The 47,600-nt window shown below is 57.8% G+C and carries 45 protein-coding genes (1 of these 45 only partly in view); 22 read left to right on the top strand and 23 right to left on the bottom strand.

Annotated features, from left to right (window positions below; all coding sequences use genetic code 11):
* Positions 1 to 143: 143 nt before the first annotated feature.
* The 3 genes from EHO01S_RS09630 (at position 144) to EHO01S_RS09620 (ending at position 2,036) form a co-directional block, all read left to right on the top strand.
* Positions 144 to 713, top strand: coding sequence for an LOG family protein (locus tag EHO01S_RS09630; protein WP_024523757.1), 570 nt, complete (start codon positions 144 to 146; stop codon positions 711 to 713).
* A gap of 88 nt (positions 714 to 801) precedes the next feature.
* The gene (gene xthA, locus EHO01S_RS09625) at positions 802 to 1,611 is read left to right on the top strand and encodes an exodeoxyribonuclease III (protein WP_024523756.1); all 810 of its coding nucleotides are present in this window, start codon (positions 802 to 804) and stop codon (positions 1,609 to 1,611) included.
* The gene (locus EHO01S_RS09620) at positions 1,608 to 2,036 is read left to right on the top strand and encodes a pyrimidine (deoxy)nucleoside triphosphate diphosphatase (RefSeq protein WP_024523755.1); all 429 of its coding nucleotides are present in this window, start codon (positions 1,608 to 1,610) and stop codon (positions 2,034 to 2,036) included. The genes xthA and EHO01S_RS09620 overlap by 4 nt, the downstream gene beginning before the upstream one ends.
* Positions 2,037 to 2,069: 33 nt before the next feature.
* Here the strand turns inward: EHO01S_RS09620 and EHO01S_RS09615 are convergent, their stop codons facing one another.
* The 5 genes from EHO01S_RS09615 to EHO01S_RS09595 form a co-directional block, all read right to left on the bottom strand.
* Positions 2,070 to 2,408 carry a DUF1496 domain-containing protein gene (locus tag EHO01S_RS09615; protein ID WP_024523754.1) on the bottom strand — a complete coding sequence of 113 codons (339 nt, stop codon included), beginning with the start codon at positions 2,406 to 2,408 and terminating at the stop codon, positions 2,070 to 2,072.
* Positions 2,405 to 4,336, bottom strand: coding sequence for a DNA topoisomerase III (locus EHO01S_RS09610; RefSeq protein ID WP_024523753.1), 1,932 nt, complete (start codon positions 4,334 to 4,336; stop codon positions 2,405 to 2,407). Before EHO01S_RS09610 ends, EHO01S_RS09615 begins: the two co-directional genes overlap by 4 nt.
* 8 nt (positions 4,337 to 4,344) lie before the next feature.
* Positions 4,345 to 5,457, bottom strand: coding sequence for a tRNA 2-selenouridine(34) synthase MnmH (mnmH, locus tag EHO01S_RS09605; RefSeq protein WP_024523752.1), 1,113 nt, complete (start codon positions 5,455 to 5,457; stop codon positions 4,345 to 4,347).
* Positions 5,454 to 6,500: a selenide, water dikinase SelD gene (gene selD / locus EHO01S_RS09600; protein WP_024523751.1), complete on the bottom strand. Its 1,047-nt coding sequence runs from the start codon at positions 6,498 to 6,500 to the stop codon at positions 5,454 to 5,456. The genes mnmH and selD overlap by 4 nt, the downstream gene beginning before the upstream one ends.
* 193 nt (positions 6,501 to 6,693) lie before the next feature.
* Entirely contained in the window at positions 6,694 to 7,242 is a 549-nt protein-coding gene (locus EHO01S_RS09595) for an NAD(P)H nitroreductase (RefSeq protein ID WP_024523750.1), read from the bottom strand.
* A 211-nt stretch (positions 7,243 to 7,453) separates the two neighbouring features.
* On the opposite strand from EHO01S_RS09595, the gene sppA reads away from it, so the two are divergent.
* The 3 genes from sppA to pncA all read left to right on the top strand — a co-directional run bounded on the left by sppA (position 7,454) and on the right by pncA (position 11,260).
* Positions 7,454 to 9,307 (top strand): signal peptide peptidase SppA, encoded by a 1,854-nt coding sequence (sppA, locus tag EHO01S_RS09590; protein WP_024523749.1) that lies wholly within the window; start codon positions 7,454 to 7,456, stop codon positions 9,305 to 9,307.
* Between the two features lie 243 nt (positions 9,308 to 9,550).
* Positions 9,551 to 10,567, top strand: coding sequence for an asparaginase (gene ansA, locus EHO01S_RS09585; RefSeq protein ID WP_024523748.1), 1,017 nt, complete (start codon positions 9,551 to 9,553; stop codon positions 10,565 to 10,567).
* A gap of 57 nt (positions 10,568 to 10,624) precedes the next feature.
* Positions 10,625 to 11,260: a bifunctional nicotinamidase/pyrazinamidase gene (gene pncA, locus EHO01S_RS09580; protein WP_024523747.1), complete on the top strand. Its 636-nt coding sequence runs from the start codon at positions 10,625 to 10,627 to the stop codon at positions 11,258 to 11,260.
* A gap of 65 nt (positions 11,261 to 11,325) precedes the next feature.
* Here pncA and EHO01S_RS09575 read toward each other — a convergent pair whose 3' ends face one another.
* Positions 11,326 to 11,607 (bottom strand): YeaC family protein, encoded by a 282-nt coding sequence (locus EHO01S_RS09575; RefSeq protein ID WP_024523746.1) that lies wholly within the window; start codon positions 11,605 to 11,607, stop codon positions 11,326 to 11,328.
* Between the two features lie 69 nt (positions 11,608 to 11,676).
* Complete coding sequence (msrB, locus tag EHO01S_RS09570) at positions 11,677 to 12,087, bottom strand: peptide-methionine (R)-S-oxide reductase MsrB (protein ID WP_024523745.1); 411 nt, start codon at positions 12,085 to 12,087, stop codon at positions 11,677 to 11,679.
* 360 nt (positions 12,088 to 12,447) lie between these two features.
* Between msrB and gapA the strand changes: the two genes are divergently transcribed.
* The 3 genes from gapA to EHO01S_RS09550 all read left to right on the top strand — a co-directional run bounded on the left by gapA (position 12,448) and on the right by EHO01S_RS09550 (position 17,534).
* Positions 12,448 to 13,443 (top strand): glyceraldehyde-3-phosphate dehydrogenase, encoded by a 996-nt coding sequence (gene gapA / locus EHO01S_RS09565; protein ID WP_024523744.1) that lies wholly within the window; start codon positions 12,448 to 12,450, stop codon positions 13,441 to 13,443.
* Between the two features lie 610 nt (positions 13,444 to 14,053).
* Positions 14,054 to 14,938 (top strand): D-hexose-6-phosphate mutarotase, encoded by an 885-nt coding sequence (locus EHO01S_RS09560; protein WP_024523743.1) that lies wholly within the window; start codon positions 14,054 to 14,056, stop codon positions 14,936 to 14,938.
* Positions 14,939 to 15,278: 340 nt separating this feature from the next.
* Positions 15,279 to 17,534 (top strand): TonB-dependent hemoglobin/transferrin/lactoferrin family receptor, encoded by a 2,256-nt coding sequence (locus tag EHO01S_RS09550; RefSeq protein ID WP_232238223.1) that lies wholly within the window; start codon positions 15,279 to 15,281, stop codon positions 17,532 to 17,534.
* Between the two features lie 99 nt (positions 17,535 to 17,633).
* Here the strand turns inward: EHO01S_RS09550 and EHO01S_RS09545 are convergent, their stop codons facing one another.
* Positions 17,634 to 18,377 carry a MipA/OmpV family protein gene (locus EHO01S_RS09545; RefSeq protein WP_024523741.1) on the bottom strand — a complete coding sequence of 248 codons (744 nt, stop codon included), beginning with the start codon at positions 18,375 to 18,377 and terminating at the stop codon, positions 17,634 to 17,636.
* Positions 18,378 to 18,764: 387 nt separating this feature from the next.
* On the opposite strand from EHO01S_RS09545, the gene EHO01S_RS09540 reads away from it, so the two are divergent.
* The 3 genes from EHO01S_RS09540 to EHO01S_RS09530 all read left to right on the top strand — a co-directional run bounded on the left by EHO01S_RS09540 (position 18,765) and on the right by EHO01S_RS09530 (position 23,957).
* Positions 18,765 to 20,699, top strand: coding sequence for a PrkA family serine protein kinase (locus tag EHO01S_RS09540; RefSeq protein ID WP_024523740.1), 1,935 nt, complete (start codon positions 18,765 to 18,767; stop codon positions 20,697 to 20,699).
* Between the two features lie 59 nt (positions 20,700 to 20,758).
* Positions 20,759 to 22,030, top strand: a complete 1,272-nt coding sequence (locus EHO01S_RS09535; protein ID WP_024523739.1) for a YeaH/YhbH family protein — start codon at positions 20,759 to 20,761, stop codon at positions 22,028 to 22,030.
* Positions 22,031 to 22,184: 154 nt separating this feature from the next.
* Positions 22,185 to 23,957, top strand: coding sequence for an ABC transporter ATP-binding protein/permease (locus tag EHO01S_RS09530; RefSeq protein WP_024523738.1), 1,773 nt, complete (start codon positions 22,185 to 22,187; stop codon positions 23,955 to 23,957).
* Positions 23,958 to 24,038: 81 nt separating this feature from the next.
* On the opposite strand, the gene EHO01S_RS09525 is transcribed toward EHO01S_RS09530, so the two are convergent.
* Together EHO01S_RS09525 and EHO01S_RS09520 are read right to left on the bottom strand one after the other, a co-directional pair.
* On the bottom strand, positions 24,039 to 25,496 hold the full coding sequence (locus EHO01S_RS09525) for a peptide MFS transporter (protein WP_024523737.1): 1,458 nt from the start codon (positions 25,494 to 25,496) through the stop codon (positions 24,039 to 24,041).
* Positions 25,493 to 26,911 carry an aminopeptidase gene (locus EHO01S_RS09520; protein ID WP_024523736.1) on the bottom strand — a complete coding sequence of 473 codons (1,419 nt, stop codon included), beginning with the start codon at positions 26,909 to 26,911 and terminating at the stop codon, positions 25,493 to 25,495. Before EHO01S_RS09520 ends, EHO01S_RS09525 begins: the two co-directional genes overlap by 4 nt.
* Before the next feature lie 633 nt (positions 26,912 to 27,544).
* On the opposite strand from EHO01S_RS09520, the gene EHO01S_RS09515 reads away from it, so the two are divergent.
* The 3 genes from EHO01S_RS09515 (at position 27,545) to EHO01S_RS09505 (ending at position 29,977) form a co-directional block, all read left to right on the top strand.
* A complete protein-coding gene (locus EHO01S_RS09515) occupies positions 27,545 to 27,802 on the top strand; it encodes a hypothetical protein (RefSeq protein WP_024523735.1) in 258 nt (85 codons plus the stop codon).
* 191 nt (positions 27,803 to 27,993) lie between these two features.
* Positions 27,994 to 28,209, top strand: a complete 216-nt coding sequence (locus EHO01S_RS09510) for a YccJ family protein (protein WP_024523734.1) — start codon at positions 27,994 to 27,996, stop codon at positions 28,207 to 28,209.
* A gap of 232 nt (positions 28,210 to 28,441) precedes the next feature.
* Positions 28,442 to 29,977, top strand: coding sequence for a SpoVR family protein (locus EHO01S_RS09505; RefSeq protein WP_024523733.1), 1,536 nt, complete (start codon positions 28,442 to 28,444; stop codon positions 29,975 to 29,977).
* Between the two features lie 63 nt (positions 29,978 to 30,040).
* On the opposite strand, the gene fadR is transcribed toward EHO01S_RS09505, so the two are convergent.
* Entirely contained in the window at positions 30,041 to 30,760 is a 720-nt protein-coding gene (fadR, locus tag EHO01S_RS09500) for a fatty acid metabolism transcriptional regulator FadR (RefSeq protein ID WP_024523732.1), read from the bottom strand.
* A 255-nt stretch (positions 30,761 to 31,015) separates the two neighbouring features.
* On the opposite strand from fadR, the gene EHO01S_RS09495 reads away from it, so the two are divergent.
* From EHO01S_RS09495 to dsbB, 3 genes are all read left to right on the top strand, one after another.
* The gene (locus EHO01S_RS09495) at positions 31,016 to 31,297 is read left to right on the top strand and encodes a hypothetical protein (protein WP_024523731.1); all 282 of its coding nucleotides are present in this window, start codon (positions 31,016 to 31,018) and stop codon (positions 31,295 to 31,297) included.
* Positions 31,298 to 31,901: 604 nt separating this feature from the next.
* On the top strand, positions 31,902 to 33,476 hold the full coding sequence (gene nhaB, locus EHO01S_RS09490) for a sodium/proton antiporter NhaB (RefSeq protein WP_024523730.1): 1,575 nt from the start codon (positions 31,902 to 31,904) through the stop codon (positions 33,474 to 33,476).
* A gap of 97 nt (positions 33,477 to 33,573) precedes the next feature.
* Positions 33,574 to 34,104, top strand: a complete 531-nt coding sequence (dsbB, locus tag EHO01S_RS09485) for a disulfide bond formation protein DsbB (RefSeq protein ID WP_024523729.1) — start codon at positions 33,574 to 33,576, stop codon at positions 34,102 to 34,104.
* A 75-nt stretch (positions 34,105 to 34,179) separates the two neighbouring features.
* Here the strand turns inward: dsbB and EHO01S_RS09480 are convergent, their stop codons facing one another.
* The 4 genes from EHO01S_RS09480 to EHO01S_RS09465 form a co-directional block, all read right to left on the bottom strand.
* Positions 34,180 to 34,611 (bottom strand): universal stress protein, encoded by a 432-nt coding sequence (locus EHO01S_RS09480; RefSeq protein WP_024523728.1) that lies wholly within the window; start codon positions 34,609 to 34,611, stop codon positions 34,180 to 34,182.
* A 140-nt stretch (positions 34,612 to 34,751) separates the two neighbouring features.
* Complete coding sequence (ycgN, locus tag EHO01S_RS09475) at positions 34,752 to 35,213, bottom strand: cysteine cluster protein YcgN (RefSeq protein WP_024523727.1); 462 nt, start codon at positions 35,211 to 35,213, stop codon at positions 34,752 to 34,754.
* 102 nt (positions 35,214 to 35,315) lie between these two features.
* Complete coding sequence (locus tag EHO01S_RS09470) at positions 35,316 to 35,972, bottom strand: fumarylacetoacetate hydrolase family protein (protein ID WP_024523726.1); 657 nt, start codon at positions 35,970 to 35,972, stop codon at positions 35,316 to 35,318.
* Positions 35,973 to 36,116: 144 nt separating this feature from the next.
* Positions 36,117 to 36,395: a YcgL domain-containing protein gene (locus EHO01S_RS09465; protein WP_024523725.1), complete on the bottom strand. Its 279-nt coding sequence runs from the start codon at positions 36,393 to 36,395 to the stop codon at positions 36,117 to 36,119.
* Positions 36,396 to 36,532: 137 nt separating this feature from the next.
* Between EHO01S_RS09465 and minC the strand changes: the two genes are divergently transcribed.
* From minC to minE, 3 genes are read left to right on the top strand one after another with little or no spacing between them, the layout of a single operon-like run.
* Complete coding sequence (gene minC, locus EHO01S_RS09460; protein ID WP_024523724.1) at positions 36,533 to 37,207, top strand: septum site-determining protein MinC; 675 nt, start codon at positions 36,533 to 36,535, stop codon at positions 37,205 to 37,207.
* Between the two features lie 26 nt (positions 37,208 to 37,233).
* Positions 37,234 to 38,046 carry a septum site-determining protein MinD gene (gene minD, locus EHO01S_RS09455; protein ID WP_024523723.1) on the top strand — a complete coding sequence of 271 codons (813 nt, stop codon included), beginning with the start codon at positions 37,234 to 37,236 and terminating at the stop codon, positions 38,044 to 38,046.
* A 3-nt stretch (positions 38,047 to 38,049) separates the two neighbouring features.
* A complete protein-coding gene (minE, locus tag EHO01S_RS09450) occupies positions 38,050 to 38,319 on the top strand; it encodes a cell division topological specificity factor MinE (RefSeq protein WP_005284974.1) in 270 nt (89 codons plus the stop codon).
* Positions 38,320 to 38,534: 215 nt separating this feature from the next.
* On the opposite strand, the gene rnd is transcribed toward minE, so the two are convergent.
* From rnd to yoaA, 5 genes are all read right to left on the bottom strand, one after another.
* Positions 38,535 to 39,650, bottom strand: a complete 1,116-nt coding sequence (rnd, locus tag EHO01S_RS09445; protein WP_024523722.1) for a ribonuclease D — start codon at positions 39,648 to 39,650, stop codon at positions 38,535 to 38,537.
* A 138-nt stretch (positions 39,651 to 39,788) separates the two neighbouring features.
* Positions 39,789 to 41,468: a long-chain-fatty-acid--CoA ligase FadD gene (gene fadD / locus EHO01S_RS09440; protein WP_024523721.1), complete on the bottom strand. Its 1,680-nt coding sequence runs from the start codon at positions 41,466 to 41,468 to the stop codon at positions 39,789 to 39,791.
* A gap of 303 nt (positions 41,469 to 41,771) precedes the next feature.
* Positions 41,772 to 42,383, bottom strand: coding sequence for a Slp family lipoprotein (locus EHO01S_RS09435; protein WP_024523720.1), 612 nt, complete (start codon positions 42,381 to 42,383; stop codon positions 41,772 to 41,774).
* A 100-nt stretch (positions 42,384 to 42,483) separates the two neighbouring features.
* Complete coding sequence (tsaB, locus tag EHO01S_RS09430) at positions 42,484 to 43,185, bottom strand: tRNA (adenosine(37)-N6)-threonylcarbamoyltransferase complex dimerization subunit type 1 TsaB (RefSeq protein ID WP_024523719.1); 702 nt, start codon at positions 43,183 to 43,185, stop codon at positions 42,484 to 42,486.
* 73 nt (positions 43,186 to 43,258) lie between these two features.
* Positions 43,259 to 45,196: a DNA repair helicase YoaA gene (gene yoaA, locus EHO01S_RS09425; RefSeq protein ID WP_024523718.1), complete on the bottom strand. Its 1,938-nt coding sequence runs from the start codon at positions 45,194 to 45,196 to the stop codon at positions 43,259 to 43,261.
* A 180-nt stretch (positions 45,197 to 45,376) separates the two neighbouring features.
* Between yoaA and EHO01S_RS09420 the strand changes: the two genes are divergently transcribed.
* Complete coding sequence (locus EHO01S_RS09420) at positions 45,377 to 45,721, top strand: RidA family protein (RefSeq protein ID WP_024523717.1); 345 nt, start codon at positions 45,377 to 45,379, stop codon at positions 45,719 to 45,721.
* A gap of 83 nt (positions 45,722 to 45,804) precedes the next feature.
* Here EHO01S_RS09420 and mdtI read toward each other — a convergent pair whose 3' ends face one another.
* The 3 genes from mdtI to EHO01S_RS09405 form a co-directional block, all read right to left on the bottom strand.
* Positions 45,805 to 46,134 (bottom strand): multidrug/spermidine efflux SMR transporter subunit MdtI, encoded by a 330-nt coding sequence (mdtI, locus tag EHO01S_RS09415; RefSeq protein WP_024523716.1) that lies wholly within the window; start codon positions 46,132 to 46,134, stop codon positions 45,805 to 45,807.
* A complete protein-coding gene (gene mdtJ, locus EHO01S_RS09410; protein ID WP_024523715.1) occupies positions 46,121 to 46,504 on the bottom strand; it encodes a multidrug/spermidine efflux SMR transporter subunit MdtJ in 384 nt (127 codons plus the stop codon). Before mdtJ ends, mdtI begins: the two co-directional genes overlap by 14 nt.
* Before the next feature lie 600 nt (positions 46,505 to 47,104).
* On the bottom strand, positions 47,105 to 47,600 hold the 3' portion of the coding sequence (locus EHO01S_RS09405) for a bifunctional 4-hydroxy-2-oxoglutarate aldolase/2-dehydro-3-deoxy-phosphogluconate aldolase (RefSeq protein ID WP_024523714.1). The gene runs 146 nt beyond the window's last position; 496 of the gene's 642 nt are visible here — the last part of the coding sequence; the start codon falls outside the window, past its right edge — the gene reads right to left on this strand; its stop codon occupies positions 47,105 to 47,107.

Below are 47,600 nucleotides of genomic sequence, written 5' to 3'. Positions count from 1 at the left end.
TGTCGAGCGAGGCGAGGTTAGCCACATCCGACGCGTACGCGGTATTTCCACGCATCTGACGCCGCCTCACACCGTCAGGCTTGCCATCCGGCGCCACATTCGTTATATCTCACCACTTGTCGGTAAATTAAGGTAGTAAGTGGATGCGTAATGCGATTTGTGTCTTTTGCGGCGCCAGCGACGGCGTGGCTGAGCGGTATGTCGCCAGCGCCCGCCAATTAGGGCAAACCTTGGCCCGGGAGGGACGAACGCTGGTCTACGGCGGTGGCCGTAAGGGGTTAATGGGCGTCGTGGCAGACGCCGCGCTGGCGGCCGGCGGCGAGGTTCATGGCGTGATCCCGCAGCGGCTGGTTGAAGCCGAGACCGCGCACCACGGTCTGACCTCACTGGAGATCGTCCCGGATATGCACGCGCGCAAGGCGCGCATGGCGGCACGCGCCGACGGCTTCATCGCGCTGCCGGGCGGTATCGGAACCCTGGAGGAGTTGTTTGAAATCTGGACCTGGGGACAGATAGGCTGCCATGACAAGCCAGTCGGCCTGCTGGATGTCGGCGATTACTATAGCCGTCTACGCGATTTCTTGCGCTATAGCGCCGACGAAGGCTTTATTCGTCCCCCCTATCTCGCCACGCTGTTGCACGATGACGACGCAGCCAGCCTACTGCGCGCCTTCGATGTCTACCAGCCACATCATCTAAACCGCTGGGCGTAACGGGGGCAATACCCCCACACAGCACAAGGTTCAGCTGACGCCCGCCATCTGCTACCATGCGGGCACCCTTATTCAACGGCCAAGACCCATGAAGTTTATCTCTTTCAACATCAACGGACTGCGCGCCCGTCCCCATCAGTTAGCGGCGATCGTGGAGAAACATAATCCGGACGTGATCGGTCTTCAGGAGACCAAGGTACATGACGATATGTTTCCGCTCCAGGAGCTGGCCCCGCTCGGCTACCATCTGCACTACCATGGCCAGAAAGGGCATTATGGCGTCGCCCTACTGACCCGCATGGCCCCCTTGGCGGTACGCAAAGGCTTCCCGGGCGACGATGACGACGCGCAGCGGCGCATCATCATGGCCGATATTCCGACGGAACAGGGCATACTCACGGTCATCAACGGCTATTTCCCGCAGGGAGAAAGCCGTGACCATCCGCTGAAGTTCCCGGCCAAGAGCAAGTTCTACGCCGATCTACAGGATTATCTGCAACAATGCCTGACCCCGCAGGATCAGGTGCTGATCATGGGCGACATGAACATCAGCCCGGCCGACATCGACATCGGTATCGGCGACGAGAACCGCCGGCGTTGGCTGCGTAGCGGCAAATGCTCCTTCTTGCCGGAAGAGCACGCCTGGATGGAGCGCCTGCTGAACTGGGGACTGGTCGATACTTACCGTCAAGCCAATCCCGAGCGCGCCGATCGTTTCTCCTGGTTCGACTACCGCTCTAAGGGCTTCGACGATAACCGTGGACTGCGCATCGATCTGCTGCTCGCCAGCCAACCGCTGGCACAGCGCTGCGTTGATACCGGCATCGACTATCAGATCCGGGCAATGGAGAAACCCTCCGACCATGCCCCGATCTGGGCCGAGTTCGCGTTATCATGATGGCGCAGGGAGAGGAGAAGATCCTGCATGTCGTCGCGGCGATTATCGAACGGCAGGGACGTATCCTGCTGGCGCAACGTGGTGCCCGCCAGGATCAGTCTGGCTTGTGGGAGTTTCCCGGCGGAAAGGTCGAGGTGGGGGAGAGCCAGCCTCAGGCGTTGCAGCGTGAACTGGAGGAGGAGTTGGGACTAACCTGCCAGGTGAGCGACTATGTCGCCAGCAGCACCCTACTCCAGCCAGGCCGGCGCATCCATCTGCATGCCTGGCGGGTACAACCCGATGCGGGCGAGCCCCAGGCGCGAGAGCACGCCGCGTTGCATTGGGTCAGTCCACAACAGGCGCTGGACTATCCGTTGGCGCCGGCGGACGTACCGCTGCTGCACGCTTATCTGGCGCTGTTGGCGCGCTTTGCGCGCGACGCTTAACGCCAAATCACGGGGTAGGCTCCTCCCCGGGAGTTACCCCTTCTTCAACACCACCCAACGGAGATTATTGGTGCTCAGCAGCTGCGGATTCGCCTGGCATTGCAACAACAGGCCATCGACAGCGACCACCGCGCCCTCCGAATAGTAACGATCCTGGTACAGGCAACAGCGGCTACAGGTTATGCTCGCCCCCCCGTTGTTATCGCCGTTAGCGGGCATCGGCACCACCACATCAACGCCACCGGCGGCCACGGCGGCCGTCCCCGCCTGAACGGTGTTAGCGGCCCCCCCATTGGTCGAGAGCGTTACCTCTGCTTGAAGCGCGGCGCTCCACAACAGCGCGCCTAGCGCCACGATTACGGCCTGTTTCATGTTTCTTTCTTCCTCTTTTTAGCTGCGGTTGCTCGCCCCGGCGCGCGGCGCGCTGTCCCTGCTTTAACGGGCGGCAGATGGCGAAATGCACGGGGATCCACCGCGGTACGCGCCTGATGGATCAACTGTTGTAGCGTCTCCACCAGCGGGTGCATAAAGTCCTGATAGCGGCATCCCTTCTCACTGATCTTGGTCAGCGTCGACTCCCAATGGGCCGTCATATCTGGACGTCCCGCCATCTCCGGCAGGCAGTGGATCAACGCCTTGCCCGCCTCACTGGCGTGGATGTTACGCCCCTTCTTCTCCAAGAATCCCCGGCGGAACAACAGCTCGATGATCCCGGCACGCGTGGCCTCGGTCCCTAAACCATCGGTCGCTCGCAGGATTTTCTTTAGCGATTTATCCTGCACGAAGCGGGCGATCCCGGTCATCGCCGACAATAAGGTCGCATCGGTGAAAGGACGCGGCGGCTGGGTCTGGCGTGCCATCAACTCGCCGTGCTCGCAATGCAGCACGTCGTCGCGCGCCACCACCGGCAGCGGCATCCCCTCGTCCTCATCGTCGCGCTCCTTAGCACCGAGCAGGGCGCGCCAGCCGGGCGCCGCCAGGAAGCGCGCCTTGGCGCAGAACTTTCCTCCGGCGATCGCCAGATCGATGACACACTTGCGGTATTGCGCGTCGGGACAAAATTGCATCAGATACTGGCGCGCCACCAGTTGGTAGATGTTGCGCTCGTCCGCCGACAGTGAAACGTTGCCGCCGCGCGCGGTGGGAATGATGGCATGGTGAGCGTCCACCTTGCTGTCATCCCAGCAACGATTGTGCCGTTCGGCATCGACCGCCGCCAGATCGGCCAACTCCGGCGCATGGCTGGCGATGGCGGCCATAACCGCATGACGACCGGCGAAGTGCTCCTCCGGCAGATGGCGACTGTCGGAGCGTGGGTAGGTGAGCAACTTGTGAGTCTCATACAGGCGCTGACAGATATCGAGTACCTGCTGGGCGCTCAGGGCGAAACGTTTAGCGGCCTCGATCTGCAAGGCCGAAAGGGAGAACGGCAACGGCGCCACCTCCGACTCGCGCTTATCCTGGTAACCGGTTACCCGCGCCGGTTGATCGGCGATGCGTGCGATGACGTGCTCGGCCAGCGCCCGGTTGAGCAGGCGTCCCTCCTCGTCCTGGTAGGGCTCACAGGCCTCGCTCGGCTGCCACTGCGCCCAGAAGCGTTCGCCCGCCGGGGTCACGATGTGCGCCCGTACTTCGTAGTAATCCTTCGCCACGAAGTGTGCGATCTCCTCATCGCGCCGTACCACCAGTCCCAGCACCGGCGTCTGCACCCGCCCGACGGAAAGCACACCGTTATACCCGGCATTGCGCCCCAATAGGGTATAGGCGCGTGTCATGTTGATGCCATACAGCCAGTCGGCGCGCGCGCGCGCCAGCGCCGAGACGCACAACGGCATGAACTCATGGTTGTCGCGCAGCCGTTCCAGCGCCCGCGCCACAGCCTGGGGATTGAGATCATTGATCAGACAGCGCTGCACCTGACGGCGCCGCTCCGGTGCCAGAGCCAGGAAGTCGAGCACCTCATCCACCAGCAACTGCCCCTCGCGATCCGGGTCACCGGCATGTACCACCTGTTGCGCGTCGCGCAGCAGGCGTTCGATCACTTTCAGTTGCTTGGCGCTTGATGCCTTAGGGCGTAGCTGCCACTTCTGCGGCACGATGGGAAGATCGGCCAGATTCCAACGGGCATAACGGGCGTCATAGGCGTCCGGCTCAGCCTGCTCCAACAAGTGGCCGACACACCAGGTGACGACATCATCATGACCGCATTGGATGTAGCCATCCGCTCGCCGGTGGGGCTTCGGCAGTACATCGGCGATGGCACGCCCCAGACTCGGTTTTTCCGCAATAAACAGCCGCATCGGTCACCTTAATTCTGGCCGAGGGAAAGGAGATAGTCCCGTACGGCGGCATAATCGCCGCGAAAGACGATACGCGCCGCCTTCTTCTCCAACTGATAGCCGTACATCGGATCGTAATAGTCCTGCAACAGCGGTACCAACCAGGCCAGGTGTGCTTCGCTGCCGTCACCGTCCCGTTGCCGTTGCAACGCCCGCGTCAAATGACCATCCAGCTCAGCATAGCGCTCCAGCCCCAGACGGCGGCGGATGGCGAACAGCCCATGGTGCAGATATTCGGCGTAGGCCTGCCAGCCCGCCTCGCGCCCGTAGGTGCGCTCATACTCCACGCGCATCAGATCGATATACTCCTCTTGCAGACGCGCCAGGCGTGCCTCGAAGGGCTCTTCAACTACCGCCACCGGCGCCTGCTGCATCGCATTGTACAAGCACAGTGGAATATGGTTGGAGCCGATCACCCGCCCTTCATCCTCCAGTATCCAACGCCGAATGCCGGCGCGCTGCTGTTTTAGCAGCGCGATACCCAGCTGGTTCTCGAAGTCGACCTGGCTGCCCTGCGCCACCACGACACGCCCGAAGGAGGAGCCGCGATGACGCGCCGCCCCCTCCAGATCGATGCCGCCCGGCAGCTCGCGCAGCATCCGTGTCTTGCCACAGCCAGTGTTACCGCCGATCAGTACCATCGGCAGCGTGGCAGCCTGCTCAGTGTGCTGCATCACCGCCTGGCGCAATGCCTTATAACCGCCTTCGATCAGCGGATAATCCACCCCCGCCTCGCGCAACCACTGCTGCACGATATGCGAACGCAGGCCACCGCGGAAGCAATAGAGGTAGCCACTTGGCTGGCGCCGACACTGCGCCAGCCAAGCGTCGATACGCGCGGCGCGTACCTCGCCATATACCAGACGATTACCCAAGGCGATGGCCGCTTCCTGGCCCTGTTGCTTGTAACAGATGCCCACCGCCTCACGTTCGCTGTCCAACATCAACGGCAAATTACAGGCGCTGGGGAAAGCTCCAGCCTGGAACTCGACTGGAGCGCGCACGTCGATCAGCGGCGTGTCGGCGGCCAGGATGGCGAGATAGTCCGTGCCATCCGGACGGGTTACTGCCGCATCGATCATCCGTGAACCTCGATCAACGGCTCGCCGGCGCGCGGCGCATGTAGCTCGCCGATGGCGCTCAGGGTCAGGCCATGACGCGCCGCAATCTCACGCACCGCCGCTTCAGCGTCCGGCGCCACCGCCAACAACAGGCCGCCGGAGGTTTGCGGATCGCACAACAATTGACGCTGAAGATCGCTCATCGGGCCGACCAGGTGGCCATAACTGTCAAAGTTACGTCCGGTACCGCCCGGTACACAACCCTGCGCGATGTAGGCTTCGACACCCGGCAGACGCGGGATCTGATCGAACCACAACGTCGCCTGGAGATCAGAGCCCTGGCAAATTTCGCTCAAGTGGCCTAACAGACCAAAGCCGGTGACATCGGTCATAGCGGTAACCCCGGCGATGTCGGCGAAATCGGCGCCAGGACGGTTCAACTGACACATGGTGTCGCGCGCCAACCCTTGGTGCTCCGGCAGCAGGCAACTGCGCTTCTCGGCGGTGGTCAAGACCCCAATGCCCAGCGGCTTGGTCAGGTAGAGGCGGCAACCGGCCTGCGCCGCGCTGTTTTTCTTCACGCGCTCGGTGCTGACCGTCCCGGTAACCGCCAGGCCGAAGATCGGCTCCGGCGCGTCGATGGAATGACCGCCAGCCAGCGAAATCCCCGCTTCCCGGCAGACTTGACGCCCGCCTTCGATCACCTGACGGGCGATCTCCGGCGCCAGCTTATCCAGCGGCCAACCGAGGATGGCGATCGCCATGATCGGTTTCCCGCCCATAGCATAGATATCGCTGATGGCATTGGTAGCCGCGATACGGCCAAAATCATACGGATCATCCACGATCGGCATGAAGAAGTCGGTGGTGCTGATGATGCCAACCCCGTTGCCGATGTCGTAAACCGCCGCGTCGTCGCGCGTCTCATTGCCCACCAGCAGGTGGGGATCGACAAACTTAGCCTGCTCGCTGTGCAGGATGGACTCCAATACTTTCGGCGAGATCTTGCAGCCACATCCCGCCCCATGGCTGTACTGTGTCAAACGAATGGCCGGCGCAGTCATACCCTACTCCTCTCCATCAAGAAAAATAAAATCGCGCTATGGTAACGCCAGCGCAGGAAATTGATAAGCAACGGGATCAATAACCCCGCCGAGTATAGTTAGGCAAACGGTTACGCGCGCAGTAAATGGTCGCCGTCGCCCGCCCCGGCCGCCCCCGGCACCGCGAACGACGAGGCGCAGAGAACAGCAGGCGTCAGAATGCACGCACGAAGGCGCGGCTATCCAGCGGTTGTAAACGGGCGGCCTTCAGTTGCGGCGTGCCCAGGTAGAGAAAGCCAACGATGGTATCCTGAGGACGGCAACCGAACGCCGCACGCACCCGCGGATGCGTGACCCAGTGACCGCTACGCCAGATACCGTTAAAGCCTTGCGCCTGGGCGGCCATCTGCATCGCCATCACCGCGCAACTGGCCGAGGCCACCTGCTCCCACTGCGGCACCCGACTCTCGACATCGCAATGGGCGATCACCGTGATGATCAGCGGCGCGCGGAATGGCGCCTTACGCGCCTTCTCGATCCCCTTGTCATCGAATCCCTCCTCGACGGCAATAGCGTGCAACAACGCGCTGAGTCGTTCCTGCCCTTCCCCCTGTACGGTGACGAAACGCCAGGGCTGCAATCCCTTGTGGTCCGGTGCTCGCAGCCCGGCTTGAAAGATATTTTCCAGTACCGGCCCCGCCGGAGCCGGCTCGCTCAGGCGCGAGGCGGAACGGCGTTGCAACAGTAACGTTAAGGCGTCCATAACACTCTCCTGTGGACAAAACGGATAACAAGCAACGAGGTTAAATCGAGGTTGCGGCGATTATCCGCCGCAGCGTGCCAAGATGCCAGTCCCACGCGGCGCAATGCGTACGCATAACGGCACAGCCTCGCGCCGCGCACCATCTCAACGCTGACATTTTTCTCCTCCCCCGTTAGGATAGCGTGACTACAACTCGTTATCTGGAGCTTACATGCGCGTGCTATGGCGCTACATCGCCGGAACGTTTCGCGGGTGTTGGCGGATACTGAACTTTATCCGCGAATTCATCCTGAACCTGTTCCTTCTACTGCTGATCCTAATTGGCGTCGGCATTTACCTGCAACTACAAGACAAACCGGCCGCCCCGATGAGCAAGGGCGCGTTACTGGTCGATCTCAACGGTGTGGTGGTCGACAACCCCACCTTGAGCAACAAGTTCGGCCAGCTAGGGCGTGAATTGTTGGGCATGCGTGGCAATACCCTACAAGAAAACTCGCTGTTCGACCTGGTGGCGACCCTGCGTCAGGCCAAGGATGATGCCAACATCACCGGGCTGGTGTTGTCCCTGAATAACTTCGCCGGGGCCGATCAACCATCGCTGCGTTACATCGGCAAGGCCTTACGTGAGTTCCGCGCCAGCGGCAAGCCGATCATTGCGATAGGCGAAAGCTACACCCAGGCGCAATACTTCCTGGCCAGCTACGCCGACAAGATCTACCTCTCGCCGCAAGGTAGCGTCGCCCTCCAAGGGATGGCGACGAATAACCTCTACTATAAGAGCCTGCTGGACAAGTTGGACGTCAGCACCCACATCTTCCGCGTAGGCACCTATAAGTCGGCGGTCGAACCGCTGATGCGCGACCAGATGTCGCCGCAGGCGCGCAGCGCCGACAGCCAGTGGTTGCATGGCATGTGGAATAACTACCTGACCACCGTCGCCGCCAATCGCCACCTCTCGGTGCAGCAACTGTTCCCCGGTGCTGAGCAGTTACTCAAAGGGCTACAGGCCACCGGCGGTGACCTGGCGCAGTACGCCGTGCTGCATCGTTGGGTCGATGGATTAGCGTCACGCACCGAGGCGGAAGGGCTCCTGGCGAAACAGTTCGGTTGGGACGCCCAGGCGCGCAACTATCGCCACATCAGTCTGTATGACTACTCACTGAGGACGCCGCAATCCGGCAAGGGACAGATCGCGGTGATCTTCGCCAGCGGACCGATCATCGACGGCGAAGCAACGCCGGGCAGTGTCGGCGGCGACACTACCGCCGACCAGATCCGCCAGGCGCGCCTCGACCCGGCAATACGGGCGATCATCCTGCGTGTCAACAGCCCCGGCGGCAGCGTGACCGCCTCCGAAGAGATCCGCAGCGAACTGGCCGCCGCCCGTAGCGCCGGCAAGCCCGTCGTCGTCTCCATGGGGGGACTGGCTGCCTCCGGTGGCTACTGGATCTCGACCCCGGCCAACTACATCGTCGCCAGTCCGACCACGCTCACCGGCTCGATCGGCATCTTCGGGGTGATCAATACCTTCGAGAAGCCGCTGAACAAGCTAGGGATCTACACCGATGGCGTTGCCACCTCGTCGCTGGCCGACACCGCGCTGACCAAGGCGTTGCCGCAAAGCGTCAGCGATCTGATGCAGCTAACCATCGCCAATGGCTATCAGCGCTTCATCAACCTGGTGGCCGACGCCCGCCATAAGACGGCGGAACAGGTCGATCAGATCGCCCAAGGCCGGGTCTGGCTCGGTGTCGATGCCAAGGCTAATGGCTTAGTCGATCAGTTAGGCGACTTCGACGACGCCGTCAGCAAGGCCGCGCAACTGGCAGGGATCAAGCAGCCGCGTCTGCAATGGTACGTCGACACACCAAGCTTCGGCGAGATGCTACTTAGCCAGCTAACCGGTTCGGTGCAGGCATCCTTGCCGCAAGCGTTGCAAGGCGTGGTGCCCGCTTCACTGCTTCAGCTGTCGCGCCAAATCGCGGCGCAGAGCGACTGGGTCGCCTCGCTTAACGATCCGCAGCAACGTTATGCGCTCTGCCTGACCTGTAGCGAAATCCGCTAATCCCGCCCCTGACGGGGAGCCCTCTGCGCAACGCGATGGGTTCCCCACAGGATGCGCCTTGCCCATGTCCCTTAATCTGGCCAAGTAGCACGCCATGAGCGATACGCGCATGCACCGACGTCCGCGTTCAAATCTTGGTTAAATCACTCCCCTTGGTGGTAACACAGCTTTTTTTCTGCCGTATTATCCCTATAATCCACGCATAGTTGCGCATCTGCGCCCAGCAACGGCGAATTTTCTGTCATGCAAAAAAAATCTATCTATGTGGCCTACACTGGCGGCACCATTGGCATGCAACGTTCCGCACACGGCTATATTCCGGTCTCTGGCCACCTTCAGCGCCAACTGGCGCAGATGCCGGAGTTCCACCGCCCAGAGATGCCGGATTTCACCATCCACGAATACCAGCCACTGATCGACTCGTCAGACACCACCCCCGCCGACTGGCAGCATATCGCCGACGACATTCAGGCCAATTACGCGCACTACGACGGCTTCGTCATTCTGCATGGCACCGACACCATGGCGTTTACCGCCTCGGCGTTGTCGTTCATGTTTGAACACCTTGCTAAGCCGGTGATCGTCACCGGTTCGCAGATCCCGCTGGCCGAGTTGCGCTCCGACGGGCAGACCAACCTACTGAACGCCCTGTACCTGGCGGCCAACTACCCGATCAATGAGGTGTCGCTGTTCTTCAACAACAAACTGTTTCGCGGCAACCGTACTACCAAGGCGCACGCCGACGGCTTCGATGCTTTCGCCTCGCCCAATTACCCAATGCTGCTAGAGGCCGGGATCAACATTCGCCGTGTCGCTCCCCTGGTCACCCCGCTGCATCAGGCTCCGTTCCAGGTTCATCCCATCACGCCGCAGCCTATCGGGGTAGTCACCCTCTACCCCGGTATCTCCGCCGATGTGGTACGCAACTTCCTGCGTCAACCGGTGCGGGCGCTGATCTTGCGCTCCTACGGCGTAGGTAACGCACCGCAAAACCCGGAGCTGCTAGACGAACTGAAGCAAGCCGCCCAGCGTGGCATCGTCGTGGTCAACCTGACGCAATGCTTCTCCGGACGCGTAAACATGGAGGGTTACGCCACCGGCAATGCGTTGGCACATGCCGGTGTGATCAGCGGTTTCGACATGACGGTTGAGGCGGCACTGACTAAACTGCATTATCTGTTAAGCCAATCACTCGCCACCGATGCAATCCGCCATCTGATGCAACAGGATCTGCGCGGCGAGCTGAGCGAGAATTCCTAGGACGGCCCCATTACGAAATAGGCCGGCTCTAGTCACACAACCATGGGAGAAAGACCGATGTCCGCCGCACTTTTGCTGATCGATCTACAGAATGATTTTTGTCCCCAGGGCGCCCTGGCGGTGCCACGGGGCGATGAGGTCATCCCCGTGGCCCTACAGGCAGTCGAGATGGCCCGCCGAGACGGAATCCCAGTGATCGCCACCCAGGACTGGCACCCCGCCGATCACGGCAGCTTCGCCACGCAAAGCGGCGGCCAGGTAGGTGCCCAGGGAGAATTGAACGGTCTACCCCAGGTATGGTGGCCGGATCACTGTGTACAGAATACCATCGGCGCCGCCTTCCACCCGGCGTTGCGTGATACCGCCTTCGACTTCGTGGTGCACAAGGGCAGTGAGGCGGCGGTAGACAGCTATAGCGCTTTCTTCGACAACGGCCAACGCGCCGCCACGGCATTACACGCCTGGCTGCAACAGCACGGCATCACTCATCTGTGGTTACTGGGACTGGCAACTGACTACTGCGTAAAGTTTTCGGTTTTAGACGCACTGCGTCTGGGGTATCGCGTCACGGTGATCCAAGACGGATGCCGTGGGGTTGACCTGACGGAGGGCGACAGCGATCGCGCTCTGACGGAGATGCAGGCTGCCGGGGCCACCCTGACGACCCTGGACGCTATCCCCAGCCTGGCATGATCCCTAGCCGCCTGGTGTCGGAACCGGACACTCAACGACAAGGCGGCGTCTTTCCTTCTCGCCTGCTATTCCTCGACGCGGCGCACCGTCAAGGGAGCCGCTGACGAGACGAATTGCGCCTTGAGCGCCTGTTTACTCTTCATCTCGATCTCGCCCCGGGTGTTCACCGTCAGATGCTCGGCCTGATGGTTATGCCGAGACTGGTAAAGCATCACGATTTGCATCGCCTGCGCACGCTGCTGCTCGCTCAGACGATGCCCTTCCGGCCAACGCCCCAACTCCACCGCGCTCAGCAAACGCTGATAGACATCATCGTTCATTATTGAGAGCAAACGCTCAATATCCATAATTCCTCACTAATATCTTCTTTGCTGAATCGCTTCACCCTGGTATTATCAGTCGCAGATATCACGGTGCTAGCCCGCAGTCCAACTGTCATCGGCGGCGGCGTGGAAATGCAACGCGGCGGAATTGACGCAATAACGCTCACCCGTCGGTGCCGGGCCATCGGCAAACAGATGGCCCAAGTGCGCATCACAATGCGCGCAGCGGATCTCGGTGCGCCGCATATGGTGTGAATGGTCATCCAAGTAGCGGATGGCATCGGGCTGGTAGGGGCGAAAAAAGCTCGGCCAGCCGCATCCCGACTCATATTTACTGTCGGAATAGAATAAGGGGCTGTTGCAACACAGGCAGTGGTAGATCCCTTCCTGCTGGTTGTAGAGCAGCTTGCCGCTGAAAGGCGGTTCGGTGCCACGCTCATGCGTCACATAGCGTTGCATCTCGGTTAATTGAGGTGGGGACAAGGAGTGGTTCTCTTTAGCCATGTTATGGTCCGCGGTCTTAAGCCGAATGGATGGAATGACACAGAAAGATTATGCAATCCAACATAACAAACAGTTAACAATAGATCAGCATCATTTGGTCTAAACTGGATGGCTGGAGCGCGGCGAGCGGCAATATTTGTGATAAGCATCACAAACCTATCGCACGCTGGCTTGAGACGGCTTCTCCCGTCCCCATGTATGATGGGATACGGTGAGTTAGGTATCGTGGGCGCTATCTATGCAGTCGCCTGGCGGCTTTGACGTATAGCAACAATTGACACGATTCCGCTTGACGCTCCATAAGGTTTTTGTAATTTTACAGGCAACCTTTTATTCACTAACCAATAGCTGGTGGAATATATGACTATCAAAGTAGGTATCAACGGTTTTGGCCGTATCGGCCGTATTGTTTTCCGTGCTGCTCAGGAACGTTCTGACATCGAAATCGTTGGCATCAACGATCTGCTGGATGCCAACTACATGGCATACATGCTGAAGTACGACTCTACTCACGGTCGTTTCAACGGCACTGTTGAAGTGAAAGATGGCCACCTGATCGTTAACGGTAAAAAAATCCGTGTTACCGCTGAAAGAGATCCGGCTAACCTGAAGTGGGACGAAATCGGTGTTGACGTCGTTGCCGAAGCTACTGGTCTGTTCCTGACCGACGAAACCGCACGTAAACACATCGCTGCCGGTGCTAAGAAAGTCGTAATGACTGGCCCGTCCAAAGATGCTACCCCGATGTTCGTTATGGGCGTAAACCACAAGAACTACGCAGGCCAGGACATCGTTTCCAACGCGTCCTGCACCACCAACTGCCTGGCACCGCTGGCTAAAGTCCTGAACGACAACTTCGGCATCGTTGAAGCCCTGATGACCACCGTTCACGCAACCACCGCGACCCAGAAGACCGTTGATGGTCCGTCCATGAAAGATTGGCGCGGCGGCCGTGGCGCTAGCCAGAACATCATTCCGTCCTCTACCGGCGCTGCCAAAGCTGTTGGCAAGGTTATCCCGGAACTGAACGGCAAACTGACTGGTATGGCTTTCCGCGTTCCGACGCCGAACGTTTCCGTTGTTGACCTGACTGCACGCCTGGCCAAGCCGGCTACCTATCAGCAGATCTGTGACGTAATGAAGGCCGCTTCTGAAGGCGAAATGAAAGGCGTTCTGGGGTACACCGACGAAGCCGTCGTTTCTACCGACTTCAACGGCGAAGTTTGCACCTCTGTGTTTGATGCCGATGCCGGTATCTCCCTGAACGACAACTTCGTGAAACTGGTTTCTTGGTATGACAACGAAACTGGCTACTCCAACAAGGTTCTGGATCTGATCGCGCACATCTCCAAATAAGCGCCAGAGACTGGAATGACGGAAGGGCGACACGAGTCGCCCTTTTTTATGCTGACCATCTCCCGTTGCCTGACGAGATACCCACACGCTGTTGCTAAAGGGTCGCCGTTCTACGCGACAGCCGCAGGCGAGGAAAAGGCACTACCTTCCCCCGTCACGCACCGAGAGCAGGCCGACAGCGCGACGGCAATCTCGTATCTTACCTCCATATGTGCGTGCGGATCGCTGACGTTGCGTTCCTCCGACGGCGTCGAATACGCCGATTTGTTATATCAGCACAACGGTAAAAATTTTATTCCATAGATAAATTCAGCCTGATTGAGAGCCATGTCGTCGGCGCTCTCTGGTGATGGACGCACCTAGCCGCGTACGCCTGACACCTAGCCTGGCGATCGGCGATAGCGTCGGCACAGACACAGACACAGACACAGACACAGACACAGACACAGACACAGACACAGACACAGACACAGACACAGACACAGACAGATGGGAGCAGGCTCGCGTCAGAGAGGCAACACAATTGAGGCGCAACAGTGAAGGTGGGATAATCGGCGCGTTTCCCTCTACTGCACCGCTTTTATCAAGGAGCCGTTCCATGTCCCAGAGCATGTCCGAGAAGATTTTTGCCTTGCCAGTCGAACAGCAGGTGACCCCCTACATCAGCCTGCGTCAGTTGGACGAATTACCCATCGTGGTGGTCAATCACCCGTTGGTGCGTGCTGCCGTCGCCCTGCAAGGCGCGCATTTACTGCTGTGGCAACCGAGCGGTGAGCAGCCGGCGCTGTGGCTATCGCCAGCCTCCGCCTTTCGCCATGGTGAGCCCATCCGGGGTGGGGTACCTATCTGCTGGCCCTGGTTTGGTCCGGCGCAACAAGAGGGCTATCCGTCGCACGGCTTTGCGCGCAACCTCCCCTGGACCTTTAACGCGCACGACGAAGACGCGCAGGGCGTCACCTTGACCTTTACCCTGACGGCGAGCGAGGCTTCACGTAAGTATTGGCCACACGACTTTAGTCTGATCGCCCGTTATCGCCTGGGCCAGCACTGTGCTATGGAGCTGGACGCCTATGGCGACTACCAGTGCCAGGCCGCCTTACACAGCTATTTCAACGTCGCCGATATTCAAAGCGTCTCTGTCTCCGGTCTGGGCGACCGCTACCTGGACAAGGTGAACGGTGGCAAGCCGGGCGTACAACAAGGGGCGCTAACCTTCTCCGCCCGCACCGATCGGGTCTATACCGCACCTGACGCCTTTAGTGTGATCCACGATGACGGTTTCCAGCGTAGCATCGAGATCCACCACCATCAGCATAGCGATGTGGTCGCCTGGAACCCGTGGAGTGAGATCGCCGCCGCGATGGCCGACATGCCGAACGAGGGTTACCACACGATGGTCTGTGTGGAGACCGCTCGCGTTAGCCAACCGCTGCGGGCCAGCGATGGCAACCCGGCCCACCTCGCCGCTACGCTACGCCTACGTCCGCAGCGCTAAGACCTTTCACCGCCTCCCGCCTGGTGTGGGGGGCGGGCTAGTGACGCGGCGCCACCATCTTTTCCCATCATCTCACCACGCTATCCCTGCGTTCCCTCTTGCCACGCCAAACCAGCTCGCCGCCTGATGGCTGCTCCTAACGCCACATTCCGGCAATCGGCGGACTGCGGGCTCGCCATCGCGTTGCGCTGGATCACCGCCAGATCGCTCGCAACCTTAACCGGGAGATAGTAAGACGCCCCCTTGTACATCTCTTCATCTCATGCCTTAGCTATCACTTGCAAATAATTATCATTACTAATTATTATGTATGACCTTTAGATACTTCTGGGTTATGCATATGATAAAAAAGCTCGTTTTCAGCACACTGTTGCCCTGTTGCTCTCTGCTCTCGGCACAAGCGGCGGAGCCGGAGAAAAAAAACGCCGAGGATATTGTTTATGTCATCGAGAAAAAGGAAGAAAAAATCAATGAGACGACCATCTCGCAGAATGAGATAGAAAATCAGCTGATCTTCGATATGCAGGATATTGTCCGTCACCTGCCCGATGTCGGCGTCTCCAGCGACGGGCGCTTTGGCAATAATGGCTATAGCATGCGTGGTGTCGATAAAGATCGCGTGGCCATCTCCGTCGATGGCATACCGCAGGGTGAAACGTTCGACAACCTGATTTACAAGGGGTATGGCTATTTTAACGGCAGCATTAACAACGTGGAAACCGAGCAACTGAAAAGCGTGCTGATCACCAAGGGCGCCGACTCATTATTCTTGGGCAGCGGCGCCTTAGGCGGTGGCGTACAATATGTCAGCAAAGATCCCAGCGATCTGATCAAATCGGGTAATAGCGGTTTTGTTTCCCGCACGGCCTATAGCTCAAAAAATGATGAAAAGATGCAGACTCTCGGCGGCGCATTTAGCGGCGATCAGTTGGAAGCCATGCTGCTCTACACTTACCGTAACGGCCATGAAACCGACAACTTCCGTCATGAAAACGATGTCTTTGGCCATGCGCGTGGCACGCCAGATCCACAGGATAGGACACGTCAGTCGCTGCTCTCCAAATTCAATCTCATGCTAGGCGAGACGCACACCCTTAGCGCTACCGTCGAATATGCTAAAGAAAAAACCTACACCGATGAGAAATCATGGTACCTCTTCTCTAAATACTATCGCACCGGTGATGATATTGCGGAAAAAAGGCGTTATAGCATCTCCGACACCTGGCTACCTAGTGCTTACATCGACAGCGTCAAGACCGAGTTTAACTGGCAAAAAATCGACCAAACGGCTTTTAGCACGATCTATGAAAACGCTGCGCAGGGATCTTATAGCGATATTTTCGAAGAGAAACGCCGCCGACTGACCCAATATGGCCGTTACCTGAATAACGAGATTTCATTCAATCACGGCTCATTATTTGCAACACGCCATCATATGACCCTACGCAGCCAATATGCCACGAAGCGTTTTGATAATGTGAATGCGGATACGACCTGGTTGGGTAATCCTAAACAGCCCTATCTGGATGATAAAAAAATCATCCGTCCTGTCTCTAGCCGCGATATCAATGCCACCCTCGTCGATGAGATCACACTGCCCGACGAGAAGCTCAGCGTTATCGTCGGCGCCCGCTATGATCATGTTACGCACAAGCCCGATGCGGGAGTGTTATCCCTGGCGAAAGATAGCGATCCCCAACCTAACCGCTATTCCGCCCTCTCATGGGCGCTGAGCGCCAACTACGCAATGACGCCCAACTATACGTTGCAGTATAAAATCGGTAAGGGTTTCCGTATTCCTACGGCACAAGAACTCTATTTCGATTATGGCGATAGCATCGCGGCTAACCGTGTCGAGCCGAATCCCAACTTAAGACAGGAGCACGGCCTCAGTAACGAAATTGCCCTCAGTTATCATGGTGAGCTGCTCCAGAATAAAATCAACGCCTATTACACCAAATATACTGACTTTATCGATCTCAAGCAGACCGAGAAACAAGTCCCTAATCCTTGGTACGATCCAAGCAATCCGTCACGCTGGAACAAGCCGACACTGTCGCAGAATCACCTACAATACGCCAATGTCGCCTCGGCAGCCATTTGGGGGCTAGAGCTGAGCAACGAATTTCATATCAGTAAGGCGCTAGGCGGGCAAGATAACTATAGCCTACGCAACAACTTGAGCTACGCCCGAGGAAAAGATGCCGATGGCAACGCATTACTCTCGATCCAACCCTTTAAATGGGTCTCCTCTATCGCCTATCGCGATCTCGCCGGAAAATATGGCGCAGAATTCTTTATGACCTATGCGGCAAAGAAAAAAGCGAGCCAGGCCATCCATAATGGCCGCCCCTGGCCCTACCTGAGCGCGAGCTATGTGGTGTTTGATACCACAGCCTACTATAACATCAGTGATAATATTTCACTGCGCGCCGGCGTCTTTAATCTGTTGAATCGAAAATATAGCACCTGGGACACGCTACGCAGCCTGCCAGAATTCGGTACAACCAATCAGATAGATCGCGATAGAGTTGGCCTACAACGCTTCACCGCACCGGGGCGAAACTTCGCCGCCGATATTTCCTTCTACTTCTAACCTCCCCGCTTCAACGTCCAAGGTGAGCGTTTGAGGCAGGCAACAAAAACAGGGTCGTCGAGGCGACCCTGTTACTCTATAACGCTTCACCTCACGCACTTAGAAGGTGTAGGTTACCCCTGACCACAACATACCGGTGTAATCCTTGCTGATCATCGGGCTGTTGGTGATCTCGTCGCTCAGCGAGACATAACGCCCGGCGAAGAAGGCGTTCCACTTGGCGCTGATACGATAGTGCGCGGTCAGCTCCAGGTAAGGCGACCAGCTATTTTTCGCGCTGTACTGTGCCAATGTGCTGCGGCGGGACTCATCGCTGGAGACACCGAAGTAGTAGTTGTTCTGGTTAGCGCTGTTCCAGGTCACCCCGACTCCCGGCGTGAAGCTCCAGTCGCCCTGACGCCAGGTGTAAAGGTAGGCCAGATCACCGACAAACCCGTTGCTATTATCCAGGATGTCGCCGGAGAAGGCGGCACGCAAGGTTCCCCAGCTCTCGTGGTGGCTATAACTCAAACCAGCCATGACGGTGGCGTAACGATTATCCAGACGCTGCATACGCCAGTCGTCGCTGTCGCTGGCGCGGTAACGCCAGGGTGAATAAAAGACGGTCGCGCTCAACTGATCCTGCTGATCTTTCCACAGGTAATAACCGGCGGTCAGGCTATGAAAATAGAAATCATCACTATCATAGTTCACCATTGGCACCGGATAAACGCGCTCAGATTCCCCACGGTATGGATCCGGAGAAACCAGAGCAGAAGCACCGATAGACCAGGTGCCAGCCTGAGCGGCGGCGCTAACCAGCAGGGAGAGAGTACCCAGCGCGCAGAGCGTACGTTTTTTCACCTTTACATCATCCAATAAAAAATAAAAATATGTTGAATGATTATACTCATTAAGTGGTTGATAGCATCAGTTTTTATCTAAAAAATTGTTAACATGCCACTTTTCATCCGCTTCTCCGTCTCACCCCATCCCACGGCCGATTGACGCGTAGCTGCCCATTCTTTCCCCCGCCATCGCGCGGGAAAAACCCTAAACTGAGTGCTTGAAATCGCTTAAAAAAAGACGGAACCCACTCGCACATTCGAGGGAGTCCGCTAAGCTTGATCTCAGGGGGAGACTGCGGTCGGCCCGCCGGATGCGGATGCCTTAGGGCGGCGGTGCGTCGCCGCCGATCGTGCCGTTGGGGCATCTTCCTTAACTTGTGCTGACAAAAGGATGGGCATCGCTATGAACATATTTGAACAATATCGCCAGCGTTATGAATCGGCCAAGGATGAGGAGCTGACGCTACAAGCCTTTCTGACCCTCTGCCGCCAGGATCGCAGCGCCTATGCCAACGCCGCCGAGCGCCTGTTACAGGCCATCGGCACCCCAGAAATGATCGACACCGCGCAGGATCCCCGCCTTTCCCGCCTATTCTCGAACCGCGTCATCGCCCGCTACCCCGCCTTCGCCGAGTTCTACGGTATGGAAGAGGCTATCGAGCAGATTGTCGCCTACCTGCGCCACGCCGCGCAGGGATTAGAAGAGAAGAAGCAGATCCTCTATCTGCTGGGGCCGGTCGGCGGGGGTAAATCCTCACTGGCCGAACGATTGAAGGCGTTGATGCAATGCGTCCCCATCTATGTGTTGAGTGCCAACGGTGAACGCAGTCCGGTCAACGACCACCCGCTGTGTCTGTTCCATCACCAGCAGGATGGCGCCTTACTGAGCCAAGAGTATGGCATCCCGCCACGCTACCTGGGCACCATCATGTCGCCCTGGGCGGCCAAGCGGCTGCACGAATTCGGCGGCGATATCACCCAGTTCCGGGTAGTCAAGGTGTGGCCATCGATCCTGCATCAGATCGCCATCGCCAAGACCGAACCGGGTGACGAAAACAATCAGGATATCTCCGCCCTGGTGGGTAAAGTGGATATCCGTAAGCTAGAACATTACGCCCAAAACGATCCCGATGCCTATGGTTACTCCGGCGCGCTGTGTCGGGCCAATCAGGGGATCATGGAGTTCGTGGAGATGTTTAAGGCGCCGATCAAGGTGTTACACCCGTTGCTGACCGCAACCCAAGAGGGTAACTATAACGGTACCGAGGGGATTTCCGCCCTGCCCTTTAGCGGCATCATTCTGGCACACTCCAACGAATCGGAGTGGGTACAGTTCCGCAATAACAAGAACAACGAAGCCTTCCTCGACCGTGTCTACATCGTCAAAGTACCCTACTGCCTGCGTATCTCGGAGGAGATTAAGATCTACGACAAGCTGTTGCATAACAGCGAATTGGCATTGGCGCCCTGTGCTCCCGGAACCCTGGAGACCCTGGCCAGCTTCAGCGTGTTGTCGCGCCTGAAGAGCCCGGAGAATTCCAGTCTGTACTCCAAGATGCGCGTCTACGATGGCGAAAGTCTGAAAGATACCGATCCCAAGGCTAAATCTTATCAAGAGTATCGCGACTATGCCGGGGTGGATGAAGGCATGAACGGCCTGTCGACCCGCTTCGCCTTTAAGATCCTCTCCAAGGTGTTTAACTTCGACCACGGCGAGGTGGCGGCTAACCCCGTGCATCTGTTCTATGTATTGGAACAGCAGATCGAGCGCGAACAGTTCCCGCAGGAGGTGGCGGAAAAGTATCTCGAACACCTGAAGGGCTACCTGATCCCGAAATATGTCGAATTCATCGGTAAGGAGATCCAGACCGCCTACCTAGAGTCCTATTCGGAGTATGGACAGAACATTTTCGACCGTTACGTCACCTATGCCGATTTCTGGATCCAGGATCAAGAGTACCGCGATCCGGACACCGGCCAACTGTTCGACCGCGAATCGCTCAACGCCGAGTTGGAGAAGATCGAGAAACCGGCGGGGATCAGTAACCCGAAAGATTTCCGTAATGAAATCGTCAACTTCGTGCTGCGCGCCCGTGCCCACAACAATGGGCATAACCCCAACTGGACCAGCTATGAGAAGTTACGCACGGTGATCGAGAAGAAGATGTTCTCCAACACCGAGGAGCTACTGCCGGTGATCTCGTTCAATGCCAAGACCTCCAGCGAAGAGCAGAAAAAGCACGATGACTTCGTGCACCGCATGATGGAGAAGGGCTATACCCGCAAGCAGGTACGCCTGTTGTGCGAATGGTATCTGCGCGTGCGCAAATCATCATAAGGGTGTGCGGGGCGGCGTTTAGCCGCCCTTTTCCAGCGCTTGGCAGATAGGGAGGCGCCATGTCTTACTTTATCGATCGTCGCCTAAACGGCAAGAACAAGAGCGCGGTAAACCGCCAGCGCTTCCTGCGCCGCTACACCGCGCAGATCAAGAAATCCGTAGCGGATGCCATCCATCGCCGCTCCGTCTCCGATGTTGAGAGCGGCGAATCGGTCACCATCTCGCACGATGACATCAGCGAACCCCTGTTTCAACAGGGGACGGGGGGGGAACGCCAACGGGTTCATCCTGGTAATGATCACTTCATACAGCATGACCGCATCGAGCGTCAGCAGGGCGGCGGCACGGGCGCAGGCAGCGGCGAAGCAGGTAACGGAGAAGGCGGCGAGGATGACTTCGTCTTCCAGCTCTCCAAAGAGGAGTACTTGGATCTGCTGTTCGACGATCTGGCGCTGCCCAACCTACGCCACAACCACTACCGCCAGCTGACCGAGTTTAAGAGCCATCGCGCCGGCTACACCGCCAGCGGGGTGCCGGCTAACATCAGTGTGGTGCGTTCGCTACAGAACTCCTTGGCTCGGCGTACCGCGATGAGCGCCGCCAAACGGCGTGAGTTACGCCAGTTGGAGGAGCAGCTCGATGCGCTACAACAGCGTGAGCCAGCACAGCCCCTAGAAAGCCTGCGTCTACGCCGTGAGATCGAGGCGCTACGCCAGCGTATCGCCCGGGTACCGTTCATCGACAGCATCGATCTCCGCTACAAGAATTATGAACGGCGCCCCGAACCTTCTAGCCAGGCGGTGATGTTCTGCCTGATGGATGTCTCCGGATCGATGGATCAAGCCACCAAGGAGATGGCGAAACGCTTCTATATTCTGCTGTATCTGTTTCTGAGCCGTAACTATAAGAATATCGAAGTGGTCTACATTCGCCACCATACGCAAGCCAAGGAGGTCGATGAACAGGAGTTTTTCTATTCCCAGGAGACCGGCGGCACCATCGTCTCCAGCGCCTTGAAGCTGATGGATGAAATCGTGCGCGCGCGCTATGATCCGGCGCAGTGGAATATCTACGCCGCGCAGGCCTCCGACGGCGACAACTGGGCCGACGACTCGCCGCTGTGTCAGACGCTATTGAGCGAACGCCTGTTACCCTTGGTGCGCTACTACTGCTACATCGAGATCACCCGTCGCGCTCACCAGACCCTGTGGCGTGAATATGAGGCCTTGAGCCGCAGTTGCGACAACTTCGCCATGCAACATATCCGCGAACAGCAGGACATCTACCCGGTATTCCGTGAGTTGTTCGCCCGTCAGCTCATCAACGATTGAATCCCTCGCCCCTGCCGCCCGCTGGGCGGCATAACCTGCTGACTTTTCGCGTATCATTAAATTACTTTACAAAGCGGTGCAGAACATTTTTCATATTTTGTGGCCTAATACGGACAGTTAAATTTTAATTTTCATGCTGTAGGAAAGTCATCGCATGCATTCCAGCCAAAAAGCCACCCACTGGCGAGAAGTGTGGCACCTGATCAAACCCTATTGGGTCTCGGACGAAAAATTCAGCGCCTGGAGTCGTCTGTGCGCCATCATCGTGCTGACGCTGGCCGCGGTGTATCTGAACGTCCTGTTTAACGAGTGGAACCGCGTATTCTACGATGCTCTGCAAAACCGCAACTATGCGGTGTTTAAGGCGCAATTAATCCGTTTCAGCTATCTGGCGTTTATCTACATCGCCATCGCCATCTTCCGCATCTATCTGACCCAAGGGCTGCAAATGCTGTGGCGCCAGTGGATGACCCGGCGCTATATGGATCGCTGGCTACAGCACCAGGCTTACTACCATACCGAGATGCAGCAATCGATCGATAACCCCGACCAGCGTATTGCCCAGGATCTGAGTGCGTTGACTAACGGCACCCTCTCCCTAACCTTGGGACTGCTCTCCAGCCTGGTGACCTTGTTCTCTTTCGTCGCCATCCTGTGGTCGGTTTCTGGTTCGCTGTCGCTGATGATCGCCGGCCATGCCCTGGAGATCCCCGGTTACATGGTGTGGTTCGCCCTGCTCTACGCCGGACTGGGCTCCTTGATGATCTGGCTGGTCGGCCGACCGTTGGTCAATCTCTCCTTTGATCAGGAGCGTTTCGAGGCCAACTTCCGCTTTGGCCTGATCCGCATCCGTCATAATGCCGACCCCATCGCCCTGTATCATGGCGAGCCGCAGGAGCGCCAGCAGCTCGATGGCCAGTTCCAGAACATCCGCCGTAACTGGTGGAGCATCATGCGTCTGACCCGGCGCCTGAATTTCGCCAGTAACTTCTATGGTCAGTTCGCCATCATCTTCCCGATCCTGGTGGCCGCCCCACGTTATTTCGCCAACGCCATTCAGCTCGGCACCCTGATGCAGATCTCCTCGGCCTTCGGCCAGGTACAGGGGGCGCTCTCTTGGTTTATCAACGCGTTCGACGATCTGGCCGCCTGGAAAGCCTGTGTCAACCGTCTGGCGGGGTTCAATAAAGCCGTGGCCGATCTGGCGCAGCATCCCGGCGATATTCGCCATGGCCGGACCCAGGATGCCGATCAGGCGCTGATGATCAACCGGCTGACGCTGCAAATTCACCAGGGGCGCACGCTGTTCAATGAGGTTAGTCTACAGGTACAGCGCGGCGATCGTATCCTGATCACCGGGCCGTCCGGTTGTGGCAAGTCGACGCTGTTGCGCGCCATCGCTGGCGTCTGGCCTTATGGCCACGGCGAAATCTTGCGCCCAGACGAGGAGACGCTGCGCACCCTATTCCTGCCACAGCGCAGCTATCTGCCGATAGGCAGCCTGCGCGATGCCATCTGTTACCCCTATAACGCCACGACCCACAGCGATGAGCAACTGCAAACGATCCTCCGCGCCTGTCGCCTGAATCACCTGTGTGATCAACTGGCGACACGCGCCAACTGGTCGCAACAGCTCTCACCCGGCGAGCAGCAGCGCATCGCTTTCGCCCGTGCCCTGGCGTTGCAACCGGATATTCTGTATCTGGACGAGGCGACCAGCGCCCTGGATGAAGACACCGAACAGCATGTCTACCGCCTACTGGAGGCGTGGTTACCGGGCCTGACCCTGATCAGCGTAGCGCATCGCAGCAGCGTCGCGCCGTTCCATACCCTGCGCTGGCACTTTAGCAAGACAACGTCCTCCCAAGACGCCGCACCCGACTTCGCGCCGGCACAGGTCGAGATCTCCCCACTCGGTGCACATTAAACGCCGACGGCCGGGGCATCACGCCCCGGCCGCCTTACATCACAGCCACCTTAATCGTGATGTTAACGCCGCTCATACACGCTACGCTGTGGGTGACGCGGGCGTATTGATCAACCTATCCAGCCGTGGCGCCAGCCACCAGCAGATCAACGCCACAATCACCGTCGCCAGCGCTAAAGCATAGAAATAGCTAGCGTACTGTTGCAGGGAATGTAACGCGTCCCTCCCGGCGTCGTTGTCGCTGGCGGAGAAACCGGCCAGCCAGGCCGCGCCCAGCGAAGCCAACGCCAGCACCATCCCCCAGGCGCCATAGATAAAACCGCGAACCTCACGCGGGAACAACTTAGCCAGCATCGACTGCCCCAACGCCGAGATCAGCAACTCGCCGATGGCGAATAGCAGATGCGGCGCGATGATCCAGAACGGTGAGACAATACCCTGGTCATTCGCGAAGAAGCGGGCGCTACCGGCGCAGGCAAACGCGGCGGCACAGGCCAGCATTCCCACGGCGAACTTAACCGGCATAGACGGATCTCGCCCGCGCTCTCCCAGCCAGGTATAGAGCCAGGCCAAACCGGGACTGAGTACGATGACCCACATCGGATTCAGTGCCTGGAAGGAGACCGGATTGATAACAATCCCCAGCAGAGAAGGTCGCACGTTATTGATGGCGAAGAAGTTCAGCGAGGTCGGCATCTGGTTGTAGAGGATAAAGAACACTAAGGCTTGCCCCATCAGCACCACCCCCACCACCATCTTGAGACGCGAGATCCGCGGCTCTCGGCGCAGGATACGCACGATCAACAGCAAGATGATCAGGGCGACGGTCAGCAACAGCAGCCGAGTGATCAGCAGCTCGCGCAACAGAAACATGCTCATCCCCACCACCAGCAACGCACTGCCCAGGTAAGCGGCCATGATACGCCCCCCTGGCTTGCGGCTATCTACCGGGCTGGCATTCACCAGATAGCGCTTGTAACGCGCCAACAGCAACAGGTTGATCACCATCCCCGCCGTACTGAGGATAAATGCCGCCTGCCAGCCGAGGCGGGCGGCGACCTCCGCCGCCGCGATGGTCGTCAAGAAGGCGCCGATATTGTTGACCATGTAAAACAAGGTGAAGGCGCTATCCAAGCGTTGATCGCCCTGATTGTAGGCTGCGGCGACCAACGCCGGGGCCGCCACCCCGCCGATACTACGCCCAACGATCACGCAGCCTAGACCGGCGAAAAGCCACAGCGTCACCTCGCTGAGCGAGGCATAGGTAATCAGCGCATAGCCCACCCCTTGGAAGGCGTAGCCCCACCACAGGGTACGTTTGGCGCCTAACACCTTGTCCGCCAGCCAGCCTCCGACAAACAATAATGAAGCGCCGATGGCCGTGAAACTACCAAAGATGCTGAAGGCGCTTTTCTCGTCGAGGTGGAGCGCATCATGCAGAAAGACCGGCAGTACGGTCCACAGACTGTAGAAGGAGACCGCCCACCAAAACTGGCAAGCGCACAGAATATAGAACGTCGTGGGGTAACGCCGAATCATGAGGCACCTCCCAGCATCCTCTCCTCATCGTACAGATGTGACGGACAGGGAAAGGTGGCGGCGAAAAAGTGACGATATCCTTGGAAGGCTTGCCAGATGTCGGACTTGGCGCTGATCTCAAACGGCGAGTGCATGGAGAGCAAGGGCACGCCAGCGTCGACGACGCAGGGGCCATGCTGGGCGAGGAAGCGGGCGATAGTGCCTCCCCCACCCTCATCGACCTTACCTAACAAACCGTTCTGCCAGCGTAAGGCGTGACGATCCAACATCTGTTGCAACAGGGCAAGGTATTCGGCATCGGCATCGTTGGTCAAGTTCTTCCCTCCCGCCCCGGTGTATTTACTCAACACCATTCCCCCGCCTAAGCGAGCGGCGTTATCGGCGTCATGAACCTCGGGAAACAGCGGGTCGAGCGCCGGCACCACATCCGCCGACAGGGCGTAAGAGTGCCAGAGACACTGACGCAATTGGCTAACTGCCGCCCCGGGGGTACGCTGCAACAACATCTCAATCACCCAGGGGAAGAAATCGGACTGCATCCCGGTAGCCCCCGCCGATCCGGTCTCCTCTTTATCCAAGAACAGACAAAGTAGAGTCTGTTCCGGTTGCGCACAGGCCAGCAATGCCTGCCATGCTGTATAGACACACACTCGGTCATCTTGACCATAGCCGCCGAGCAGCGAGCCATCGAAGCCGACATCGCGGCTGTCGCCGGCTGGCACCAGCGCCAGCTCGGCGCGCAGGAAGTCGGCCTCTTCTAGCGCATAGTCACGCTGCAAACACGCCAAGATCTGGTGCTTAACCCGCGCCTTGGTCTCTTCTGCCAAGTCGGCTAAGGGGAGGCTTCCCACCAGGATCTGCAACTCTTCCCCCTTTAATAGCTCATCGCCCGGGCGCTTACGCTGGATCTTCGCATCCAAATGCGGCAATAGATCGGGAATGGCGAACACCGGCTGGTCGTCCCGCTCCCCCAAGGCTAGCTCGATACGCCCATGTTGCCGGGTGAAGACCACGCCATGCAACGCCAATGGTCTGGCCCCCCACTGGTACTTCTTGATCCCACCGTAATAATGGGTACGCATCAGCGCCAATCCCTGCGCCTCATGGAGCGGGTTCGGCTTCAGATCGAGACGCGGCGCGTCACAGTGTGCGGCAATAATACGCACCCCCTGGCTTAAGGGCGCACGCCCCATGACGATCAACGCCATGCTCTTATTGCGATTACTACAATAATATTTTCCCCCGGCCACCAGCGTCTCCGTGGCCACTAAAGGAGTAAACCCTTGTCGGTTCGCCTCATCGCGAATCACGCGAATACACTCCCGCTCGGTTTTAGCTCGATTGAGAAAGGCTTTATATCCCTTACAAAATAATTCCACCTGGTCTATATATTCAGAAGATAAATAGTCATCCATTGCCGCCCCCCTTGAATATCCATTTTTAGGAGCGGGAATAATATAACCTGCGATTTGCCTGATTATTGAAACAGATCACCAAATAAATCATTTATTTTAGTGTTATATTTTAACTTAACCATGCGATTGTTATATTTATCACTATTTCTCGCTCGCTGTGTTAGCAAAATAATGACCAGGCTCATGGCAATTCACGCCGATAACTCTCCCTCAGCCGAGGCCTAAGGCGATAACGGGTGATCAACAAGCGAGATGCCGCAAGGAGAATGGCCTCCATGATATGGCGGCGACACCACGCGAGATACAGAACAAAAGGTAACTCATACTTATGATTAGCAGAGGTAACGGCACAGGATATCCCGCTACGGTAGACGTCGAATACGCGCCGCCGCTCCGACAGCATCCCTGATATGGGCCAATTTCGCTGCCTTCGCGTAAAACAAAACGACTAACTGTGAAGTAAGCCACAACACATGACATCCTCGGCCCGTCAAAATAGGTATCATTGGCAAAAGATGCTAGTGTTATTAATTATAAACATAGTCGACTAATTAATTCAGCCATCTTATTTACTCGCTTGTTAATCGATACCGCTCGCCGGGTCATTTATTGCAACACCAAGGGAAAGACACCATGAGTACTCTCACTGAACTGCCCGAGCACGGCATTCACCTTCATGATACCGTGCATTTCGACCATGAAGTATCTCGCCTGATCGGTGAAACCGTCAGCGCGCTTATCGAACGCGATGGTGACATCATTTATGGGGATTTGATTCATGCCATCGCACGCACGGCCCGCAACGAATCCTGCCAACAACGTCGGACGTTGTTGCTCAGCGCATTGGATCGATTGCTGGGCGATCAGCCGGCTCGCGGCGAACTCGCCTAAGACGCCAATCGCGCCAGCTAGGTTCCCGCGTCTGGCTAGCGTCCAAGCCTAGCAACATACGGCAACATAAGGTACTGGCGTCGCCGCTTAGGCTGCGTTATGGTGAAAGCAGGACGGGTAGCGTTAACCGATCAGCGTAACGAGCATCGTTCGCGTCCCCGTAACCGCGATCATTTTCAAGGAGACCTTTTATGACCAAGCCGCATCACATTGCCGAATGGGCACGCGTGCGTGAAACCTCTTTAGAAATCGCCGAAGCCATCTTCGAAATCGCCCACGATGACGAAGCCCTGGCCCAACAGATTTGGGAAGAAGGAAACGATGAGGTTCTGCCTTTGGCCTTCGCCAAGACGGACAAGGATCAACTCTATTGGGGCGACGAGACCATCGCGCGCAGCGACGTCTGATTTTCCACCGGCGTCCTCTCCCCCGCGTTGCGGTGCCGGATGAGGACGCCGGACGTTCCGTATACCCTTTCTCCGTCATCCTTCCCGTCCCCTTCCGTCCGCCCATTAGCTCGACCCTCGTCCGGTGCGCTCGCACGTTACATCTCGATGGCGGCAGGTTTCACTCCCGTAGACTACGCTTGTATCAGGACGGCGTGCCGCAGTCCATACAACGACTTAAGGGAGGTGTGCGATGGCCATATCAACCGCGGGATCCCGCAGCAGCCGGTGCCTGAGTGATGGCCCGGACTGGACGTTTCCGTTATTGCAGACCTACCTGACGGAGATCGATCGCGTCGCCAAACACTATCGCCTGACGACCTACCCACACCAGATCGAGATCATTACCGCCGAGCAGATGATGGATGCCTACTCCAGCATCGGCATGCCCATCAACTATGCGCACTGGTCCTTCGGCAAGAAGTTCATTGAGACGGAACGCCGCTATAAACAAGGGCAACAGGGGCTGGCCTACGAGATCGTGATCAACGCTAATCCCTGCATCGCCTATCTGATGGAAGAGAATTCCATCACCTTGCAGGCATTAGTTATGGCTCATGCCTGTTATGGCCACAACTCGTTTTTCAAGAACAACTACCTGTTCCGTACCTGGACCGACGCCGGCTCGATCATCGACTACCTGCTATTCGCCCGTAACTACATCCGCCAGTGCGAAGAGCGTTACGGTGTAGAAGAGGTAGAGAAGATCCTCGACTCCAGCCATGCCCTGATGAACTATGGCGTGGATCGCTACAAACGCCCACAAAAGATCTCGTTGGACGAAGAGCGTGCCCGCCAGCAGGCGCGCGAAGCCTACCTGCAAAGCCAAGTCAACGATCTGTGGCGAACCCTGCCTCGCCGTGAAGTCGGCATCCCCGATCGCCAAGCGACGCGCTTCCCCAGCGAACCGCAAGAAAACATTCTGTATTTTATCGAGAAGAACGCGCCGCTATTGGAGCCCTGGCAGCGCGAGATCGTGCGCATCGTGCGTAAGATCAGCCAGTATTTTTATCCGCAAAAACAGACTCAAGTCATGAACGAGGGATGGGCCACTTTCTGGCACTACACCATTCTCAATCATTTATATGACGAGGGGAAGGTCAGCGACCGCTTTATGCTGGAGTTTCTGCATAGTCATACTAATGTCATCGCCCAGCCCGCCTATAACAGCCCCTACTATAGCGGCATCAATCCCTATGCGCTGGGTTTCGCCATGTATCAAGATATTAAGCGTATCTGCCAACAACCGACGACGGAAGATCGTGAATGGTTCCCCGACATCGCCGGGCGCGATTGGCTGGAAACATTGCACTTCGCCATGCGCGACTTCAAGGATGAGAGCTTTATCAGCCAGTTTCTCTCGCCACGTCTGATGCGCGAGTTTCGCCTATTCTGCGTGCAAGACGACGATCGCAACAACTATCTGGAGATCGAGGCGATCCATAATGAGGACGGTTACCGACGCCTGCGCGAACGTCTTTCCGCCCAGTATAATCTGAGTAATCTGGAGCCAAACATTCAGGTGTGGAACGTCGCGCTGCGCGGTGACCGTTCGTTGACCCTGCGCTATATTCCTCACAATCGCATTCCGCTGGAGGGGAATAGCCGTCGCGCGGTACTCAAGCATCTACAACGGTTGTGGGGCTTCGATGTCTATCTAGAGCAGCTCAACCCGGACGGCGGCGTCGAGCTGTTGGAGCGCTGCCCGCCACACCCCACTGGCCTATAACACACAGGGGCGCCGAGACGCCCCTGAAGCCACTACTCCACTATGCCAACACGGCCTCTACGCTTAGCCACGCCCCTCGGCCAAATCTCGGGGAATGCCGCTCTGCATGCTATGCCAGATAGCACCACTCTCTTTACCGTAGTTACGCACGAAGTCCATCACCTGCTCGTGTTGATGGGCCGCGGCCAACTCGCCGAGACGGGCATAGAAGGCCAACGCCAGACGGCGTGCCTGCGGATTAGAGAAATAGTAACGCCCGACTCGGGTATACAGCCCCTTCAGACCATTCAGGATCAGGCCGTAGATCGGGTTGCCGCACGCGAAGGCCAGGGCGCGAAAGATACGGTAGTCTAGGGCGGCGAACGCCTCGGCGCTGTCCTCCACCGTCGGTGCCTCGGCCACGATACTCTGCACCTTATCGGGATGCTGGCGCACCGCGGTGCGAATGAAGATTGCTGCGATATTGGTTCGCACCGCCAATACGTTGTCGATCAGTTGCGGCACACTGTCATGATCCAGACGCGCCAAGGTTTCCAGGATATTCAACCCGGAGGTTTCCCAAAAATTATTCACCTTGGTCGGTTTGCCGTGCTGGATCGTCAGCCAGCCATCACGCGCCAGACGCTGTAATACTTCACGCAGAGTCGTGCGGGTGACACCGATCAGCTCAGATAATTCACGTTCTGCTGGGAGGATGGAGCCGGGAGGAAAGCGATTATTCCAAATACTCTCAATAAGATACTCTTCCGCAAAACCAGCTGGACTCTGCGCCTTAATAACCATGTTGTTAACGTTCCGTCACGACAATAAGCAAAAACTATGGCGCTCATCATACCAGATGGCCTCCCACGGATATAGCACCAGGAGGCAGGAAAGCGCGAAACAGTGTGAGCGACAGCACAGGGCATCGCTGCGCTCTCGTTCCCCCCCTTACGCGTGATCGCGGCGGCAAAATACACCGATGTTGACTTGGCTGGAGGCAGAATGGCTGTATAATGAAAATAATTATCATTTAATGATGGTGCGAGGATTAAGGATATGGATCTGATGGGAATCGCCATTACCGGCGCCGCCGCCGTAAGTGGGACGGCTCTCCTGGTCACGCTGTTTATCGATGCGGGTCTACCGCGCTTTTGGCAACGGCGTCCTCCGCGCGCCGAACCGCGCTACGATCGCCAGTCCTGGCCCCTCACCGTACCCGACGAGGCGGCGCTGCCACGCCTTGGCACCTTGACGCCGCCCCCCTCAGCCATACCGCCCATCGGTCAACTCGATATCGTGCTACCTGCCCCGCGCATCGCGCTGGGCGATCTCCGTTGATGCCGCCGTTACGCTCTCGCATCGGCGAGCTGCGAGTAAGGCACAGCCCCTAAACCGGATATGGCCGCGGGTGCTGGTTCGCGCCATCGGCGCGCGCTTCCCCTGCACGCGCTGGACTGAACGTGGCGGCCCCACCGCTACGCCCCGCATCGGCATCAAGTGCGGCTCAGTCCCTGCGTCGAGTGTGACATATCATAGTATTCGCACGACGCGGATACCTGCCCCGTAACGAGGCGTGCCAAAAAAGCGACTAATACTGGTCGTTTATCTGGCGATTCAAGTTTCTAACCGCTTTCCTTACCCATTTCACTCCGCACCCATTGCAGGCGAGCGCTAAAATCGGCAAGCTTGGCCCTCATCGCTGGGTGCGCGCCGCCGCGCCCCGCTGAGCCGGCCGGGGATGGTGCCGTGTTTCAGGTAAGGGATTGCAGTAATCCACTAATAATTAAATGATTTACAACAGGTTATATCGGAAGCGCGATTGGCTACCTAGGGTGAAAGGAGTATAGTCTAATCATTTCTCCGCGAAGATATGCGCCATTGCGCTGTCCGGGAGCGCGACCGATACCGGCAAATCTCATAAGAAATTAGGTTTAACGACGTTATGACAATCACATATACCCAGGCCTTCGCCAAGAACTTCCTCGGTAATGCGCCGGGATGGTACAAGGTGGCCATTCTGGTATTCCTGCTTATCAATCCGCTGGTCTTCGCTATCAGCCCGTTCTGCGCCGGCTGGCTATTGGTCGTCGAGTTCATCTTTACCCTGGCGATGGCGCTCAAGTGCTACCCGCTGCAACCCGGCGGCTTGCTGGCGCTGGAAGCCGTGTTTATCGGCATGACCAGCCCAGAGAAGATCGCCCATGAGGTAGCGGCCAACCTGGAGGTCTTGCTGCTGCTGATCTTTATGGTGGCCGGGATCTATTTTATGAAGCAGTTGCTGCTGTTCGTCTTCACTAAGCTACTGCTCAACATCCGTTCCAAGATTGCGCTATCGTTGGCCTTCTGCCTGGCGGCCGCGTTCCTGTCCGCCTTCCTCGATGCCTTGACGGTGATCGCGGTGGTGATCAGCGTGGCCATCGGTTTTTACGGTATTTATCATCAGGTCGCCTCCGGTGGTGGGAGCAATGTGGCCCTGAGCGACGATAGCCAATTGACCGACAGCGCCAAGCGCGAGGCGCTGGATCAGTTTCGCGCCTTCCTACGTAGCCTGTTGATGCACGCCGGGGTGGGGACGGCGCTCGGCGGCGTGATGACCATGGTCGGCGAACCGCAGAACCTGATCATCGCCAAGAACGCCGACTGGCATTTTGTTTCTTTCCTACTACGCATGGCGCCAGTCACCGTACCGGTCTTCTTCTGCGGCATCCTGACCTGCTACCTGGTGGAACGCTTCTCACTGTTCGGCTACGGCGCGCAATTACCGGATCGTGTGCGGCAGATTTTACGTAACTTCGACCAAGAGAGCAGCAACAGCCGGACGCGCCAAGATAAACTGCGGCTGTTGATCCAGGCATTGGTCGGGGTTTGGTTAGTGCTGGCGCTGGCCTTTCATTTGGCTGAAGTCGGTTTGATCGGCCTGAGTGTGATCGTGTTGGTCACCTCGCTGTGCGGGGTCACCGATGAGCATCTAATCGGCAAGGCGTTCCAAGAATCGCTGCCTTTCACCGCCCTACTCACCGTGTTCTTCTCGGTGGTCGCGGTGATTATCGACCAACATCTGTTCACCCCCGTGATCCAGTTTGTGCTTCAGGCGTCGCCCGATCGCCAACTGACGCTGTTTTATCTGTTCAACGGTCTGCTCTCGTCGATCTCCGATAACGTGTTCGTCGGTACGGTCTATATTCATGAAGCCAAAGCCGCATTGGAGTCAGGAGCTATCTCGCTGAAACAGTTTGAGATGCTGGCCGTCGCCATCAATACTGGGACCAACTTGCCGTCGGTGGCGACCCCTAACGGCCAGGCGGCTTTCCTGTTCCTGCTGACCTCCGCGCTGGCACCGTTGATCCGCCTCTCCTATGGCCGGATGGTCTGGATGGCGCTGCCTTACACCGTCGTGATGACCCTGGTCGGGTTGCTGTGTGTCACTTTCGCCCTAGAGCCGGCGACGCAGCTCCTCTCCCAGTGGCATCTGTTAACCCTGCCGCCAGCGCAAGAGGTGCTCGCCACCGGCTTATAATCACGCGCGAGGAAACACATTTCGGCGATTTTTTTCTGGTAGTGTGCAGTCAATGGTTTACACTGACTGCACCTTTTTGTGACATGGAAGCGTAGTTATGTTGCAATTTTTGAAGCGTTGCTCCCAGGGGCGCGGAGCTTGGCTGCTGATGGCGTTAACAGCGCTGTTACTGGAACTGACCGCGCTCTATTTTCAGCACGTGATGCTGTTGAAGCCCTGCGTCATGTGTATCTACGAGCGCTGTGCACTGTTCGGCATCTTGGGTGCCGGGCTGTTGGGCGCCGTCGCGCCGCAAACCCCGCTGCGTTGGGCCGCGCTGTTATTGTGGCTGTATAGTGGGTATCGCGGCCTGGAGTTGGCTTGGCAGCACACCATGATCCAGTTGCACCCCTCTCCCTTCACCACCTGCGATTTCTTCGTCTCTTTCCCGACATGGTTGCCGTTGGATAAGTGGTTACCGGCGATCTTTTTCGCCAATGGCGATTGTGCCGAGCGTCAATGGCAGTTCTTGACGCTGGAGATGCCACAGTGGCTGGTGGGCATCTTCGCCGCCTATCTGCTGGTCGCGCTGCTGGTTTTAGTCGCCCAGTTCGTCAAAACTAAGCGTCGCTCGCTGTTCAGTCGCTAAGACATCCCCATAAAAAAACGCCAGCCCCCATCAGGGCCTGGCGTTTTTTTATGCGCCGACGGGTCTCCCGCGCCTTCAGCGAGCGATCAGAACCGAAGTCTGTGCATGGCGTACGATCGCCGCCGCGTTGGAGCCGAGCAGGTAGGTCTTCATGCTGGGACGACGCGAGCCGATCAGGATCAGATCGGCATCAATGCACGCCGCCTCTTTTAGGATCTCATCATAGATGGCTCCCTGGCGCACCACGACGCTGATATTCTCCGCCGCTAACGGCAGTTGCTCGGCCAGCGCTTGTAGACGTCGCTGTAGCTCCTCGCTCATCACGTCGTCGAACTGGTTGGTCTGAGGATTGAAACGATTGAGGATAAAGTCGGGGATCTGGACGACTACATACATCAGACGAACTCGGGTTTCTTCGCTACGGATCACGGACTTAACCTGCTCCAACGCTAGCGCTGTCAGCGCTTCCTCCCCCAGATCCAGCGGCAGTAAAATGTTCTGATACATCGCTCCCCTCTCCTCTGTTGTGATGATTGCCGCGCAGCGGCCGCCGACACGGATTAAATCATCATACAAAGCTGGCGGAGCGAGGACAACCGCTTTCGCCCGCGGTCATACGCCGCGCTAACCGCACTCATGGCGTACGGCTATTCGGTTGACTCGTCCTGCTGCCACAACGGCCGACGCAGGATATGCTCTTCCCAGTCACTGACCTCGCTCTCACGCACCGCGATATAACGCACTGAAATGCGCGCAGCATGCATCGCCGCCTTGGAGCCGGTACGCAGCGGATGCCAGACGGGCAAGGATGCGCCTTCATTGAGTAGGCGGTAGGCGCAGGTCGGCGGCAACCAGTCGAAAGTCGGCAAGTTGTCCCGCGTCAGCTTGATGCAATCCTCTTCATACTCGAAACGCCGTTCATAGTGGCGGCACTGGCAGGTCTTGATATTCAAAAGGTTGCAGGCCACATTCGTGAAGTAGATTTCATCGGTGTCTTCATCTTGTAGCTTATGCAGGCAGCATTGGCCGCAACCGTCACATAACGCCTCCCACTCGGCATCACTCATCTGTTCCAGCGTCTTTTCCTGCCAAAAGGGCGTCGTACTCATCTTTGCTCTACCCGCAACAATACTGTTAAAGGCGGACTGTATAGACGCTTTAGGCGATGGATGCAAGCGACTTGTGCCATCTACCATCGCCCCACGGCAGGGCTAGATCACCCGTGTGGTCAGGGTACGCTGGTTAAGGCCGATGCTCAGCATGTCGCCGGAGCACACCGGCCCGACACCGGCGGGCGTACCGGTCAGCACGACATCGCCGGCGCGCAGGGTAAAGAAGCGACTCATGTAACTGATTAACGGCAAGAGAGGGGTCAACATGTCGCGCGTGTTACCGGCCTGACGCACCTCGCCATTGACGCTCAGTGTCAGGTTGGCATTCTGCGCATCGCCGAATTCGCTTTCGGGAATGAAACCAGAGATCGGACAGGCGCCATCAAACGCCTTAGCCTTTTCCCAGGGATAACCCTGTTGCTTGCATTCACGCTGGATGTCACGCAGGGTGAGATCCAGCGCGACCCCGTAACCGGCGATCGCCCGCGCCACGCGATCTTCGCTGGCGTGACTCAGCGGGGTACCGATCAAGACCGCCAATTCAACCTCATGGTGCACCTCACCCAGGCCATGGGGAATGGCGATCGGCTGGCGCAGATCGCACAACGCGCTCTCCGGTTTGATAAACAGCACCGGCTGCGGTGCGACCTGGCTGCCCATCTCACGAATATGATCACGGTAGTTATTGCCGACACAGACCACCTTACTGACCGGCAACTCCAGCAGGGCACCCTGCCAATCACGATGCTGATACATCCTTCACCTCCATGCTCGCTGATAGCCGCCGTCACGCACGGCCGATTTACCTCGATGATTGAGTCTATCGCGTCCTAGCAGAGACGGAAGCCTCCCACCGAGTGTAGCGTGACGGCCTTCACACCCTGACTCATCGGCTGCGCCTCAGGCGGCGCCTCCCTGCGTCAGACGATGCGCCTTCAGGAGATCCTCTGGCGGTGGCGGCAGTTGCAGATAGTAGCCCTGCTCGGCCAACGCCGTACGCACCGCCGCGATATCCGCCCCTGCCAGGCGTGAACGGGTAGCCAAGTTGAGCACCATCGCTAACTGCGGCTGGCCGAAGCTTTTCAACAACACCTCAGGCACACGGGAAAAATCGTCTTTCTTTTCCACATACAGATAAGTTTGCTCACGCTTGGAGCTTCGGTAGATCACACAAAGCATTTTTTCCACTCTATTTAATTCTGACGGCGACTTGCCTAGATATACCACTGACTATAACATGCTTAGATACAGCGGAATATCACGTAGCCCGTGGTTATTTCGGAGATTTCCCAAGTTGCTGAACTGAGTCAGGATAGATGTCACAAGCGCCAATAGAACTGAAAGGCAGCAGTTTTACGCTCTCGGTTGTTCATTTGCATAATTCTCAACCAGAGGTAATTCGTCCGGCATTAATCGCCAAGGTCGAGCAAGCGCCCGCGTTTTTGAAAAATGCGCCTGTTGTTATTAATATTACTGATGTAAACGGCAGCGTGGAATGGCGAGAAATGCTGCGCGTTTTCAACGCCGCCGGTCTGCATGTCATCGGTGTCAGCGGTTGTCGCGATGAGGCGCAAAAACAGGCGGTGTTGCACGCGGGACTTCCCCTGCTCAGCGAAGGTAAGAACGCACCGAAGATCGTGGCACCCAGCGCACCCGTCATCGCGAAGACCAAGATCATCACTACGCCGGTCCGTTCGGGGCAGCAGATCTATGCGCGCAACGGCGATCTGATCGTCACCGGCCATGTCAGCGCCGGTGCCGAGCTGATCGCCGACGGCAACATTCATGTCTATGGCATGATGCGGGGCCGGGCGCTCGCCGGTGCGGGGGGCGAGAGTACCAGCCAAATCTTTTGCAGCCATCTGGCCGCCGAGCTGGTTTCCATCGCCGGACAATACTGGCTGAGTGAGCAGATCCCAGAAAACTATTACGGGCAGGCCGCCCGGCTCTCGCTGAGCGACGGCACCCTTACCATTCAATCTTTGTTCTAGGCCCTTCTCCAAAAAGGATATTTTTCATGGCACGCATTATTGTTGTTACATCGGGTAAAGGGGGCGTTGGCAAGACTACATCGAGCGCGGCCATCGCAACCGGACTGGCACAGAAAGGCAAGAAAACCGTTGTTATCGACTTTGACATTGGCCTACGTAACCTCGATCTGATCATGGGCTGCGAACGCCGCGTGGTCTATGACTTTGTCAACGTCATCCAGGGAGACGCGACCCTGAACCAGGCGCTGATCAAGGATAAGCGCACCGAGAATTTGTTCATCCTGCCCGCTTCGCAGACGCGCGATAAAGATGCGCTAACCCGTGAAGGCGTGGAGAAGGTATTGAATGATCTGCAAGCGATGGACTTTGAGTTCATCATTTGCGACTCGCCGGCGGGGATCGAAACGGGCGCGCTGATGGCGCTCTACTTCGCCGATGAGGCCATCATCACCACTAACCCCGAGGTCTCCTCGGTACGCGATTCCGACCGTATCCTCGGCATTCTCTCCTCCAAGTCTCGCCGGGCGGAGAATGGCGACGAGCCGATCAAAGAACATCTGTTGCTCACCCGTTATAATCCGGGACGCGTTAGCCGCGGCGACATGTTGAGCATGGAGGATGTGCTGGAAATCCTGCGTATTCCGCTGGTCGGGGTGATCCCAGAGAGCCCCTCGGTGTTGCGCGCCTCTAACCAGGGCGAACCGGTGATCTTGGATAATGAATCCGATGCGGGCCAGGCCTACCGTGATACGGTCGAGCGCCTGATGGGCGAAGAGCGCCAGTTCCGTTTTGTTGAAGAAGAGAAGAAGGGCTTCCTGAAGCGCCTGTTCGGGGGATAAGAGATGGCATTACTTGATTTCTTCCTGTCGCGTAAAAAGACGACAGCCAATATCGCCAAGGAACGGCTACAAATCATCGTCGCGGAGCGGCGCCGGGGCGACAGTGAACCGCACTATTTGCCGCAGTTAAAACGCGATCTGTTAGCGGTGATCTGTAAGTATGTACAGATTGATCCAGAAATGGTTAGCGTACAATTGGAACAAAAAGGGGATGATATTTCGGTGTTGGAGCTGAATGTCACCTTGCCGGAAAGCGAAGAAGCCGCCAAATGATTTTTATCCGTCGTTCCCTTATTTAAGCGGAGAATAACTGGATAAATAAACAGATAAACGGTGCGTTCCTGGTTTATTATTGCGCCGCCTGGCGGGAATAATCTGATTATTATCGCGTGGTGGGCATTATCTGTAAGATAAAATGAGTAAATCAATTTTATCTTACAGACAATAAAGGCAGCGTCACGCTGCCTTTATTATTTATTAATCCGCGATTATATTTTTTGCAGCAGCGCTTGCAGTCGCTCGGCCAATAACTGGCCGCGCCACGCGCTCAACAGTTCCGGCTGCTCGTCCTTCAAGCCCCAATGTACACTGAGTAACTGGTTGATCTGGCGTCGTGAGGCGATCAGTTCCGCCGTCAACCCCTGTTGCTCCGCCACCTGCTGCACCAATGCCTTGAGATGTTTAAACGCCTGCTTATAACCGGCATGGTCGATCAGCCGCTCAACGGCAGGCGGCAACTGATCGTCGGTCAACGCCGCGCTCTGCGCGACGATCTCCAGCATCGCTTTGCCGTGATAACGGATCTCTGGGCCGCTAACACCCAATTCGCTCAGCTCGCCCATGGAGCCGGGCAGGTAGCGCGCGATCTGCCATAGGCTCTCCTCACGTACCACGAAGTTAACCGCCATGTCGCGGCTACGGGCTAGATTCAGGCGCCACGCCCCCAGCCGCTGCAAGCACGCCAGCTGGCGCGGACGCAGTTGCCAAGCATTGCTCATCTCACGGTAGACCTGGCTGGGGTCGACGACCTCCGAACGTCGACGGCACAGTGCCTGACACTCGTCTTGCGCCGCCGGTAACCACCCACTGCCTTCCACCTCTGCCAGCAATTTATGCGCCATCGGCAACAGGTAATAGACGTCCGCCGCCGCGTAGTCGCATTGGCGCTCGCTAAGCGGACGGGCCAGCCAGTCGGTACGCGACTCGCTCTTGTCCAACTCGACACCCAAGTAGGCGTTGACCATGGCGGCAAAGCCACTGGAGAGCGGGCGCCCGGTGAAAGCCGCCAAGATCTGCGTGTCGATCATCGGCTGAGGCAGCGTCTGGAAATCATGCAAGAAGACCTCCAGATCCTCGCTACCGGCGTGCAGCAGTTTGACGACCTGCGGATTACGCAACAGATCGACAAACGGCTGCCAGTCGGAAATCGGCAGCGGATCGATCAGTGACAGGGTTTCACCGTCATACAGCTGCACCAGCCCCAGCTGCGGATAGTAAGTGCGGGTACGGACAAACTCCGTATCCAGCGCGACATAAGGAAACGCGCTGGCGCGCTCGCAGACATCCTGTAGCGCGCCGTTCGATGTAATCAACTGATACTTCAACATAATAATCTCATTCCGGCGCCAGGCTCGCGGCCCGACGCGCTCGAGTGGCCCGGTATCAGTACCGGCACCAAAACTGTGCGCTGGCATGAATGCCGACGCCCAAGACAGAAACCGCTGACAGCGTACGCGCCGAGACTACGGCTTGTCACCCGCTGTCTGCTCCTCGCGTAGAACCCGGCGCAGGATTTTACCCACGTTGCTCTTCGGCAGCTCGTTGTAGAATACGATCTGTTTCGGCACCTTATAGCCGGTCAGATGACGGCGACAATGGCTCACCAATTCATCGCGAGTCAGGCTGGGATCGCGCTTGACCACGCACACCTTGACCATCTCGCCCGAACTTGCGCTCGGTACGCCGATGGCGGCACATTCCAGCACCTTAGGATGCATGGCGACCACCTCCTCGATCTCGTTAGGGTAGACGTTGAAACCGGAGACCAAGATCATATCTTTCTTCCGATCGACGATACGCAAGAAGCCGAGTTCGTCCATGGTACAGATGTCACCGGTCGCCAGCCAACCATCGCGCATGATCTCATCGGTCGCCTCCGGTCGTTGCCAGTAACCGCGCATCACTTGCGGCCCTCGCACCTGCAACTCTCCCGCTTCACCCAACGCCACCTCGCGCCCCTCGTCGTCCACCAGACGCACCAGGGTCGAGGGTACCGGCAGACCGATACTACCGCTGTAGCGTTTCAGATCATAAGGGTTCCCCGCCACCAGCGGCGAACACTCTGTCAGGCCGTAGCCTTCCAGCAAATGATGCCCGGTCAGCTTTTCCCAACGCTCGGCCACCGCTTGCTGCACCGGCATACCACCGCCGACCGACAGCCGCAGCGACGAAAAGTCCAGTTCACGGAAATCTTCGTTGTGTAACAAGGCGTTAAACAGGGTGTTCACCCCGGTCAACGCGGTGAAACGGTAACGACTCAGTTCACGCACCATGCCAGCAATGTCGCGCGGGTTGGTGATCAGAAGGTTACGCCCGCCCATCTCGATAAACAGCAAGCAATTCACCGTCAAGGCAAAGACGTGATACAACGGCAGGGCTGTCACCACCATCTCATGGCCGCGTTGCAGCAACGGGCCATAGGCCGCCTTGGCCTGCTCCAGATTCGCTTGCATGTTGCGGTGCGTGAGCATCGCTCCCTTGGCGACACCGGTGGTACCGCCGGTATACTGCAAGAAAGCCAGATCGTCGTTGGCGATGTCGGGCTTGACGTACTGCATGCGCCGTCCACGCTGCAATACCCGGCGGAAAGAGATGGCATCCGGCAGGTTATACTTCGGCACCAGACGCTTGATGTACTTAACCACGAAGTTGACCAACGTCCCCTTGGCCGCTGGCAACTGATCGCCCATACGCGTCAGGATGACGTGACGCACCTGGGTCGAATACACCACTTTCTCCAAGGTGTGGGCAAAGTTAGAGACGATGACGATCGCGCTGGCGCCGCTATCGTTCAACTGATGCGCTAATTCGCGCGGGGTATATAACGGATTGACGTTGACCGCCACCATCCCGGCTCGCAGGATGCCAAATAAGGCGATGGGGTACTGCAACAGGTTGGGCATCATCAACGCCACGCGCTCCCCCTTGTGCAAACCGAGGCCATTTTGCAGATAGGCGGCAAAGGCGCGGCTGCGCTCCTCCAGTTTGCGGAAGGTCATCACCTGCCCCATATTGATGAACGCAGGCTGATCCGCATAACGCGCGACGGCGTGTTCAAACATCTCCACCAATGACGCGTAGTGATCCGGATTGATTTCCGCTGGTACATCTTCCGGATAGCGTTTAAGCCAAACCTTTTCCAAGGTGCTTCTCCCTTGTTTCTTATCTGTATGAGGGGATGACGATCGCCGCGCATGACGCGGAGCGCCGAGCCGCGACTGGCGATCGCCGTCGTGAATATGCCCTCCTGGCATCAAAAACAAATAACCCCGCAGGGCGGGGTTGCTTTGTTAAGCGCCGCGCGGCCTACTCCAAACCGGTCGCCTGCGCGGCAGCGTGCCATTTTATACCCGAAGCGGCGCGATGGCACCTAAATCTCCCTGTTATGAGGCAGTTCGCCCGCTTTTAATTCAGCACTGGCCACGCTTTGCGCAGCGGAGCCGCCGTTAACCCTGCGGCACTACCACGCTTTCGATGCGGGCCGGCATCGGCGCACTCCATCCCCAACCGGGGCCGAAGCCCGGCCCCCAGTAAGGGCCACGCCAGTAAGGATCATAGCCCCAGGGCGTGAGTCCTAACGGCTGCGGCGGCATGATCACCTGCTGATCGACCTGCCAACGCTGGTAACCGCCGATATCCATGGTTACGAAGGTGTACGGTGTCTGACCGATCTTACCCGCGACGCTGCCCGTCAGTGGGCCGACCACAGTGACTAACTGGTGATTAAAGTTGACCGGGTCCAAGAAATTAACGCTCTTGGCCAAGATACGCCCCTGGGCCGCCTGACCGAGGATCGGACGCGCGCCCTCATCCAACGGCATCACGGCGATCTCCAGGTAGCTGGCGGTTTTCTTATTGGTCACGTTGACCACCATACCGCCGAAACGCGCCTCCTGACCGACGTACAGATCGGGCGCATTATGCACCGCCACAAAATTCTGCTGCGGCGTCGCCGAGGTGCCGCGCACCGATTCCGGCACGCTCACGCAGCCGGCCAGCAGCCCCATCAACCCGACGACGCTCGCCGCCGCGATAGCCCTTATTTTTCGCCGACTCATTCTCACCCTCCGTTAGCCCGGTCGATCTGTGCCGGGCAAATCTCATGACTTCAGCTAATTAGACTCGCGTCCAGCGAGCGGGTTCCCGCCGCATAGCGGCTTAACCGCGTCCCGGCAGTTTTTTCCAGGTTACCTCGTTGCGCAGGTAGACCGGTTGCGCTTGTTCGACCGCCAGTACCGCTCCCGTCTGCCAGGCATGCAACGCCAGTGGCAACATATCCTCGGCGTGCGGCAACAACATCTGCCCGTCTCGCAACAACAGGCTACTGTCCGCCGCCATGGCCGGATACGTCTGCCAGCCCGTGCCGACTGTGGCCCACTCGCCCTGCAAGGCGGTCACCCGCTCAGTCACTTGCTGCGGACTCAGCACTGCCTCGCTGGCCTCCCCCTGCCACACGCCGTCGGCGGTACGCCGGTATTCGCCCCAATAGACCTCGCCCATGCGTGCATCAATGGCACTCAACACCTGATTAGCCGCAGTGAGACGCCAAGCGCCTTGCGCCATGGTCGCCAGTGTAGAGATGCCCAGCAGCGGCAGATCCGCGCCCAGCGCCAGCCCTTGTGCGATGCCGATACCAATGCGGACCCCGGTGAAACTCCCGGGTCCGCGCCCGAAGGCCAGCGCATCCAATTGCGCCAGCGTCAAACCGGCTTCGGCCAGGATCTGCTGTACCATCGGCAGGATACGTTGTGTGTGCTCGCGTGGGCAGAGTTCGAACTGCGCCAGGCTTGCGCCGTTATTCCACAGGGCAACGGAACAGGCTTCCGTTGCAGTATCAATCGCTAAAATTCGCGTGGACATGCCAACCTCGGCAGGAAAATAAATGAGTTACTGATTTAGAGAATGATAACACAGCCCCCTAACGCTGTATTTCTCAATTCGCCGGCGCGCACTCACTGCCCGCCGTTGCCGCTACCGCACGCAGGAAGTCAATGGCCCGTGCCAAATCGCGAGTACGCGGTGCCGGCGGTAAGCTGCGCAGGAATACTTCGCCATAGGGACGCATCACCAGGCGATTATCGCAAATGACGATCACCCCGCGGTCGCGGCTATCACGGATCAAGCGCCCAACCCCTTGCTTAAGGGTGATCACCGCATCGGGCAACTGCACCTGGCTAAAGGGGTCACCACCCCGCAACCGGCAATCTTCCATGCGGGCCTTAAGTAACGGATCGTCCGGCGCGGTGAAGGGCAGCTTGTCGATGATCACACAGCTCAATGCGTCACCGCGTACGTCCACCCCTTCCCAGAAGCTGCCCGTCGCCACCAACAAGGCGTTACCCGCGGCGATAAAATCGGCTAACAGACGCGACTTACCGCTCTCCCCTTGCACCAGTACCGGTAGCGTCAAGCTGGCACGAAACGCCTGTGCCAAGTCGCGCATCATGGCGTGAGAGGTACAAAGAAAGAAACAACGCCCATTATTAGCCTCGATCAGCGGACTGAGCATCCGCGCCAACTGAACGGCCGCACCGGGCTGATTCGGCGCAGGCAGAAAACGTGGGACGCACAACAACGCCTGATGGGCATAGTCGAACGGGCTGGGCAGCAGCAGACTACGCGCCGCGCTCAAGCCTAAGCGCTCGCTGAAATAGGCCACCTCCTCCTCTACTGCCAGAGTGGCGGAGGTGAAGATCCAGGCCCCCGGCTTACTCTGCATCACCTCGCGGAACTTCTCCGCCACCGTTAGCGGCGTCAATGCCAGCACGAAATGGCGCGGGGTACACTCGTACCAATAGCTGTAGCCGGGCTGATTCACATCGGAAAGGCGTTTCAGGCGATTACGGTACAGGGTCGCGCGTTCGAAGGCGGCATCGAGTAACGCCGAACGGCCAAGAGACATTTTCATCACGTCGTAGCACAGCTCCAGCGCATCATCGACCAGCAGCAGCGCGCGGCGCACCTCGCTCTGTGCCAGAATGTCACGCAGGTTGCCGCGGAAACCGGGATCGCCAAGGACGATGCGCAGATCGAGACTACGTTGCGTCAGCAGATCGGCGCTCTTCTGCAACTGAGCGACATCACGCAGCTCGGTGCGATAGGCCATGATGATGTCGCGCGCCAGATCCACCAACTGGCGGCTGGAGAGTTGCTGACCGAAATATTGGCTGGCGATATCCGGCACCTGGTGCGCTTCATCGAAGATGGTCACCTGTGCTTCAGGGATCAACTCGCCGAAGCCGCCTTCCTTGACCACCAAATCGGCCAGGAACAGATGATGATTGACCACCACCACCTGCGCCTCCATCGCCCGACGGCGCGCCTTGACCACGAAACACACCTTGTAGTGGGGACAGTCGCCGCCCAAGCAGTTGTCATTATTGCTGGTCACCAACGGCCAGACCGCGCTCTCCTCGGCCACGCCATGACACTGACTGATGTCGCCGTCCTCGGTCTGGCTTGACCAGCTGCGCACCTGCATCAACTCAGCCAACAGCGCCGGTGCCAGCTCGCCTCCGGCCAACGACTGCTGCTCCAGACGCTCGCTGCACAGATAGTTGGCGCGCCCCTTGAGCAGCGCGGTCGCCCCCTGGTAATCCAGCGCCGTCTTCATCAACGGCAGATCGCGGTTATACAGCTGATCCTGCAATGCCTTGGAGCCGGTCGAGATGATCACCTTCTGACCACAACGCAACGCGGGCACCAAGTAGGCGAAGGTCTTGCCCGTCCCCGTGCCCGCCTCGACCACTAATTGCCCCTGGGCGCGGATCGTCTCCTCAACTGCCTGCGCCATCTGGCGTTGTGCCTCACGGGGGGTGAACCCGGGTATTTTCTGGGTTAATAGCCCGTCGGGGGCAAAATCGTCGGCCACGGCATCTCTCATCTCGGGAATATAGTGGGGGAATTATGCCAACTCCGCGGCGCAAGCTCCATCGCCATAGCCGTTTTATTGTCTAGCCGCCGCGGGGAAAGCGGCGGCAGAGGCTCGCCCGCCGGTGCCCATTTTAGGTATACTGGCGGCATACCAACAACACGACAAGCAGGGTGACACATGTCTATCGAACGTATTAATCCGGAAAAACGCTGGTCGGACGCCACCGTTTTCAACGACACCATCTATTTTACCAGCGTGCCGGAGAATCTGGAGGCCGACGCCACGGCGCAGACCGCCAATGCACTGGCGGCCATCGATATGCTGCTCGCCCAGTTGGGCAGCGATAAGACCCGCGTTCTGGATGCCACCATCTTCCTGGCCGACAGCGCGGATTTCGAGGCTATGAACGCCGCTTGGGACGCCTGGGTAGTCGCGGGCAAGGCACCGGTACGCTGTACCGTGCAGGCCAAGCTGATGCACCCGCAGTATCGGGTCGAAATCAAGATCGTCGCTGCCCGCTGATAGAACGGCCCACTAATGGGCCCTCCTGGCGCACGCGCCGAGGCCGGCGGGAATCCCCCTGCCGGCCAGTCGCGAGATAGCCATTAGGCCAGCTTAATCATCACCATACCGGCCAGTAACAGCACCAATCCGCACCATCCTTTCCGATTCAGACGCTGACCGAACAGAACCCACCCCGCTGCCATAGTCGCCATGATGCCAAAACCACCCCATAGGGCATAGGCGACCGACAACTCGATCCCTTTTACCGCTTGGCTCAAGGCGCCGAACGCGGCTAAGACCGCCCCCAGCGAGAGCACGCCCACCCAGGGGCGGCGGAAACCATCGGACCACTTGAGCAGGATATTGGCGCCGATCTCCAGCACCACTGCCGCCCCCAGCCAAACAGCATGTAGCCATTCAAACGGTGACATGCGTCCTCCCCGCCGTCTCGGCGCGTGCCTGCGAGCCGGTCAAGCCACGTTTCACCGTGCCAGATTTCAGCAGGATGATACCGCCCACCAGCAACGCCAACCCCGCCAGCTTAAGCGCTGAGAGCGACTCGCCGAACCACAGCACGCTAAACAGGGTAATAAACAGAATGCCGATGCCCTCCCACAGGGCGTAGGCGACGCCCAGCGCCACGCGTTTAACCGCGAAGGCCAACAAAATATAAGAGAGCGCCACCATCAGTAACATCACGATATTGCCGCCGATGCTGCCGTTGACGCTGGCCCACTTCATCGCCAGTGTGCCGATGATTTCGGCACTGATGGCACAGGCTAAGAAGATCCAATAAATCATAATATTCTCCATTAATTTAGTTTTAGTTATCAGGTTGATATTTTTCTTTATGTTCTAAAAAATTATTTTTATAAATAAAATGATAGAAGAACACGTCATGCACGGATTTCGCCGCGAATGTAAAAGATAAATAACCGATAGCCTCATGCTGCCACTCGGCGTGATGCGCTGCACACGTGACAGATTGACGCTGGAGAATAACGCTAGAGCTCGCTACACCAGTGGTACTGGCTAGCGATAGTGCAAGAAATGAATAATAGATATGCGGAGGTTTTAATCATCAAACGATTATGCGTTTTCATAGTGGTTTACCCTCTTCCCCCGTACCTGAATCTGGGTGTACGGTTTGTGCAGTGTCCTCCGGTGAGTAGTTGTTATATTAGTTGTAGCATAGGCTATTTATTTACGCAAACCACGTTTTCCCATCTTTTTACAGAAAAACCGAAAAAAATAAATAAGTTATCAAATTAAAAAATAGGGCCATCCCCTGGGGATAGCCCTATTCTTCTGTAGCGTCAAGACCTTAGTCTCGCCACCCTCGACACACGAGTGAATAACACCCGCGCGCCGCTGGTTAATCATGCAATAGGGAGCAGGAGGTTAATCCTTGGCGCCCATCACAGCTTGGCTGGCCAGCTCGGTAATGCGCGCGTAGTCACCGCTCGCCAACGCATCCGCCGGGATCAGCCAAGAACCACCGATGCACAGCACGCTCTTTAGCGCCAGGTAATCACGGTAGTTGCTCGGTGAGATCCCGCCGGTCGGGCAGAAACGGATGTGGGAGAACGGCCCGGCGATCGCCTGCAACGCCTTCACCCCACCGTTGGCTTCCGCCGGGAAGAATTTGAATTCTTTCAAGCCGTAATCCATCCCCTGCATCAGCTCGGATACCGTGCTGATACCCGGGATCAATGGGATAGAGCCCGCCACGGCGGCCTGTAACAAGCCCTCGGTCAGCCCCGGACTGATGGCGAACTGGGCCCCGGCCTCGGTCACCTGACGCAGCTGCTCGGCGTTGGTCACGGTACCCGCACCGACGATAGCCTCCGGCACTTCCTGCGCGATCAGGCGGATCGCCTCCAATGCGCAGGCGGTA

It is taken from the genome of Edwardsiella hoshinae NBRC 105699 = ATCC 33379 (assembly GCF_000474215.1).
Classification (GTDB): domain Bacteria; phylum Pseudomonadota; class Gammaproteobacteria; order Enterobacterales; family Enterobacteriaceae; genus Edwardsiella; species Edwardsiella hoshinae.
This window is presented reverse-complemented; position numbering and strand designations above follow the sequence as displayed.

Excerpts from the sequence above, each read along its gene's own strand:
- gapA (WP_024523744.1), top strand. The coding sequence starts at position 12,448 with ATGACTATCAAAGTAGGTATCAACGGTTTTGGCCGTATCGGCCGTATT.
- EHO01S_RS09465 (WP_024523725.1), bottom strand. The coding sequence starts at position 36,395 with ATGCTTTGTGTGATCTACCGAAGCTCCAAGCGTGAGCAAACTTATCTG.
- ansA (WP_024523748.1), top strand. The coding sequence starts at position 9,551 with ATGCAAAAAAAATCTATCTATGTGGCCTACACTGGCGGCACCATTGGC.
- pncA (WP_024523747.1), top strand. The coding sequence starts at position 10,625 with ATGTCCGCCGCACTTTTGCTGATCGATCTACAGAATGATTTTTGTCCC.
- EHO01S_RS09575 (WP_024523746.1), bottom strand. The coding sequence starts at position 11,607 with ATGGATATTGAGCGTTTGCTCTCAATAATGAACGATGATGTCTATCAG.
- mdtI (WP_024523716.1), bottom strand. The coding sequence starts at position 46,134 with ATGTCACCGTTTGAATGGCTACATGCTGTTTGGCTGGGGGCGGCAGTG.
- EHO01S_RS09530 (WP_024523738.1), top strand. The coding sequence starts at position 22,185 with ATGCATTCCAGCCAAAAAGCCACCCACTGGCGAGAAGTGTGGCACCTG.
- minD (WP_024523723.1), top strand. The coding sequence starts at position 37,234 with ATGGCACGCATTATTGTTGTTACATCGGGTAAAGGGGGCGTTGGCAAG.
- selD (WP_024523751.1), bottom strand. The coding sequence starts at position 6,500 with ATGACTGCGCCGGCCATTCGTTTGACACAGTACAGCCATGGGGCGGGA.
- msrB (WP_024523745.1), bottom strand. The coding sequence starts at position 12,087 with ATGGCTAAAGAGAACCACTCCTTGTCCCCACCTCAATTAACCGAGATG.
- EHO01S_RS09525 (WP_024523737.1), bottom strand. The coding sequence starts at position 25,496 with ATGATTCGGCGTTACCCCACGACGTTCTATATTCTGTGCGCTTGCCAG.
- EHO01S_RS09495 (WP_024523731.1), top strand. The coding sequence starts at position 31,016 with ATGGATCTGATGGGAATCGCCATTACCGGCGCCGCCGCCGTAAGTGGG.
- EHO01S_RS09480 (WP_024523728.1), bottom strand. The coding sequence starts at position 34,611 with ATGTATCAGAACATTTTACTGCCGCTGGATCTGGGGGAGGAAGCGCTG.
- EHO01S_RS09510 (WP_024523734.1), top strand. The coding sequence starts at position 27,994 with ATGACCAAGCCGCATCACATTGCCGAATGGGCACGCGTGCGTGAAACC.
- EHO01S_RS09610 (WP_024523753.1), bottom strand. The coding sequence starts at position 4,336 with ATGCGGCTGTTTATTGCGGAAAAACCGAGTCTGGGGCGTGCCATCGCC.
- EHO01S_RS09420 (WP_024523717.1), top strand. The coding sequence starts at position 45,377 with ATGTCTATCGAACGTATTAATCCGGAAAAACGCTGGTCGGACGCCACC.
- EHO01S_RS09505 (WP_024523733.1), top strand. The coding sequence starts at position 28,442 with ATGGCCATATCAACCGCGGGATCCCGCAGCAGCCGGTGCCTGAGTGAT.
- tsaB (WP_024523719.1), bottom strand. The coding sequence starts at position 43,185 with ATGTCCACGCGAATTTTAGCGATTGATACTGCAACGGAAGCCTGTTCC.
- EHO01S_RS09550 (WP_232238223.1), top strand. The coding sequence starts at position 15,279 with ATGATAAAAAAGCTCGTTTTCAGCACACTGTTGCCCTGTTGCTCTCTG.
- mnmH (WP_024523752.1), bottom strand. The coding sequence starts at position 5,457 with ATGATCGATGCGGCAGTAACCCGTCCGGATGGCACGGACTATCTCGCC.
- nhaB (WP_024523730.1), top strand. The coding sequence starts at position 31,902 with ATGACAATCACATATACCCAGGCCTTCGCCAAGAACTTCCTCGGTAAT.
- ycgN (WP_024523727.1), bottom strand. The coding sequence starts at position 35,213 with ATGAGTACGACGCCCTTTTGGCAGGAAAAGACGCTGGAACAGATGAGT.
- EHO01S_RS09535 (WP_024523739.1), top strand. The coding sequence starts at position 20,759 with ATGTCTTACTTTATCGATCGTCGCCTAAACGGCAAGAACAAGAGCGCG.
- EHO01S_RS09560 (WP_024523743.1), top strand. The coding sequence starts at position 14,054 with ATGTCCGAGAAGATTTTTGCCTTGCCAGTCGAACAGCAGGTGACCCCC.
- EHO01S_RS09470 (WP_024523726.1), bottom strand. The coding sequence starts at position 35,972 with ATGTATCAGCATCGTGATTGGCAGGGTGCCCTGCTGGAGTTGCCGGTC.
- fadR (WP_024523732.1), bottom strand. The coding sequence starts at position 30,760 with ATGGTTATTAAGGCGCAGAGTCCAGCTGGTTTTGCGGAAGAGTATCTT.
- minE (WP_005284974.1), top strand. The coding sequence starts at position 38,050 with ATGGCATTACTTGATTTCTTCCTGTCGCGTAAAAAGACGACAGCCAAT.
- xthA (WP_024523756.1), top strand. The coding sequence starts at position 802 with ATGAAGTTTATCTCTTTCAACATCAACGGACTGCGCGCCCGTCCCCAT.
- EHO01S_RS09435 (WP_024523720.1), bottom strand. The coding sequence starts at position 42,383 with ATGAGTCGGCGAAAAATAAGGGCTATCGCGGCGGCGAGCGTCGTCGGG.
- sppA (WP_024523749.1), top strand. The coding sequence starts at position 7,454 with ATGCGCGTGCTATGGCGCTACATCGCCGGAACGTTTCGCGGGTGTTGG.
- EHO01S_RS09615 (WP_024523754.1), bottom strand. The coding sequence starts at position 2,408 with ATGAAACAGGCCGTAATCGTGGCGCTAGGCGCGCTGTTGTGGAGCGCC.
- minC (WP_024523724.1), top strand. The coding sequence starts at position 36,533 with ATGTCACAAGCGCCAATAGAACTGAAAGGCAGCAGTTTTACGCTCTCG.
- EHO01S_RS09630 (WP_024523757.1), top strand. The coding sequence starts at position 144 with ATGCGTAATGCGATTTGTGTCTTTTGCGGCGCCAGCGACGGCGTGGCT.
- EHO01S_RS09595 (WP_024523750.1), bottom strand. The coding sequence starts at position 7,242 with ATGGACGCCTTAACGTTACTGTTGCAACGCCGTTCCGCCTCGCGCCTG.
- EHO01S_RS09520 (WP_024523736.1), bottom strand. The coding sequence starts at position 26,911 with ATGGATGACTATTTATCTTCTGAATATATAGACCAGGTGGAATTATTT.
- EHO01S_RS09540 (WP_024523740.1), top strand. The coding sequence starts at position 18,765 with ATGAACATATTTGAACAATATCGCCAGCGTTATGAATCGGCCAAGGAT.
- EHO01S_RS09515 (WP_024523735.1), top strand. The coding sequence starts at position 27,545 with ATGAGTACTCTCACTGAACTGCCCGAGCACGGCATTCACCTTCATGAT.
- dsbB (WP_024523729.1), top strand. The coding sequence starts at position 33,574 with ATGTTGCAATTTTTGAAGCGTTGCTCCCAGGGGCGCGGAGCTTGGCTG.
- EHO01S_RS09620 (WP_024523755.1), top strand. The coding sequence starts at position 1,608 with ATGATGGCGCAGGGAGAGGAGAAGATCCTGCATGTCGTCGCGGCGATT.
- mdtJ (WP_024523715.1), bottom strand. The coding sequence starts at position 46,504 with ATGATTTATTGGATCTTCTTAGCCTGTGCCATCAGTGCCGAAATCATC.